This is a genomic window from Bacteroidota bacterium (assembly GCA_013360915.1).
Lineage (GTDB): Bacteria > Bacteroidota > JABWAT01 > JABWAT01 > JABWAT01 > JABWAT01.
Window position 1 is genome coordinate 1 of the sequence record JABWAT010000018.1, and the last position, 50,812, is coordinate 50,812.

The window sequence follows — 50,812 nt, forward strand, 5'->3', positions numbered from 1 at the left end:
CGGGGAATCGGTCATCGAGTGACGAACGCAGTGAGTCGTATCGAGATGACCAGTTGGGATTCACATGGTGATTTTAAAATCAAATATCACCGGGCCCCTAGATAATCTTCATCCTTGTGGCTTCCCCAACTTCATCGGGGTAAACTTTGGTCATTGCCCTTCGACCAGCTCATGGACCAAGCGCAGTCGAAATGCAGCCACCGGATTCGGCACCCGGGGGACAGGAACATTCAACGGTCAGGATGCCCCTCTGCGAAAATTGACATGTTTGCATTTTAAAACCGGCAAAAGACCCTCACCCCGTCCCTCTCCGGCGGAGAGGGTGAAATTCCGTATTCCGGTCCCTGCATTTCGACTTGGTCCCAGAGCGGAGTCGAAGGGCTGAATTCCGATCTCTGCCCACCCGTCACTGAAAAACCCTTACCCTTCGAGAACCTCAGGGTCCGGGTTTTTCTGTATTCCGTATTCTGAATTCTGAATTCTGAATTCTCTCTCCTGACTCCTGGCTTCTGACTCCTGCATTTCATCCCATCCAGGCAAGCACCGCCAGTACCACTCCGTTTGTTCCTGCAATGGCGGCCAATCCTTTCCACAGGATGGGTCTTGCTGATGAATCACCGGTCATGGCAGCAAGGCCGGCTTTAAACAAGGTATTGACCAGCGCTGCCAGCAAAATGGCCACCGTGGCAATGGAAGCCAGTTGGTCAGAGGTGATCACCGAATAGACAATCGCATCCACATCAGTCAGCCCGGAAAGGGCAGCAACCAGGTACAAACCGCCAGTTCCGGCCCAATCCTGTCCCAACCGGGCCAGAAATGCAATGGTGAGAAACAGGGCTGTGAACAGGATTGCATTTTTCAGGTTCAGGGGATTCTGAACGTTACCCGACATGAAGGTTGCGGATGATGGTAGCCTTTTCGGACCGAGCCAGTGTGAGGTGACCAAACCCACAGCTGCAGAGATGAGCATGGGCAGGGTGGCCACCAACCCGGTTGCCGGAGAGAAAATCCATAAAATAACCAGAACCCGTGCGTACATGACCGACCAGGCCAGAACCATACCGGAAGCAAACAGGGGTGCATTTTCAGGCATTTCCCTGCTTTTTCTGGCAAAATCCCAGGTCAGGGCGGTGCTGGAAACCACGCCTCCCAGCAATGCAGTCAGATGAATTCCCTGTTCCGGTCCGAGTAACCTGATCGCCACATAACCGGAAAAACTGATTCCGGAAATAAGAAGAATCATCAGTCCGGCTGCACGTGGATTCAATACATGCATCGGACCAATGGATTCATCTGGAAGAAACGGTAGGATGATGGCAGCCATGATGGCGAAACGGATGAGGGCGGTCAGATCGTGACGGGTGAATTTTCCAAGGGCCGCGGTCACCTGGAATTTGATTGAGAGCAAGGCAGTGACCAGAACGGCCACCGACACGGCGGGCAGAATCTGATCCATCTGAACCATAACCCCCAGCAGGAATGCCACCAGAAACGTAACCTCGGTGGTGGCCCCAATGTCATTTTTCGCAGACAGTCTGAAGTAGGAAACCGTTACCAGGACAATAACGGCAACAAAGGCAACCACCAGAATCCAGAATCCGAACGAAACCGATACCAGAGCCGACAGATAGCCAAATAAGGAAACCAGCGGGAAAGTCCGGAAACCGGCAAACAGAGAATCAGGCTCCTGATGACTCACTTCTCTTTCCAGTCCAATCAGCATGCCGATTCCAAAAACCACAGCAAGATCGGTTAAAAGGTCCATGTGAACCTCCTGTTATTACCAGTTAATCTACCCAGTCCACACCGGACAATCAACCGCGGCTTTCCAATCCGGAATCGGATTTCAAAAAGGGAAGAATTATTTTTCACCTGATGAGTCACTCTGATACACCCCCCGGAAATCTGGTTGTTTCCATCGCCACCAATGATGGGGTTCGCGTGGCCGATCATTTCAGATCCTCTCTTTACTTTGAACAGTTCAGCTTTTCCGGTCAACAGTTAATCAGCAGGGAACGGATTGACAAATCACTGTTAGATGGGTTTGACCTTTCTGTTCCACCCAATCAGACCGGGGAACCCATCGATCAGCATCTGCAGATGTCGGCTGCCTTGTCGACCTCAAATGTGGTTATCACCCGGGGCATCGGACGAAGACTGTTTTCCCTGCTCACAGGGTCAGGCTGCAGGGTGATTGTGACCCGTGAATGGCTGATTGATACCGCAGTAAGCCTCCTGCTGCAAAACCGTCTGACTCACCATCCAGACCGGATTCACTGATTCCGTTTAGTAAAAATCTAAACAAGACTTGCCATTTACAGACCGGATGGTGTACATTGACAGCCAGGCCACGACTGGCTGGGACCTGTCTGTATTCCGGGTGGGGATCCACGGCTCCGGATGGCCCATTCTGGCAGAAGGTCTGTCAGATGAAAACCGGATCGTGGGGTTGACCCGGTCCGTAACTTATTACCTTAAAAGGAACAATCACATGGAAAACATCAGCCTGAACCATCTGGCCATCTTCTTATGTGCAGTGATGAATCTGGCCATCGGAGGCATCTGGTATTCGGTTTTATTTGGCAAACCCTGGATGGTGGCCGCCGGACTGACGGAGGAAAAGTTAAAAACGGCCAAACCAGCGGTGTCGATGACGGCAGGTTTTCTGCTCGCCTGGCTGATGGCCTACAATCTGGCCTTTTTCATCGGGGATCCATCGATCGACATGACCACCGGCGCACTCTATGGCTTTTTAACCGGCTTTGGCTGGGTCACGCTTTCCATTGCGATGACAGCCGCATTCGAAATGCGACCCCTTTCATACACTCTGATCAATGGCGGGTTCATGACCGTCTGGTTCACCCTGACCGGTTTGATTCTGGGTGCCTGGCGCTGATCTCCTTTTTTTTGGATTCCATCCACCCATCCGGGGTGGGTGGCCCTTCTCTGAATGCGGCTGATAGGATTACTTTCCGACCTGTTCTATCTTTGTGCCGCAGAATTCACTTACAATCTTTTTCAATATGATCAAATCCTGGTTTTCCGGCCGGACCCTCTTGTTACTGGTTTCCGCCTTCACTTTTTTCATCCGCCCCGATACTGCATGGACTCAGCCCATGACAAAGGAAACCTTTGATCAGGTTGTCGATTATGTCAATACGGAACTGCTGATCTTTTACATACGGACCCTTGAGCGCCGTGAGAAAAATCCGATTGATCAGCTGAAAGGGCTTGAAGAAAATACCATTGAAAAACCGGTCCCCTACCGCAGGTTGCTCGATTTTGTAACCGAAAAGGGATTTGATAATACAGCTATCAATATTGTGCTGACGATTAATAAGCGGAAAAACCTTTTCAGTACCAACCAGGGAAAAAAGGTGTTGATTGAGCGCATTCTGGATGATCAGGATCTGCCACCGTTTATTCAGAACAACGGGGCCCTAAGACTGATCACCCTGCGGGATGCACTTTTCGAGCATTTCAAGGTTCCGGTTCCCAAAGCCAATACACAGGGAACCACCTGGGAACAGCGACTTGAACTGGTCGAGCGCGGTTTGCAACGGACCAGACAGACCAATCAGGTCTGGTGGGCTGTCCGGAATGACTTTAATCTGATCACCCTGGTGTCAGCGGTCTTCCTGTCGATTCTGTTCACCACCTGGTATTTCAGGTACAAAACCCGCCGGACTTTCCGGGAACTCAGAAGCCGTCTTCGGGTCCTGGAAAATAACATGATTGTGCTGAGCGGTGAACCCGGTAAAATAAGAAGAGCCAGTGAAACGGCCACCGAACCCGATACCGAACCGGGTAAGGAAAAAGCCACATCCCGCTCCTGAATTCCATTAATTTTTCTTAGCGCCTGTACCGGCTGTCCGGAAAATTTGCGGGAAATTGCCATATTCGGTTTATCAACCAGATAAACCGGAGTATTCATGTCTGCCCGCCACACCTGTTTAGTGACCATCCTGTTCATTCTGCTCGCATCAGGAACTGTTTTTTCACAGCCATTCACCGTTCAATCACCCGATAACTCCATTCAGGTCAGCCTTGGTCAACTTCCTGACGGCACCATGATCTATTCGGCCAGTCACCGGAATCAGGTGGTAATGAACTGGTCAAAACTGGGATTCCGGCTCGACAAAGGCCCCAATCTGGAATCGGATTTAAAACCGGGAACTGCCGCCCTCACCGAAACCAATGAGAAATGGGAACAACCCTGGGGTGAAGTACGGCTGATTTCGAACCATTACAGAGAACTCAGACTACCAGTCAGCCGGCGTTCGGATGGCAAAACCGCCTATGTCCTGGTTTTCAGGGTATTTAATGACGGGGTCGGATTCCGGTATGAATTTCCCGATGAAACCGGACTGGGATCTTTCAACATCATGGATGAGCTTACCGAGTTCGTATTCGCCGATGCAACCACCAGCTGGTGGATTCCCGGATTGTTCGAAGGCCGGTATCTGCGTGATGAATATTTATACCGGCAGACACCGCTGCAGCAAATTGGAGTGGCCCACACACCGGTTACCATCGAGACGTCCAGCGGACGGTATCTTTCCATTCATGAAGCCAATCTTACTGACTATGCGTGCCTTCTGCTGGAGTATACCGGATTCGATGCTCTGAAAGCCCATCTGATGCCTTGGGCTGACGGGATCAGAGTCAAAGCAAAAACACCCTTCAACACTCCCTGGCGTACCATTCAGATCGGATTGTCGGCCGGTGATCTGGTGGAATCTTCTCTGATCCTGAACCTGAATGAACCTTCCGTTCTGAAAGATCATTCCTGGATCAAACCTGGCAAATATGTCGGAATCTGGTGGGGAATGCACATTGGTCCCTGGACATTCGGGACCGGACCGAATCATGGCGCCACCACTGCCAGAACCAAACAATACATTGATTTTGCTGCAGCAAACGGATTTTCCGGCGTACTGGTTGAAGGCTGGAACACTGGTTGGGATGATGTATGGTGGGACGACAAACCAAAATCATTCAACTTTACTCAGGCCCATCCCGATTATGATTTCAATGCTGTTACTGCCCATGCTGCCAAAAAGGGAGTTACCATCATTGCACACAATGAAACCGGTGCTGATATGCTGAATTATGAGCGTCAGATCGATTCGGCCTTTGCCCTTTACCAGCGTGCAGGAATCCGCGCGGTAAAAACCGGTTATGTCGGTCCACGTGCCAATGGTGAATGGCCAAACGGTCAATTTGCGGTCCGGCATTATCAACTGGTGACCGAAAAGGCGGCGGCCCATCAGCTCATGCTGGATGTTCATGAACCGATCAAGGATACCGGTCTGCGCAGAACCTGGCCAAACCTGATGACGCGGGAAGGAGCCCGGGGACAGGAATACAATGCCTGGTCGGCCGATGGAGGAAATCCGCCGGAACACCAGACGATTCTTCCTTTCACCCGTCTGCTTTCCGGACCCATGGATTACACACCGGGTATTTTTGATCTGGACTATAAAAATTCCCCCAACCGGAACCGGGTCAATTCCACATTGGCCAACCAGCTTGCGCTGTATGTCACCATTTACAGTCCGCTGACCATGGCCGCCGATCTGATCGAAAATTACCAGAATCAGCCCGCTTTTCAGTTTATCAAAGACGTTCCTGTTAACTGGTCAGAAACCCATGTGCTCAACGGAAAAGTCGGGGACTATTACACGGTTGTCCGGAAAAGCTGGGAAGGTCAGGAGTGGTTTCTGGGTTCTGTGACCGATGAGGTTGCACGTGATTTCGATTTTCAGCTGGGTTTTCTGCCGGCAGGAAAACGATATGTGGCCGAACGGTATGCAGATGGCCCCGGTGCAGACTGGGAAACCAATCCGTACCCGATGACCATCGACAAGTTTCTGGTGGATGGGTCCACCATTCTGAATGTCCGACTGGCAGCAGGCGGAGGGCAAGCCATCCGTTTCAGACCAGCCACTCCGGCTGATGAAAAGGAATTGAAACCATACAAGTACCCTGATCTGACAGGAATACGGGTGTTATCAAAATAATAGTCTTATCAGAGCAATAAGTGAAAGCCGGTGGGTGAAACCGGTTTTCCGGGCCGGATCGGCGGAGGGATTCCCGGCATTATTTATGCTGATTATCTGATGATTGGCCAACAGACCGAAAGGAAGAACCATGAAATCCGTTCAATCTGCTTTTCTGATTTTATCTCTGTTGGGATTGAATTCCGCAGCGTTTGCTTCCCCCGAAATCCTTACTGCCCCCACGCAGGTAATTGCCACCGGCTATCCGCGGCACATCGATCTGGGCTGGGCGCCGGATCAGAGCGTCAGTGTGAAGGAATACCGTGTGTACCGGAAAACGGAAGGCGGGAAAACCCTTCTCGGGACCACCGGAAAGGACATTCCCTTCTTTGTTCATTGGGTAGGTAAAGCCGATTCCACTGTAAACTACGTGGTCACCACTGTTTCAACGGGAAATGTGGAAAGTGCCGATTCACCCGAAGTATCTGCCACCACCGCCGAACAAAGTGATGACGAGTGGCTGACCATGATTCAGAAACACGGGTTCCGGTATTTCTGGGACTATGGGCATCCGACGAGCGGACTGGCCCGGGAACGTCTTGGCTCGGGCAATACCTGTACCACAGGCGGATCCGGATTCGGAGTCATGGCCTTTCCCATGGCAGTAGAAAGGGGATTCATCACCCGTTCAGAGGCTGTATCCCGACTGCTCACCATTACCAGTTTTCTTCAGTCATCTGTTCCCCGGTATCATGGTGTCTGGCCTCACTGGTTCAACGGATCGACAGGGGCCACCATTCCATTCAGTCAGTACGATGATGGCGGTGACCTGGTGGAATCGGCCTTTCTGATCCAGGGTTTGCTGGCCTGCCGGCAGTATTTTGACAGTAACGATCTGTACGAACAGGCACTACGGGCCAAGATCACCACATTATGGGAAGCAATGGAGTGGGACTGGTACCGCCGGTTTACCGATGGCAATACGTTATACTGGCATTGGTCACCCAATTATGCCTGGCAAATGAATTTTGCGCTGAAGGGCTGGAATGAAACCCTGATTACCTATGTGCTGGGGGCTGCCTCACCCACCCACTCCATTCCGGCCGATCTGTATACCAAGGGATTTGCCAGCGGTGACCGGTTTGTCAATGGCCGGTTTTTTTACGGCAAACAAATAGCAGTCGGATGGGACTGGGGCGGACCGTTGTTCTTTGCTCATTACTCTTTCTTAGGGCTCGATCCCAGGCTCATGCGCGACAAATACACCAAGCAGTATTCCTTCTCCGGCAAGTACACCTGGTACGACAACCTGCGCGCCACCACACTGGTTCATCAGCAATACGGCAAAAACAACCCCAAGAAATTTGCCGGCTACAATGAAACCACCTGGGGATGGACTGCCAGTGACAATCCGTGGGGATACAATGCACACGAACCCCAGAACAATGATAACGGCACCATCACACCCACAGCCGGACTGTCGTCCTTTCCCTACACACCGGTTGAGTCGATGGCACTGTTGAAAAATCTGTATTACACGTATGGTGACCGATTGTATGGTGTTTTCGGATTCCGGGATGCCTTTAATGTAAAGGAAAACTGGTTTGCCCAGAGCATTATCGCCATCGATCAGGGACCAATCATTGTGATGATCGAAAACCACCGTACTCAGCTTCTGTGGAACCTGTTTATGAAAAATCCGGAAATCATTCCGGCTCTGAAGGCCATGGGATTTGAAGAGGGCCTGTTCACCCCGGTGGAACAGGATCCCGTGCCGGAGCCCGGCAACATCCGGATCAACTCGGTATACCCGAATCCGTTCAATCCGGAAACAAAGATCGAGATCGACAATCCTTCACAGGGAACAGCGGAAATCACCGTTTGGTCGATAAACGGACAGCTTATCCTGACCCTTTTCTCAGGAATCCTGCCAGAAGGAGTATCAACTTTGAAATGGACGCCCGGGAATCTTGCCACAGGAAAATATCTGATCAGATTCTCAACAGGAGGCCGATCCACCACAACTCTGGCCACATATGTAAAGTAACCGTTCCCTCCTGCCCGACACACCCGGCTCTCCCACTCGATTTTTTTCTGATCTTTCCCTAATTTAAGACCTTTCAAACAATCTGATCCCATCATCCATTTCCACTTTTAGTCACTATGAAAACTGTCACAGAATGGAATTCAACCTTTCTTTCTAAGGTCTGGATTGCCTTAGTCAGTATTATCCTTTTCGTTCTGATCTACCTTCTGCTTCTTACGACCACTTTTACGGTTACCTGGTTTGCATGTAAATACAGTCTTCTTCTGTTATTCTTCAAACCACATTATATCACAATTATTCTGTTCATTTCTGCCTGTGTGCTTGGCGGGCTGATTTCCTTTTTCCTGCTGAAGAATTTGTTTAAAAAGGAAGTGATTGACAGATCCGGATTTATAGAAATTTCAAGAGAAGAGGAACCACAGCTATTTGCCCTGATCGACGAAGTGGTTAACCAAACCGGGGCACAGCCACCCCTGCATGTCTATCTGACCCCTGATACAAATGCCAGTGTTTTTTATGACTCCAGCATTCTGAGTCTTTTCTACCCATCCGGAAAAAATCTGTCAATCGGTGTTGGATTGCTGAATAGTGTGACCGAGCTGGAATTGAAGGCCATTCTCGGGCATGAGTTCGGTCACTTTTCACAGAAATCAATGACCATCGGATCCTATGTTTACTACATCAACCGTATCATTTATAACCTTGTACAACCCGACGAGGATTTAAACAAAACAGCAAATACCATTGCCGGACTGACCAATGTTCTTTATGGAGCAGTCTGGCTGGCCATGCGGGCGACCAATGGAATACAATGGATCGTTAAAAAGCTTTATCTGCTGGTAAACAAGGCTTACCTGGGTGTCTCGAGAGAAATGGAGTTTCACGCAGACCGGATTGCAGTTTCCATTACCGGATATGGGCCTTTGGAAACATCCCTGCTTCGTCTTCAGCTGGCTGATCATTCTTTCAATCAGGTAATTCAATTTTATGTGAATCAGGAAGGATCACGCACCCTGAATCTTTATGAACACCAATCGGATCTTTCTGCATTTCTGGCAACAGAAAGCGGATTAACTGTCCACAATTTTATTGCTGACATCAACCTCCAAAACACGAGTCATTTCAATTATTCCCGTCTGAAAATTACCGATCAATGGAGTTCACACCCTTCCATCGCAGATCGGATTGAGAGAGCAAAGTCCCAGGATGGACCGGTGTGCACTGATACACGGATCCGGGCGATCACTCTCCTTCAATATTCTGAAAAGTGGCAATCCACGTTTACCAGCCAATTCTTTGAAGGACTTGGACGGCAGGAAAACACGGTTCTGCATCATGCACAGGATTTTCTTTCTGCTTACAAGGAACAATATGAAGCGCGTCAATTTGATCCGGTATTCTGCGAGTATTACGATAGCAGAAATCCATTAACCCGTGAACAATTGCGCGCATTACAGGAATCTGGAGAAACACACGGGCATGAAACAGTCTGGTTTTCTAAAAAACTTGCAGAGGAGTCACAAAAACTTCAGGCTCTTGAATCGGATTGCCAAACGATAAGACAACTGATTGCAGGCGATGTCCATCTGACACATTTTGAACTTGATGGCATCAGGATACGGTTAAAGGAAGCCCCTGCGGTACTGGAACAACTGCAATCAGAAGCGGAAACCCTCTCCAGTTCCGTTTTAAAGCAGGAAGCCACTATTCTGTCCCATATACAGGAACTGGCTGAACAATCGGGAAAATCAGACGAACTCACTCTTTTCTGGGATCGCTACGAGCAGATTGATCATTTATTCGACCTGAACTTTCCAATTATTCAAACTGTTCAGGCAGAAATAGCCTTCATGTTCGAAGAAACAAAACTGGATCTCATTCCAAAGAAAATTGAGGCATTCAGGAAAACAGAGAACCAATTTAAAAAGGCAATTGAATCGGTTTTAAACCATGACCTGTTTTCTGATCAGCTTACTCCGGCACAACGGGAAGTTTTAAACAATTTTAAATCGGATTTTCAGATTTATTTCAAACACCCGGAATACCAGGATCAGTCGGTCAAATTATTGACGGAGTCACTGACGATCATGATTGAATTTCATCATGAATCATTTTTCAGACAGAAAAAGGAACTGTTAAACCTGATTGCAGCCATAAAAAAAGAAAATTCCGGGGACCAGATTTCCATGACCACCTGATTTCTGTTGCCCATCTGTCCTGAAATCAAGTCTGCGTCTTTCTTCAGGCTGGCTTCCTGCGATTCATTTTCGGGGAGCGCTTTTACGGTGCCGGGTCCTTTCCCTTCCAGTCGGGATACCACTCATCGTAATTGGCGGTGTAAGGCACGACCAGCACTTTGCCTCCGAAGCCCATCTGCTGAAAGGCCGCCATGTTTACCGCTGTCACCTTTACCGTTTTCAGCGCATCGAGATCCATGGTCAGTCCCTGTTTTCTGGCTTCTCTGACGGTGATGCCATTTAACCGCTGAACGAATTTTTCATCCCAGGCTTTGGCTGCCATATCGGCCTTAACGGTTTCATACGGTTCTGGTTCGACTGGTTTCACTCCGCCCAGTTTCTTTTTCCCGATTAACTGGATCAGTGAAATGTACCGGCCTGTCTTTACCGGACCCAGGATTTCCATCAATCGTCTGGCAGCCAGATCCTTCCCCACTCCACCGCGCTGCGAGGGCAGGAACCATCCGGTCTCTCCATCGGGATGCTTTAAACCCGGATTCTGATTGTACTGTCTGAACAGATCTGAAAAGGAGCGGCCAAGACGGTGTGCTTCCAGAATTTCCGGGATCTGTTCTGCTTTTTCCACCTGAATCTCGATGGCATTTACCAGAACGGTATCGGCGGTTTTCAGGCTTTCCTTTTCATACTGCGCCCGTATTTCCTGTTCAGAAACATCAATCGTATCGGCCACCCGACCCTTGACCCGTTCGGCCAGAAAATAATCTGAAAAATCCCGCAACCGCTTCACCACTTCGGGATGGGAGGCATATCCCCGACGGTACGCTTCATGATTTAAAACGGCATCGCGGGCGATGATTTCGGTAATGGATCCGAATTCACCTTTAAAGCGCTCCGGATCGGAGGTAATCACATTCCAACCTCTGAACTGCAGGTCCCACAGAAAGTCACGAACCTTGACCGGTGCCGTTGCATATTTGATCAGGTTCATGGCCAGCGTATCGGGACCCAGTTCGCGTTCAATGGCGGCCACATCCCCATCGGAGAGACTGACCGGGGATCGTTTTTTCTCAGTCTGAGATTTCATCCGTGGCATCAGTTTTTCATATAATTTCCGGTTGAGAACACGGAATAAACGGCCATCGGTTGCAACTTCTTTCCCTTTGAAAAAAGTCTTCATGAACTCGAGATAATAGGTGTCGGCTTCACGGATGTGGACCATGTCATCCAGTTTCCGTTTCCAGATGGCTTTCTCCTTGTCGGCCACCACCGGTGTGGGTTCTATCCGTTCCACCCGAAAGACAAAAAAGCCTTCAGGACGTCTGACCGGACGGGTATATCCGCCAACCGGCGTGTCATAAACCGCATCTTCCACCGGTTTTTCAAGACTGCCGAATGTGATTTGCATCGGTCGGGGTTGTTCCGCCGATTCCGGACGGGTGGCAAGCAGCGAATCGAAGGAAGCCCCCAGTTTCAGCCGTGAGTACAGAAACAGCGCCGAGTCATAATCGGGATGAAACACAAACCGGATGTGCCGAAACTCATGGGCGCGCGCTTCGGCCTCGGCCAGCATGGCAGGTGTCACCGACACCTTGCTCTGGATATCGGCTTTGAAAAACTGGTCGCGCACCGAAATTTCCTCCATGGACCGAATCATCCGCCGGATGGCGTACAACGTATCCAGCCGGAGTTGCCTGGCATAGGCGGCCAGAACCTTTTCGGCTACCATGGTTTTGAGAAGCTTTTCCTTCGATTCCGTCATGGGCCCTTCCAGTTCCCGGCCCGGTTGAGGTGTGGTTTCCCATTTCATGATGAAATCATCGGTGGTGATCACCTGATCTCCCATCATGGCCAATGGTTTTGCGGGTTGGGAGTAAGAAAAAGCACTGAAGAACAGTAAAAAAAAGAGGGAAAAGGAAAGTCTCATCATCATCCGGAAATTATCGTAAATGGTTGCTCATTAACATCCTGTGTTATCGTTGCAGAACAATCCTGGTGGTCCGGACTGCAGATCCGGCCGTCAGACGGATCAGATACAACCCGGAGGCCAGGCCATCTGCATTCACCTGAACATCGGTTATTCCTGCGGGCAGCCTGTCATCGCGGAGATGACGAACCACCTGCCCGGTTACCGAAACCAGATCAATCTGGACTCTTTCGGAAACCGGCAGGGAAACACGGCACATGGTAACCGGATTGAACGGATTGGGCCAGGCTGGTGACAGTCCGATCCCGCCAGGCAATTCCTGATCTTCCCCGACCGACACCATGGTTTTCTTCCATTCCACCCAGTTCAGGTTAAAACCACCAATTAACGATTGCAGTTTCAACTCGTGGGTTCCGGCTGGGATGGTCACATTTCCGGCCGATTTGGTGGTCCAGGTTTGCCATCCACCGGTTGAAGGCATGGTAACCGGAGAAACCAGTGAAAGTCCGTTGAGGAAAATGCGAAGATAGCCACCACCGGTTGCACTGGCATACCGGATTGTCATCGGACCGGTAAAAGCTTCCGGAACATTGATGGTGTACGTCATCCAGTCATTGGCTTCGATCCAGCCGACATTGAACCCATTGGTTCCACCAGAGACATCCGTACAGATTTCAATATCGACCCCATCGTTCCGGTACTGATAGCCATTATTGGTTGACTTTCCACCACTGATATTCTGATAAACCTCGTCCATCCAGGCAACCCCATAGGGTCCCATGTCGTAATCGGTGGCATGAACTTTTCCGGGAAGGGTAATCTGCGCATAAGGTACCCGGGTTGGCGATTGCACCTGTCTGAACATGGCATCGGGCACATCGGGCCGGAACAAACAATTATCAATTTTAAGTGCGTCGGCCTGCTGCATCAACCAGGTTTTGGCAGTGGTGACCGATGGCTTGGCCGACTGTCCGTTCCAGTATTTTAACAGGTTTTCCCAACCTGTTGTGATTGGTGAGGAGTAAGGTGCGGAAATGGTTCCGATTTTCTTATGAGGCCACCAGCTCCAGCCAATGTTGTTTTTCTCGAATAAACCAATTACCGACGTAAACCAGGCATTGGAATTTTCACCCGACTCGCCGCACCAGAGAGGTGCATTCTGGGTCTCCGAAATTTTAATCAGATAATCAATGGTCCCCTTGGTAACATCATTCCAGTATTTATGGAAAGAGTAGACTATTTTATCATCCCATTTCGGCGTGAGTCCCGAAAAATCGGTGGCATACCAATTTCCCTCGATAAACAAAATGTGAGTGGTATCAATCTGCCGGATGGCATTGGTGATGTCGATATACAGATTCCTGAGCGGAACGTTACCGGGTCCGAGATCGGCTGCCGGTTCATTCAGCAGATCATAGCCTCCCACCCATGGCTCGTCTTTGTAGCGCTGAGCCAGCTTTTTCCAGATTTCGACAGTACGCTCTCGGTGTGCCGCATCCTGCCAGAGCCGGGCTTCGCCATCACTATCCGATATCGGACCCGGATTCTGCGCCCCCGGTGCGGAATGCAGATCCAGAATAAGGTACATGGAATTCGCCTTGCACCAGGCCAGACAGGAATCAATTTGAGCAAAACCGGATTCCAGCCAGACGCCCGGCTGGTTTTTGGGCGTGAGAAGCGGATAGTGCAGCGGAAGCCGGATGGAGTTGAATCCGATGGCCTTCAGCGCGTCAATATCCTGACGGGTCACATAATTCTGATACCAGGCTGCAAAAAACGCATCGGCGCCATCCTCACCGGCCACTTCAACCACTTTGGCCCGTATCTCGGTGGGTGAATTGGCAAAGCCCGAGGTCTGCAGCATGTACCCTTCCGGAAGCAACCAACCGCCAAGTCCCATTCCGCGCAACAGAACGTCGCCCTGATCATTTACAATTTTGCGTCCATCAACACGGAGAAATCCATCAGCAAATAATGACGAAGTGGAAAAACACAAAACGAATAAAACAACTATTTTAACGCGCATAAACAACCTTGACTGCTTCCTGATTATCATCACCTGTAATCCTGATCACATACAAACCGGAACTCCAATCAGTCGCCAGAATTCTGAGAGACTGTTCACCCCGGTTCAGATAAACTTTATCCGGTATGCGAACCTGACGGCCCAGCATATCAAACACAGAAATCTGGTAAACACCTTCACGATTTACCTGCAACTGAAGTGTCGTTTCCGGATTAAACGGATTTGGGTAGACCGATTGTATCCGGAACTTCCTTACGATTCCATCAGTGGGACCTTCAACCGACAGACCTACCGAAAATGATGCATCTGAGCTGTCAGTAATGTCTGGCTGATTGGTATCTGAAACCAGAATTTTGTAAAGGCTCCCTGACTGAAACGACAGTGGAACGGTCCAATACCAGGATCCGGTATTTAAAAGAGAGTCAACTAAAACAGTCACTGCACCGGTCGTTGCATGTTTCAAAAAAAGATTCACGGAATCTGCATCGTTCGATTCCCACTGAATAAAGTATTTTTTGCCGGGAGTCACCGTCTCATTGCCATTTGGTGAAATGATATCTATAAATGGTCCTGTGGCAGAAAACCGGCGAGTTTCAGACCAGTTTCCTTTCTGTTGCTCCCGACTGAATCTGACACGCCAGTACCGTTGTTCACCATTGTCGAGCGGCGGAAGCATATAATGAGTCTGTGTTATGGTTGAATCATTCACCAGCAAACTGACAAATGCAGAGTCGGATGCCACCTGCAGATGACTGACATGAACAGAATGAGTCGATGCCCACCTGAGTCTGACCGGCTCACCAGATAAAACCCGTTTCCCTTCGGAAGGAAACTCCAGAAGAACCTGATCGGAAAGTGGCCGTCCCTCATTCTGCTTATAGAAAATAAACTCTCCGAATGAACCGGTACTGATGGAAAGTGTTTGACTGATCGGTTCTGCAACAGTGGTTACCGGAATAAAAAGACCCGCCCCCCGGCTGTTTCGGTAGGCCACCTTCCACTCACTCACATCAGCAATCCCCAACACCGCTGCATCAAAGGAAATGGAAGCTGAAAAACCAGACAGCCCATTCTGTTCTATCCAGATGCGCCGCGAAAGGACTTCTGGCTGGTTCTGGTCAAAGATGACCGGATTGATGGCGGGTCTGCTTTCGGAAACCACTTTAACATAGTTGTAGTCCAACTGTGCGGAATTGAGCCGGATTGCCACTCCGGTTTGAATGGTCTCATCCCTGAACTCATAGTCGATTCCAGTCACCAGATCATTGATACTCACAGATGGTGGCGTAGGCGGATTGATAAACTCACTTTTATATACACGGTACGACCGGAATCCGATTACCGCGTTTATTTCTGCCTGAATCACTCCTTCCGCATTCACTTCGGTTGCAACGGGTGCCTTGGTGGCCAGATTTGCACTCCCCCAGCAGATGACTGTGTTTCCATTTTCCAGTCGTTGTGCATTACCCTGATTCGCTCCATAGATGTCGGGTTTATTCCGGTATTCCCACACCTTTGTGGCCGTTTTATTCAGTTCATCCAGTTTGTATTCCACCGCTCTGGAAAACTGAGGTTTCGGCCGTAATCCGCCATTATCAAACAACAGAATATTTCCATTTTTCAAAAAATGTCCGTCATGCGGATAGGCGAAGTAGTGAGGGGCGTACTGATCATAATCATTCAGAAAGGTGAATTGATTCTTTTTTCCACCCAGTCGCCAGATAATTTCACCCGTCTGCCTGTTTATTTTAATCAGTTCACTGGTTGTTCGGGCGGTTACCAATAGATGCCCGTCGGGTGTCACATCCAGCGAATTAAAGTGGGTATAATCGACTATCTGCCCAGATAAATCGAGGTAGGAATCGGAGGGAGGAATATAATCCAGACTTCTCCACATAAACACCACATTTCTCTCCGGATCCAATTCCTGAATAATCGAATTCACAACCAGAGCAGACGGATTTCCATTCGATGCATAGCTGCTCAGATCAACCAATTGTGGTTCATAGATGATAAACACATGGTTACCATTGGGAAGTAAAAGGAAATCGTGATTATCTGCCTCATATCCATCAGCAGCCTCAAAGGTTTCTTTAATGGTAAACGAGGTATCAATTACCTGATAGGAAACAGCCCCCCCACCGGTAAAATAATGATCCCGGTAAATGTCGCCATAGGTGTACAATCCATTGTCAAGCGGTTTAAAATTGGTGACCCTCAGCCGGGGAGTGGGTACGATTTTATGAAAGTTTCCATCATTTTTAAGCACATACAAATAATCACCATATCCGCCGGCTACGGGGAAATTATTCGCAAACAGAAACTCTCCGGGTGCTGGATTCCGAACAGAATCAAGAGTGATGGCCGGTATAGGACCCGGTGTTACCAATCTTTCTGATTTTTCAGAAGAGGAAACATCCCAAAAGTCCTGACTGTCACCATGGTCCCTCATCCAATTCGCCATTTTTTCCATTGTTTCCCGATCCATTTCATTTCTGACCGAAAAAGTCCAACTGACCTCTTCCGAAATGTCCGGCCCAAACAGGCGGATCCGGTATGTTTCACCGGACACCAGTGGGGAAACGGGTTTGGCAGTCAGTGTTTTCCGATCCCTGCTGAAGGTTGATCTGATAGTTGTCAAAATTCCTTCTGAGTCGGTCAATTCCATACTGACAGGAACAGTCTGATTTTGAAAACCAACAGGATGTGCAAACCGAACCACGACTGATGTGGTTGACCGGTGGTCGGTGGAACCTGGTTTAGGATATGTATAAACGACAGAGTTGGTTTGCGCCCATAACATCGTATAAAAAAACAGAAGGGAAAAAAACAAAATCGTTTTCATGGAAATCCTTTTACTTGACAAGTATAACCGGAACAGACAAATGGGTTGAATGATAAGATAATCTGACGATATACAGTCCGCTTGACCAACCATTTGCTGTGATCGGAATGGTTTGATTTCCAGAGGCAGAAAAGCTGACATCGGAATCATGCATCATTTTACCGATTGAATCATACATTTTTACTGATACTATTCCGGGCGCCGGAAGAAATACCTGGACAGATGTGGTTGGATTGAATGGATTCGGATAAGAACCAAGCACCCGGAATGATTCTGGTGTTGTAACATCGTTTACTGAAACATAGGTAATATCCTTCAGAACGACATTATCAAGAAACACATCGGCGGAAGAAATTCCGCAGGCAAAAACCAGCCGGGCATTTGGTTCAGAGAAAGCCGGCATTTTAAATGTGTAGGAGTAGTTTTTCCTGACCGTTCCAATTTGAATGAATCCGATTCCGGAATAGTTGGTCCATGGACTGGCTGCTTTTCCAACAATGGGTTCCATGGTTCGTTTCAGATTGGACCAGGCATCAAAAGACAGGCGGTAAGTATGACCAGCTTCCAGAGAAAAATCGGCCTGTTTAAATTCGACACTCCAGGTATTTGGCCCACCCAGTCCGATCTGAATCAGGGCTTCTCCATTCAGGGACATGGCAGAGGCAACCGCGCCATCCCAGGTATCCAGTTTCCATGGGTAGGTATCCGCTGAGAAATCCCCATTAAACAGCATATTCTCACCAGGAACCAGATTACGAACCGCGAGCCGAAGCGGTTCTGACCGAAGGGAAACCGATCCATCGGTCCAGACTCCTTCCACAGAAAAGTAATAAAACGCATTTCCGGGCAACTTTTTGATCAGGTAGGAGGAACCATCGGTTGAATCCAACAGAGACAAGGAAGTCGGGGTGTTTCCAGAATAAATCCGGTAAAAGGAAACCGGTTTTTCGCCGAATAGGTTAAAAATCAGGTTGGATCCCGATGAATTGATTTCACCAAGAACATAGGGCTTAACCGCCTGCCCTTTCCACTTCATTCTGAACGAACGATAGTTATGCGCTGGTGTTGCAAAATTCATCTGGTAAACGACCTGACCGGCGGGCGTCACTTCGGTAATTTTCGGGAGTTCATCAACAGCCCAGGAAATAAACGTATTTCCATTTGGAAGCCGCTGTGCCGATCCCATAAACCATGAGTATAACAAGGGATTGTGCCGGTAATACCAGACTTTGTAAGCCGTCATGGCAGTTGTATCCAACTGATATTCCACTGCCCGTGAGGCTGTGACAGAGTGCAAATTTCCGTTATCGAAAAGGAGGTAACGATTTGGACCGGTTGGCTGGGCATAATGCTGGTAGGTAAAACGGTCCACATCATTGGTGAATGAAAATTGATTGTTCCTGCCACCCAGTCTCCAGATAAGGTCGCCCTGGGGATACCTGATTTTGGTGATTTCATTCAGGTGTCTGCTTGAAATGATCAGATGACCATCCTGATCGATGGAAATGGAATTCATATGAACATAATCGATGTAACTGCCGGTGAGGCTAATTCCATAGCAATCGGTCAGATTAAAATGATCTTCACTCCTCCAGAGGAAGGTGGTAACACCGGCTTCATCCAGTTCCACAATGTAATTTTCCAAAACGGTCGCCTTTGTATTCCCCCCGGGAACAATGGTACTCATATCCACTTCATGATGATATTTGGCTATCATCAGAACACGATTGTCTGGCCTGACCAGAAACTCGTGCTCATCTGTGGATGCTCCGTTTCCAGGTTCATATTTTTTAAGATCCTGGTAAGTTGAATCCATCGTATAAAAAGCCCACGGTTCGAAATAGCTGAGCAGACCGGGTCTCTGAACTTTGAAATCACGGGAATACTCTTTCATACGACGGTAGTAAACCGGCGTCCCATCATTTTTCATGATGATCAGATAGGGAGTTTCCCCAACGGTACTCCAATTATTGGTAAAGACATACCCCGAATCGGTGGGTCCGGTCTGGCTGATAACCATTTCAGGGAAATCGGCGGGAATGCTCACTCCATTAATTTGTCTGATCCGGTTTTCCTTGGACTCGGTAATCCGGGATTCCGGGGATTCACTGCTGATGGTAACCGGGTAAAAAGTTGATAATGAAGGTGCCCCTTCCCTGCCAGTAAAAGTCCAGGTCAACTCATTTATCCCGGGACCGGAAATCAGGATGGAAACTTCTTCACCGTCCTGGTAAGAAACCTTCGGAATCAGGTTTACCGATTTCCGGTCGGTGGAAAACCGGAGGCTGTGAGAAATTTGCCGGTTGTCCCGGCCAGTCAGCCGGATCGTCAGTTTTTCGGGGGAAACAGGATCTGAAAACCGGATAACAACCGGCCAGTTTGCAGAAACAGGTTTTGACTCTTTTACTGGAAAGTTAAACAGGACCGTTACCGGATCTGATTGAATCCACAAGAGGGAGAGTGTCAGCAGGAGGAACATCGGTTACTCATCATGGCATCAACCCCAGTGCTTTCATATATCCTTCATTGACGGTACAAACTTCGGCCCGCATGTTTAAAATGTACTGCTGAAGGGTTTTGATCACGACCTGGCGGTCGGGCCGGTTTTCGCGGATGGCTTTGAAGGTGGACCGGTCCCCATCGGCATATTTCACGATCAGATCCCAGTTTTCAGGCTTTTTAAACTGAACCGGTCCGGCGGTGTCATCCATTTTCTTGTATGGCCAGAAACACCAGGGCACGTTGTTGGCTTCGAGGGTTTTCCGGAACGCCATCACCCATTCATCCGAGTTTTCACCCGACTCACCCATCCAGAGGGGGACGTTGTACTTTTTACTGAAATCGAGATAATCCTGTATGACGGATACATCGGTGGGCGTCCAGTACTTGTGGAAGGTATACGCCAGTTTGTCATCGAAGGGCGGACCGAAGACCGAGAAATTGCTGTTCCACTGGGCGCCACCCAGAAAGATGATGTGGTTTTTATCGTACCGGCGGATGGTGTCTGTCATGCGTCTATAAAGAGGTTCCAGCGTGTGGTTCAGGCTGTCGGCATTGAAGTAATGCGCAAGTGGTTCATTGAGCAGATCGTACCCGATAATGATGGAGCGATTGGCGTACCGTTTGGCAAATTCCTCCCAGATACGGATGGCACGTTCCTGCATATCGGGTGAAGTGAACAGGTACGGATATCCCCAACTGTCATCGATGTTATCGCCGGTCTGACCTCCGGGCGCGCCATGCATGTCGAAGATGACGTAAAGACCCGCTTTCTCGCACCAGGTGAGCAGCTTGTTCATTCTCAGAAAAAATGCTTCGTTGATCGTGGCAGGTCCCGACTCATTCATCACCAGCCGTGAATTAAACGGCACCCGAACCGAGTTAAAACCCAGTTTTTTTATCTGCTGGATATCCAACTCAATGATGTATGAGTCCATGAAGGCTTTCCAGAATTTTTCTGCCGCTTCCGGACCGATCAGTTCGGTAATCACCTCTTCAATTTTCCGGGGAGAGGTGGCCTTTTCGAATTTGAACATGTACCCTTCGGGAAGCAGCCAGTTACCCAGGTTAACCCCTTTCAGAAACAGAGGTTTTCCATCGGGACCGATAAATTCCTTGCCTTTAACCGTCACGAACTGGGCCATGACAGACAGATGAAACACAATTAAAAGTCCGGTCAGTATCCACTTTGCCATTGAGATTCCTTTAACAAAACTTTCAAAATTAATTACCTGATCCGCGAGTCCGGTACCAGCCCGGAATTTCATCTCGCCAATCCGCCATCTGGTCAGTTTGATTTACTTTCCGGAACAAGCCACTGCTGGTATTCCCCGGGTGACAACCGGGTAGTTCCAGCAAGGACCGGAACTTTCCAGGTCTGATTTGCATCCATCAGGATCAGCGTGAAAGGTTCCGTTGCCTCAACTCTGATTACCGGCATGGCAGTAACCGACACCCTTCGATCGGCAACAAGCGATAATGATCCCTCTCCGAACGGAATAGCATTTACCCCATGTTCATCAATTCGTGTCAATGTCCAGGTAACGGTCCTGTTCAGTGCATCTGGTTTGATTCCAATGACATTTTCGATGAGCAATTGAATGGGGCCACAGCCGGACCATCCCACAAAATCGGGCTTGGACCACCCTCCGCGGGTGACCTGTTCGGCTGAATAATTTTCCCAGATGGTACCGGTCGATTCGAACACTTTCACCATGCCATCCAGATAGGCACCAACTGCATGCGCCGCGAATTCGCGGGTGGCACGGACCTGCGGGTAGCGATCCAGTCCTTTCAGCACCATGACGTTGGTGGGGGCCCAGACCGATCCCAGCCAATATTTCCCATCGGCTTCATAGGCCGGATGATTCTGTGCCAGAGAGGGAAACGGGATGGGTCGCCAGAAAGTCTGTGGGTTTCTGAGCTCATCGAGCATTTTTTCAACCTGATGATCGGATGCAACCCCAGCCAGCATCGGCCAGAAACCAGCGATGGTTTTTACTTTTACCTGCTGTCCAGCATCATCAAGGTCGTAATAAATCCGGTCCTTCTCATTCCACATCAGTTGGTTGATCACCCCGCTGATGGAATCGGCTTTTGCCCGAAAGGCCAGCCGGTCCTGCTGAAGATTCAGAACGCTGGCCATGGCGGAAAGGGCATCATACATCAGCACCATCTGGGCCGACATATCCACCCAACCGGAACCGGAACGGGGCGTGTTATCCATGCCAGACCCCAGACCGGTATTCCAGTATAATCCATGAGCCGTTCCCTGTTTTTTTCTGTTTTTCTCCAGCCATTCTGCGTACTTCACCAACACCGGAAAGACATCCTTTATCCTGCCGGACCGGCCGTTCAGCTTCTGATATTCCAATTCTGACCAGGCAAACAAGGGTGGATTGACCGCATGCAGGGATCCTTCGAACCAATACTCAAATCCGTCGGCTTCACGCAATTCACGGTGTATAAATCCATCTTCCCATTGTCTGACATAAAAATTGTCGAAGGACCGGATGGATGGAAAGAGGTGATGGGCGTACCGGGCAAATTCGATCATGAAGACGGTATCCCATTGAAAAATCTGTGGCGCGAAGGCTTCATCAATGAAGTCGGAAACAAACGGTGAACCGGCGGGCGGGCGTTTAAAATGAGTGAATGCCAGTTCCCAGGCTTTCCAGTACAGTTTCAGATAATCCTGCCGTGCAGGCAGAACCGGTTGAGGCAACCGGTCACGGGAACCGGAAAAGTCAGGAATGTTGGATGGAGTGTAAACCGACTTGTTAAAATATTTGCCCCGGAAGGTGGTTTTCATTTCATCCGGATTCTGCGCCAGCAACCCAACCGGAAGAAGAGACAGGAAGATTATTGTACTTAATTTCATCTGTTTATCTGATTTTTATTCAAATTCTTCCGATCGTTCGAATTGACCGTTTGGATTCCTCCGGGTGACGGTTGTTCCAATTCCGGGAACTCGTTTCGTCGTGCAGCCAGTAAGCCAGGTGGCATTTTTAAAAAAAGGAAAAATCGTATAAAACCATTCATCCTCTTTTGTATTTGATGTCAGGGCTGCGCCCCTGAAAACCAAAGCGCTGTTTTTTCAATCACCAATCACAAATCACTTGAATTTCTGATCACTGATTTCTTGTATTTTCTCGTCACGCGTTACGGGTTCCTGTCACTTGAAAAAACCTTGTCCCTTCGATATCCGTCAGAGCCGGACATTCAGAACCTCATCCTTGTGGCTTCGAACGCCTCAGCCACCGGATTCGGCACTCAGGGTCCGGGTTTTCCCGTCCCCACTTCTTATTTCAAAACAAATCCGGCTTCCTTCACATCGCGTGAGTTTCCCCCGGCAAAGACCTTAAAGTCTCCCGGTTCTGCTACCAGTTTCAGATCGTAATTGTAAAACTTCAGGGTTTCTTCGGTGATGGTAAAGCGTACTTCCCGGCTTTCACCCGGTTTCAGGTAAATTTTCTCGAAGCCCTTCAGTTCTTTCACCGGACGGGTAACCGAACCGACCAGATCACGGATATAAAACTGTACCACTTCATGACCGGCCACAGAGCCAGTATTGGTCACGGTCACCGTTGCTGTGAGCGATCCGCCCGAGGTTAATTCCGTACCGGACAGGCGGAGATCGCTGTAGGAAAAGGTGGTATAGCTCAGCCCGAATCCGAAAGGATACAGCGGATCATTGGAAACGTCGAGGTAATTCGACCGGAATTTCTCGAACCATCTGCCGGGTAAAAGCGGGCGGCCGGTGTTTTTATGGTTGTAGAAAATCGGTACCTGCCCGACATTCTGCGGAAAGGTCATCGTCAGTTTTCCGCCCGGATTCACATCGCCCAGCACCACATCGGTCACAGCATCGGCTGCTTCACTTCCGCCAAACCAGACATTCAGAATGGCCGGAACGTTCTCCTGTTCCCATTTCAGTGCCAGCGGGCGGCCGGTAAAGAGAACCATGGCAACAGGTTTTCCGGTTTTGATCAGCGCTTCGAGCAATCGCCGCTGATTGGAAGGCAGTTCAATATCGGACCGGCTGGAACTTTCCCCGCTCATTTCGGCCGCTTCTCCCATCACTGCCACCACCACATCGGCCTTTTCGGAGGCCTTTAGTGCATCGGCGATCAGCTCTGCTTCCGGACGGTTATCGCGACCGGTCGGCTTGCCAAAAATGCTGACCCGTGCTTCCAGCGCTTCTTCGGCATACACATTGGCACCCTTGGCATACAGGATATTTTCGGCACCAAAACGCTCGCGAAAAGCCGTCAGCACCGATTTATTACGGGAATACTCGGCTGCGACCGACCAGGTTCCGAACATGTTTTCGCCGGCATCAGCCAGCGGACCCACGAGCGCCACCCGCGAGGATTTTTTCAGGGGCAGAATGGACTTATCATTTTTCAGCAGCACAAAACTGGAAGCTGCAATGGCGCGGGCTTCCTTGCGGTTAGAATCGGTATACACTTCGGTTTTGGCCCGTTTCGGATCGCAATAACGATAGGGATCTTCGAATAATCCGAGTTTGTATTTCGCCTCCAGAATCCGGCGGCAGGCCTGATCAATCTGAGCCTCGGTAATTTTACCTTCCTTCAGTGATTGCTGCAGGGTCGTCAGCAGGCCTTCACCCACCATGTCCATGTCTATTCCGGCATTTAAGGCAAGAACGGACACCTGCTGAAGGTTTCCCATGCCATGATCAATCATTTCATTGATTCCGGTGTAATCGGTCACCACAAATCCGCCAAATCCCCATTGTGTTCTAAGAACATCGGTCATCAGCCATTTATTTCCGGTGGCAGGAATGCCATCCACTTCGTTAAAGGAAGCCATTACCGAACCAACTCCGGCATCGACTGCCGCTTTGTAAGGAGGAAAATACTCGTTATACATGCGGTAACGGCTCATATCGACCGTGTTGTAATCGCGGCCGCCATCGGGCGCACCATATAAAGCATAGTGTTTCACGCAGGCCAGGATGGTATTATTTGCCTTAAGATCATTTCCCTGATAGCCGCGCACCATGGCTTTGGCAATTTCACCTCCGAGGTACGGATCTTCCCCGCTGCCCTCAGCAACACGGCCCCATCGCGGATCACGCGACAGATCAACCATGGGTGAAAACGTCCACGCGATGCCATCGGCGCTGGCTTCCTGAGCTGCAATTCTTGCAGACCGCTCAATGGCTTTTAAATCCCACGTACTCGACAGGCCCAACGGAATGGGAAACACCGTCTGATATCCGTGAATCACATCCATCCCGAAAATCATGGGAATTTTCAGACGGCTTTCCTCAACAGCCACTTTCTGCACGGCCCGTATTTTTTCGGCGGATTTAATATTAAACAAACCACCAACCTTACCTTCTTTGATTTTCCGTCCGATATCCGAGTTCGAAGCCTGACCGGTAACAATGTCACCCGAACCGGGCAGATTCAGCTGGCCGATTTTCTCTTCAAGTGTCATTTTCTTCATCAGGTCGCTGATAAACTGATCCATTTTCGGATCGGCTTGCTGGGCAACACCAATGGTGAGGCCGCCCAGGATCAGAAGGATGGTTGCTGCAAGTGTTTTCATGGTCTCCTCTTTAGTCAATTTGGTGAATAGTGAATGGTGATTGGTGATTAGAAAAACCCGGTCACTGCATTTCGAAAGGCTAAATGACCAATCGAAGGGTCAGAGTTTTTCCAGTGACGAGTAACGCGTAACAAGTGACTGGAAAAAACAATGATTGGTGATTAGAAAAACCCATCAATTGACCCTCTCCCCTTCCCTTTCGGCAGAGAGGAAGTATTTCCGTCTTCCGTCTTCTGTATTCTGTATTCTGTATTCTGTATTCTGTATTCTGTATTCTGTATTCTGTATTCTGAATTCTGTCTTCTGAATTCTGAATTCTGACTCCTGTCTCCTCTCCTTAATACACATACGTCTGCATGGCATGCGCAGGAATCCGGGTCTGGGACATTTGCGTGCCGGCATGCAGTTTAAAATCAATCGGGTTGTTGCTTCGGTTCATCACCACGGTAATCATGCTGCCATCGGTATTCCGGAAGGTGGTTGCCAGCAGATGACTGCGGCTGGTTACGGTGCTGATCCGTTTTGCACCCGGCCGGATGAATTTGCTGAAATGGCCAATGTAATAATACGTCGGCGTGTAAATCACCTCACCCGTTTTGGTATCACCATGAATCGGAGCGAAACAGAAATTCTGCACGTGGTTCGGCCCTCCGGTTTCATCGAGCACAATATTCCAATCGGTCCAGGCAACGGTTCCGTTGTTAAAATCTTCGATCATGGACCGTCCATACCGCTCGGCATTGGGCCAGTACTGATAATGATCGGCCCGGAAACTTTCTGCACATCCCTCGGTGAAAATCAATTCCTTCCCGGGAAATGATTCCTTCACGGCAGCCACGTTGTCGAACATCGGTTCGCCACCAGCCCAGGTTTCATACCAGTGAAATCCGACGCCCCAGACATATTTCGCCGCATCCGGATCGCCCAGAATCACGTTGGCCCGCTGGGTGATCAGGTCGCGGTTATGGTCCCACACGATGATTTTCTTATCACCAAGGCCAGCCTTCACCAGCGTCGGACCCAAATGATTTTTCAGAAAATCCCGTTCTTCTTCGGCCGTGTAAATACAGGATTCCCAGCGTTGAGTCGCCATCGGTTCATTCTGAATGGTCAGACCCCAGACAGGAATGCCTTCCTTTTCATATTCATTGATAAATCTGACGTAATAGGTGGCCCAGGAGTCGTAAAATTCCGGGAGCAATTTCCCGCCGCGAAGCATGTTTCCATTGTCTTTCATCCAAGCGGGAGGGGACCACGGGCTCGCATACAGTTTTGCCGTCCCACCCGTGATTTCCAATGCACGTTTGATCACGGGAATCCGGAATTGCCGGTCATGGTCGATGGAGAAGGTAGTCAGTTCTTTGTCCCCATCCGCCACATAGGTGTAACTTCCCGAGCTGAAGTCACTCGAATGAATGGTGGTCCGGATCAGTGAATAGCCAATTCCGTTTTCGCGGCTGTAATAGGCATTCAGAATCTCGGTCTGTTTATCGGCAGGCATGCGCGAAATCACCTCGGCCGACGCATCGGTAATAGCCCCACCAATGCCAACAAATTCCTGAAACGATTTCTGCGGATTGACAAATACATGCTGTTCGCCTTCCACAGCCTGAATTCCTTCACCGAACGTGAGTGTATCGGTCAGACTCAGCCGGAAATTGGTACTGTCGGCTGTGGTGTAGACGGTGGCCTGTTTAAAATCAGCCACCAGGGAAGATTCCTGCTTTCCTGCACAGGAGATTAAAACAGGCAGAATCAAAAGAGATAACAGTCGGAACGGTGTATGAGTTGTCATGGTCTTTTCTGCTCCATCATCCATTCATAAATTGTCGGGTTGTTGTAAGTTTCTGTCCAGGAATCGTGACCCGCTTCGGGGTAAATGGTAAACTGAACATTTCCGCCGAAGGATTTGATGGCATCCACCATGTCCTGCGATCGTTTGATATCCACCACCGGATCTTTTGCACCATGGAATACCCAGACCGGCATGGTACCGATTACCCGCATGGCACGGGGTTCGCCACCACCACAGACCGGCAGGGCGGCTGCAAATTCCTGCGGGTATTTTGCGATCAGATCAAAGGTCCCGAATCCGCCCATGGAAAGACCGGTGACAATGATCCGCTTTTCATCGACCCGCAGAGATTTCTTTAATTCCTGCAGCAGCGACATGAGGTCTTCGGCATTCCACCACTGTCCGTCGGGACATTGCGGAGAGACCAGAATAAAGGGAAAGGATTTCCCTTCTGCAGCCAGTCTGGCCGGACCGTGGATTTTGACCTTTTCAATGTCATCGCCGCGTTCACCGCTTCCATGAAGGAACAGTACCAGTGGATAGTCTTTATCTGATTTCTGATAGTCATCCGGCAGATACAGCAGGTATTGCATATTCAGCATCCGTGTTACAGGAGTACTGATCTTCATCGCCTGTTGCCCGGTAAAAATCGGACCTGTGGTACCGCACCCGGTTATCAGCAGGAAAATCAATGCCAGTCCGGCAAGAATTCGTATCGGTTTCATTGTTTGCAACTCCTGTATTTACAGATATTTATATCTGCTATTCAGTTAAAAGTTAAGGGTTAAAAGTTAAAGGAGTTGGCAAGTGGTTCCCTGACCTGGCTTGGATGGGAGTTTGCAGGTTACCCATCACAAATCAGTCGCATTTTCTTATAACTTCTAACTCTTAACGGGAAAAACCCGGTGGTTTAGAGAACCTCAACCTCCGGGTTTTACTGATCACTGGTATTTTCTCGTCACTCGTCACAGGAAAAACCCTTGTCCCTTCCCCGACTTCATCGGGGTAAACTTTCACCTCAGGGTCCGGGTTTTTCTAAGCCCTCAACCTCCGGTTTTTTTCAATCCCTGCTCACGATTTCCCATTCACCACGACATCAATTTTGTAACCTTTGAATCCGTAGAAAATGATGTACAGGTAGCAAAGGAGCGGAATGAAAAACGCATAGTGCAGCGTGATGGCATCGGCAAACAAGCCCTGAACAAACGGAACAACCGCACCGCCGACAATGGCCATGCACAAAATGCCCGATCCCTGTGCGGTGTGTTTTCCCAATCCGTCAATGGCGAGGGTGAAAATGGTCGGGAACATGATGGAGTTAAACAGACCGATGGCCAGAATGGACCACATGGCCACTGCACCGGTGGAAAGAATGGTGACCAACAGAAGGGCAGAGACGATCGTGGCCATCACGCCAAGGGTGAAAGCCGGTTTGCCCTTGCCCAGCCAGAAACCGATCAGATTCACGCCGACAAAGACCAGCCAGGTGGCCGAATCGGTCCAGTTGCCGGTATTGAGGTAGGCCAGAATGATGGCACCCACCAGAACGGCCGCAATGTAAAGGGCGCGTGTGGTCTGGTTTTTTACATCAGAGAGCAGCATGGAACCCAGAAAACGACCAATCATGGCACCACCCCAGTACATCGAGACATATTTACCGGCTTCCTGTTCGGTAATGCCTGCGATGTCGGGTTGGCTGAGGAAATTCACCAGATAGGAGCCGATGGAAACTTCACCACCCACATACACGAAAATGGCAACTGCACCGAGAACCAGATGTTTATATCCCCAGGCACTTGAAAAGGCATGATCATAATGTCCGCCTTCACCAGCCGATGACGGTTGTTCAGAGGGTTCAATTACGGGCAATTTGATAAACACGAAAGCAAGGGCAATGAGAAACAGAACCGAAGCAAGTAACAGGTAAGGACCCTGTACTGAAGCTGCTTCCATCAGACGCCAGGCTTCAAAATCGGCCGGAGGCATGGCTGCAATTTCTTCGGTGGTCTTGGCAGCAGCCGACAGAATCAGAAGAGAGCCAAACCAGGGAGCCAGCGTGGTTCCCAGCGAATTAAACGACTGGGTCAGATTCAACCGGCTGGAAGCTGTTTCCGGGCGGCCGAGAATGGCCACATACGGATTGGCCGCCACCTGCAGAATGGTGATTCCCCCCGCCAGAATGAACAAAGCAGTCAGAAACAACGGATAGGAAAGAAACATGGCGGCCGGAAAAAAGGCCAGACATCCGAGACCCGTGATGACGAGTCCAATGATGATTCCTGCTTTATACCCGGTTTTCTTCAGCAGCGCACCGGCCGGAAGAGAAACCACAAAATAGGCGATGAAAAAGCTCACCTGAATCAGGGAAGCCTGAGTGTAATTCAGGGTAAAAACCGCCTTCAGGTGAGGTACAAGAATATCATTCAGACAGGTGATGAATCCCCACATAAAAAACAGCGAGGTCAGGACTGTGAGGGCAAAATTATAGTTCTGATTCGATGACTGATTGGAAGTCATAGTTGCGGAGGGAGCAGTGGAAGCCATGATGAATCCTTTTTAGCTATCAGTTGGCGGTCGTCAGTTGAGTAAAGTGATGGTCTCGGCCAGAGAACCGGTCATGACCCGGAAGGTTCCCGGATCGGTCCTTGGCTTGTAATCGGGTCCGGTATATTGAAAAGCATCGGGTGCCAGAATCAGGGTAACGGTCTGTGACTCACCCGGTTGCAGAAACACCTTTGCAAAGGCTTTCAGCTGGCGGTTGGGTCTCGAAACCAGGGCTGCTTCATCCTGCAGATACAACAGGACCGATTCCTTACCTGCCACCGTTCCGGTGTTTTTCACAGTGACCGACACGGTCACGGTTTCTCCCTGCCTGAATTCCTTCTTATCCACCGTCAGCGCAGAGGTTTCGAACGTGGTGTAACTGAGACCATGTCCGAATGGATACAGCCATTGCGGAGACTGACCGTCATACACCTCGAGTGGTTTATAGTCATAGGTGGAATGTCCGTTCACCGATTTCGGATAAGTGAAAGGCAGTTTTCCATCCGGATTGTAGGTTCCGTAGACCACATCAGCAATGGCACCTGCGCCTTCCATTCCGGGTAACATGCCCAGAATAACGGCACGGGACTGATCAGCGAGTTCAGTAATAACCCGCGGGCGTCCCTGAAGCATCAGAAGAATGACGGGTTTACCGGTTTTAAACATGGCCTCTGCCAGCTCTTTCTGGGCCTTATCCAGATCGAGGGAGGACAAATTTCCCGGCGTTTCACAATACGCCTTCTCACCCAGACAAAGCAGAATGGCATCGGCCGAAGCGGCCTTTTTCACAGCCTCACCGATATTAACCGCCTGCTGAAAGGTTGTGCCTTCCGCATAAGTGATTTTTCCGCCTGACTGTTCCTGGAACGCCTCCAGAATGGTATGATTGGACTGATCGAGCAGCGCCTCATTATCACCCTGCCAGGTTCCCGTCCATCCGCCGTTCAGCACCTGAAGCAGGTTGGCCGTCGGTCCGGTGATAAGAAGACGGGTATCCTTTTTCAGCGGCAGCAGATTGTTTTCATTCTTTGCAAGAACGATCGATTCCCTTGCAGCCTGCCGGTTGGCTTCGCGTGATTCAGCGGTGGCAAAACGGGCCTTCAGGTCGGGATTGGGATATGGATTGTCGAACAGACCAGAATCGAACTTAACCTTAAGAATCCGGCTAACCGCTTCATCGATTCGTGATTCAGGAACCTCACCCGACCGGACAAGTCCGAGCAGAATGGTGTAGAAACTGAAATCATAAGGAACCATGCTCATATCAACACCGGCCATGACCGCCATTTTCACCGCTTCTTCGGGAGAGGCAGCCACTTTATCGCGGGTATACAGCCGTTTAATGTCTTCCCAATCGGAAACTGTAAATCCGGTAAAGCCAAGTTCGCCACGCAGAATGGTGTTGAGATAGTGTTTGTTTGCATGACCCGGCATACCATCCACTTCACCCGAATTGAGCATCACAGTCGGAGAGCCAGCCAGAACACCGGCCTGGAACGGAGGTAAAAACACATCACGCAGCAGTCGTTCACCAAAATGAGCCGGTGTGCGATCCTTGCCATTGAACGGCATGGAATAGCCGATATAGTGTTTCAGACAGGTGGGAGCCTTATCAGGCTGACTGTAATCATCGCCCTGATGTCCGCGGATGTAGGCGGCACCCAACACTCCTGCCAGGTAAGGATCCTCGCCATAGGTTTCCCAGAAACGGGACCAGAGCGGTTGCCTGCCGACATCGAGCACCGGATAGAAATTCCAGGTCATTCCGCTGGCTTTCATTTCCACGGCGGTGATGGCTCCTTCTTTCTCAGCCAGTTCAGTATTGAAAGTCGCGGCCAGATTAATGGCCTGCGGGAACAAGGTTCCGCCTTTGGTGTACGTGGTTCCGTGAATGGCATCAATTCCGTAAATCACGGGAATTTTTAACCGGCTTTTTTGGGCGGCATCCTGCACAGCCGTCATCATCTTATTCCAGGTTTCCAGATCCTGCGCCTTGTTGTATGGGGTGTTCAGGATGGACCCTACATGGTACTTCAGAATGGCGGTATCCAATTTGGCCAGATCAATGGGAAATCCGTCATTGTCGGCTTCTGGTTTACCAATCACATCGAAGGTGACCTGGGTCATCTGACCGATCTTTTCTTCCAGTGTCATCCGGGATAGCAGATCGGCTACGCGGGTATCCTGGTTAGGGGCAGAACAACCTGCCATCACGCCGGTGGCGAGCAAAATTGTACTCATCGCTTTCATTTTGATAAGGGTCCCACTCATTTTAATAAAACCATTTTTCCAGTAGCAGTTTGTCCGCCGGCGACCAACCGGTACAAATACATGCCCGAGGCCAGGGGATATCGCTGCCTGCCGGCATCGAACAGGACCTGATGCTCACCGGCTGGCTGAAACTGGTTCACCAGGGTTCCCACCAGCCGACCTGTGTTGTCATAAATCTGCAGCGAGACCGGGGAACCCACCGGCAGTGAATATTCAATGATTGTGCCGGGATTGAACGGATTCGGATAATTCTGATTTAAACGGATCTGTCGGGGTTGTTCCGTTTCTTCCACAGCGGTATAAACTGGCTGGGTGGTGGCATACACAGAGTAACGCGTTTTCAGATTGGTCAGAACCGATTTGGCGGTGGTCCGGTCCATCTGATACAGACCCATGCTCTGAAATCCATCGGGAAGCGTATGGGTGTACCAGTCAAAAACGGTCCACCAGGTGGCAGCCATCAGCGCATTGGTATCGATCACGGCACCGGTCCTGCTGCGGGCCGAATACGCTTCGAAAGCCGGAAACGTCCCGTTGAAAATGTTGGTCTGGACACCCTGTTCCTTGTGGTCTTCCCTCGACCAGCGGCCATACTCGGTATCCACAATCGGTTTTCCCGGGTGAAATTTCATGGCATTGGATAGGAATTTCTTCGTATCCTCGGTGATGGTTCCGATGGATCCGTAGAAAACGCCGTAATACATGGTCCAGCCGGCCACATCCACCGCATGCTGACTGTCATCATGCGGACCCGGGCGGTCCGAGGCGGCTGATTGGGTGGTTAACCGGCCATCAGGATAGAGGGTATCCAGCTCATTGTCCATGGCTTCCATGAAAATTTTACGGTTCTCCACATCGGCACATTCATTGGTCAGGCTCCAGAGCAGAATGGAAGGACGGTTATAATCTCTGAATACCATTTCCCGGAACATCTGTCTGTGGATCTGCCGGCGTTCATTCTGAATGATCCACGCCTCGGCATGATCGAACCACCAGACAGGTATTTCTTCCATCACGGCCAGACCGATCCGGTCGGTGTAGAGATAGGTAAACGGATGGTTCGGGTAATGAGCCGTCCGCAGCATGGTGGCATTGGTCGATTTGGCAATATCCAGGTCGGTCTGAATCTGAATCACCGGCATGGAGCGACCATACACCGGATGATCTTCATGCCGTGCCACCGATGCAAAAAAGGTGACGAGCGAATTCAGCAACACTTTATTTCCGTTGGTTTCGAAGGTGCGGATACCAAATTGGGTATAAACCGAATCTCCCAGATCGGTTTTCACTTTCAGGATGTACAGATTCGGATATTTAGGGGACCAGATTCTGGGCGTCGGCACCTGAATGGTCGTCGTGAGAACCGAAAAGCCATCCTCTGTGAAACCGGGTTGTTCCGAAAATCCACCGGTCGCTACCGGACTGCCCGACACCAGATCGGCCGGGCGGCTGCTCAGCTTATTGGCCGGGGTTACCTTGGCTTCATAGACTTCCCAACTGATTTCGATGGGTTTTAACGGAAGGACCATGGCAGGATTGTCGAGAAAAACCTTCAGATCACAATTGCCCTGCAGGTCGAGGGGTTTGATATCGGCTCTGGCAATAAAAATTCCCGGGCGGAATTCGATCATTACATCATGAATGATGCCGGTGTAATTAAACCAGTCCGGTTTTGTGTAGGGGACGATGTCCTTCCGTTTTCCCCATTCCGGATTATCCACCCGGACGGCGATGGTGTTTGTACCCGACACAATGTGGGGAGACACCAGAAAGGCAAAGGGCGTGAATCCGCCTTCGTGATAGCCAACATGGGTGCCATTCACCCAGACATCGGCCACATAATTCACCGACAGAAACTTTAAAATGACTTTCTGATTCACCAACGAATCGGGAACAGTGAAAGTCCGGCGGTACCAGACGCCATCTTCATAATACTCGGGCCGTTGCTGGTAGCCATTCATGGTGTTTTCGACGGCTGGCAGAGTCTTGGTTTCCCATGCAGAATCATCGAATTCAGGCAGGTGAGCGCCGCCTCCTTCTGTTTCCAGTGCGTCAATCGCTGTCGGAGTCCGGTCGAGCAGGGTAAGTGCATCGTTGGCGGCAAACCGCCATTTTTTCCAGACACCATTCAGGGAAATGGTGGGCCGGAGCTGTTCTTCGAAATTGGGAAAGATCCGTCCGTTCTGGACCGGAATGGTCACCGACTCCTGAGCGGAGAGGGAAAAAGTGGCTTTAAGTGTGGCTTCCTGTGCACTGGCTGAAGCAACCATCGCCAGCCCAGACAGGCTCAACAAACCGGTCAAACGTCCAAACCGGTTAACGAACGAGTCCTTTTTCATAGTCAAACCTGTTATTTAATAAGTAGCATTGGTTTTACCGCGGTGAAAGTCCCCGATTGTAACCGGTAGAAATACACACCGCTGGCAAGGCCAGAGGAATTGAAGGGAAGGTTGTATACACCGGCTGCCTGCCATCCGTCTGCCAGCGTATCAATCAGACGGCCGGTTACATCGAATACCTGCAAGTTGACCTGGCTGTTCTCTGGTAACTGATACCTGATCACGGTATTTGGATTGAACGGATTCGGATAGTTTCCGTGCAGAATGGGAGTCATGGGATTACCGGTTTCATCTTCCACACTGGTCAGAGTTCCGGCATAATCGATCTGAAGTCCGGAAAGAATGGTCTCACCGCGGTTCGCGGAAAAATGGATATCCAGCACGCCATCGGCCACCGGAACGTTATTGAACGTGTGAGTCCAGGCTTTGGAATTTCCCACCCGGTCATACAGGTCAATGTCGGATTCTTTAAAATCGGCCGATTCCACTGTTACATCGAACACCCGCTGATTCCGGGCCTGATGTACTTTCTCGGCTGCCATCAGCGTCACGTGATACTTCCCTTCCGGAACCTTCACACGGTATAAAACAATAGCCGACTGATCGGTCTGATACACCGAATCGAGGTCGGTGTTCCCAATGGCGTTGGTGTATGCACGCTGACGGCCATCGGCATAACCGAATGGCTGGGTGAAGGAATAATTACGGTCAGCCTGAAACCCGTTCGATGCTTTCAGGGATCCCACATCAATTTTCAGAGGAAAGAGATTACCACCGGTTTTAACAGCTTGTTTATTGGTCAGACTCATTTTGTTCGGCGTCGTGAACCGGTCGGTGACGTTCTGAACAATCACGTTATAGGTTTTGGCCGGATCGGGCATGGTGGTCACCAGCGTGACAATGGATGGATCGATGGGGTGCAGGGTGGCCGATTTAACGGTTAACCCTGGGATTACATAATTCCCTTTGGTTTCGGCGGTGGTCTTCGTCACCCATTCACTGAATCGTACCGTGATAACCGTATCCTGCTGTGTCAGTTCAAGAACCGAAGGGGCAGCTGTATCGCGGTAGCCGGTCACCGTCGGATTGGTCAGACTCAGCACCAGATAACCATTCTGAAATGTCACATTTTCGGTGATGAAATCGGAATTGTTTCCGTTCCAGGTATGGGTTCCTTTTTCCCACCGGGATTCATCGAAGCTGTCGAATGGATCTTCCCAGAGAAACGAAAAATTATTTCCCTCGCCTGTGGTTCCGGTTCCGGGAGTGTAGGAGTAGACTTTAATCCAGTCATACCAGGAAAAGGCTGGCAGGGAGGCGGCCGAAAAGGTTCCCACCCAATCGGGATATGCCGGATTCCAGGTATTCATCATCAGCTTCTGGGCACGGGTAAGGGTCTGAATATGACTGGCGGTTTGTTTTCTGACCATGACACCATCAATGTACCAGGACACGTACGTGGGAGTCCACTCAATGGCATAGGTATGAAAATCGGCCGCGGGATCGAAGGAGGTAAACACCGAACTGACGTGATTGACCTGATTGGGGGTGATGGTGTTAAACTGTACGGAATTGCGGTACCGTCCGACAATTTCAATATCAATTTCGTTCCACTTTCCAGAGGTCCATGGATCCTGTGGCGTTCCATCGAAATACGTAAAAAAAGTGGAGAGCACTCCCTCAGCCGGGGTGGCTTTCATCCGGATTTCGAAACGCCCATACAGAAAGGCTTCTTTGGTACGGTATTCGGCACCTTTGAAGTCCTTTGAGAAGACAGGAACGGCCGGAAAGAATCCGGCCGTAAGGAAAAGAAGAAGGATGAATGATTTCCGAGTCATCAGAATGAGAGACCGAGTGTAACTTTTTGCGTGTTATTTAATCGTCCGAAGTCAGCAAAGGCATAATTCAGGTGAACATAAATGTTCCCGGTAATCATCTGTCTTACTCCTGCGCCAAAGGTAAACCCTTCTTCGGTATCAGTCAGGAACAATGATTTATATCCGCCCCTGAGAAACAGAAACTCATTGTAACTGTATTCGCCTCCGAGATTGATACTTTCGTAGTCATTGTTGGGGTGTGCAGCATCGGCAGCCACCGTTAACCTGGTGTAATCTCCCTTGAAAGCATCCCAGCTCACGCCCATTCTGAAGGTCAGAGGAAGCGGAAATTCATCTGTATTGATATTGGTTGGTAACTTATCATTATTCCCCGAGTTATCCGGATCCGGGTCATACAGGGCCAGCAGAGATCTTCCTGTTAATTTCATATCGGTCCCGAAGTTGGTTATCGACATACCAAGTACCATATTATCAAACGGAGTGATGTATTTTACCCCGATATCGATGGCCACTGCCATGGCACTGGTATTCCATACGGACTGATAAACCAATTTCGGATTAAATCCAATATCAAATTTATCGGTCAGTGAGACAGCATAAGCCAGGCTCATCACGGCATCCATTGCACTGAATAACTGACCATTTCCATCAGGTTCATCAATGGTGGTTACTTCCATGTCCCCGTATTCTGAAGCTGTATAACTGAATCCGATGGTACCTGCACCACCCATGTTATAAGTGGCCGCAAAATAATTATAGTTTACATCCGCAAGCCACGAGGTATGATCGAACAGCAATTGGATCCCTTCCAACCTTGCCAGACCAGACGGGTTCCAGTACATGGCGGATGGATCATCGGCCTTTGCGACAAAAGCTGAACCCATTCCGGTTCCGCTTGCCCCCATGCTGATACCCAGAAACGGAGCGGCTGTACCTCCCCGTTTTGAAATAACATCTGAATATTGTGCCAGAACCGGAACTGAGGCCAGAACAGCCAGAAACGTCAGTGTAAAAATCTTTTTCATGTTCAACTCTTTTCCTGCTTATTTGATCAGGGCAAATTTTCCAATTTTCTCACCAACACCCGGAGCATCCACATGATAGATATATACTCCGAAGGCCACATCGGTTCCGTCTTCCGACAGCAGGTTCCAGCGCAGTGAACCATCGGCAGAATCAGAATCCTTTTCGAGAGTCTTCACCAGTGTGCCTGCCATGTTGTAAATCCGGATTGTACATTTCATCGGCAACCGGGTAAAGGCGATTCTTCTTTCTCCGCGACCCTGGATTCCTTCCAGGTTTCTGGGTTCCCAGATATTTCCTCCAATGTAGGGATTCGGAACCACGCGTATATTATCCAGTTCACTTTTTGCTTTTGAGGCACTCATTCCCTGAGATTCAGTGGTAAAGGTGAAGGTATCTCCCTCGAAGAATTTCTTCCGGAATTTGACACGAAAAACATCGCCGGCGCCTGGCACCTTTTTAAGACCATCTTCACCGGGAAATCCGTACGCAACAATACATGGCCACCGCTCATTGGCTCCGGTTTTAATGCCGTTTCTATACTCTACAATAAAAATCCGGTCTTCACCCAACTTTAATTCATTCCGGTTCAGATCTGCAAGTTCTGTGATCACCTCCATACGCTGACCTGTATTCACATTGAACACTCGGAATTTGATGGGAATCTGTTTGAACTTAAAGGCCACATTGCTCGTCATGGAAGTCCCGACAACGGTATCGGAAAATTCAATCCGGTAATCTGAACTGAAATACATGTATTTACCAGCATACTTGGGTCCCGCAAGTGAAGTGGTCGGCGTACGTTGTGCCAGCATGGTGGGAAGGTTTGGTAAATCCCCTGCTATCCATCGGCTTGCCGAATCGATCAGGGCAGTTGACGTGTCATTTAATGCTTCAAGTACCAGCCCGTCAAACGGTAAAGAGGACGCGGGTTGACCTGGATAAGCCACCTGGTTTTTTGCAATCTTTTTGCCAAGAGAATCGACCACTCCATTCATCAAACGGGTTACAATCGCCCCATCGGTCACATAATTGGGCGAAGTCCCTGTTGATTGAAACTTCACTGTGTAAATGGCATTTTCCTTAATTTCAGATGGATTAAAAACTGTGACTTTCAGTGAGCCGGTGCCCGTTGCATTAACCGATTGCATGGTTGCACCCGCAGGAACATATCCGGCTGCTGGTGCATTTGGTGTCACCACTGCACAATTCTGATCGATGAACTGAATGGTTCCCACAAGGTCTGTGGTTATAATTTTGGTACATTCTGCAGGCTGAAGTTTAATATCCACCGTATCGTTATAAAATCCTTCATCATAGGATACCACTGCATAGTAATAAGTACGGCCATTTATCACATCGTTGTCGATGTAAGAATGTTGCAGGCCGGTGTCATCACCACGCCAGAAAGCTGCACCGTTAATCCCAACCGGATCCGGACCAATAATTCCATCCACTTTATCAAATTGAGCAATTGGTTTCCAGAATTTCGGCTGCCCCTTCGAATCAGTAATAACTTTGATATCCTGGAACTCGGGTTCTGTGCTACGGTAAATCAGGTATCCTTCAAAATCCTTTTTGGGACCTTGTTTGGGGTCATTATTCTGATAACCAAGTACCGGATCCGTTGAATCCTCGGCACGTGTGTCCCACAGCAATTTCACTTGTTTGTCACCAGCTATGGCGGTCAGCCTGGGTTTAAGAGGTGGTTTAGTGAAATTGTAGTCATTGTTGTAAATAAACTGAACGGTCTTTTTGTTAAAGACCAGATCACTGTAATCTTCCGCAAAAACCAATCCCATCGAAAACCGTTCACGCCCGAAACCAACCAGATTGATTCCGCTTCTGAGTAAAAAGGGACCAGAGGAAAAAACAATCTGAATGTTAGAGTTCTGAACAGAGGTATCAAAGCGCGCACTGCTCATCCGGGCCCAGATAACATCGTCATTACGTGGCCACAAATCCCTGTTGGTTTTCCCATCCAGTTTTTCAATGGCCACAGCGGTCAGACCGATCTGATCTGATTCATCTTTATCGGTTTTCTCGAAATTGGGTTCACCCACGGTCGGAAGACCATCCCCTTCACCGAGGTCAGGAAAATGCTCTTTAATTTTTCCAAGCACCTCATCATAGGGTTCATCAAAAGGTCCGGCACCATCGGCTCCCACATCGTTTAGTAGGGCTTCACCGATCTGGGTGGTCTGATCCCAATCCCAGACTCCGTTTCCGTTTTCATCAACAAAACTTTTCCAGTCCTTGTCGTTGTCGATTCCGTCATCACGACGCTCATCAATCAGTGGTACTCCATTAACGTCGGTATCATTATCATTGTTTATTCCATCGCTTGAATTACCGGGTGATTCCAGATACGCATACCCGTAAACGCCGAGCTTGACATCGACCCGACCGGGAATTTTTCCATCTTTATCGAATCCGTAGGTCAGATCCAGGTTTTCATCATAACTGGCCCAGTCATCGGCATTATCGGCATCTCCGCCGAGTCCGGTATCTGTGTAAAAGCCGAAATAGGTCGAAGCATAATCTTCATCGGCCAGGTTGACAATATCATAATGCCAGAAAATGATGTCTTCTGCCAGCACGTGGGACCATTGAAATCCGCGTGTTTCCACCCGGAGTCCCAATCCTTTCCGGATATTGGGATTGTACCATTGAACCGGGTCTGCCGGATTGGTGGGTATATCAGCCTTTATCGGGTAAAAACCATAGGACGGGAATGTCCATTCAGCATCCTTGGAGTCATCGGTAACGAAAAAGGTTTCCAATTCGGCATTGAAAATGTTCCGGCCAAAATAGCCATACCACTGACCGTTAAATGCAGTTGTCAATCCCAACGCCTCTGGCCATGCAGCAGGCCACGATCCGGTCCGGTTGCTCATTGCCGGATCGGAGGAAGACGGATTGGCATAATTGGGAACCGGTGTCCATCCCCATGGTTCATTAACCAGACTGGGTGGTACACCCAACGGCCGATCCATTTCTTCACGATAGTAAGTTTCAACGGGTGTGATTTTATTATTTGGTGCTGGTTTGCGGGGTGCTATTGCCTCGGCAGCAACCAACATACAAATTCCATCCACATAATTGATTCCGGTTCCCTTTGGCCATTCACCCGATGGGGAAAAGGGCCATTGAGCCACTTCGCTGTTATTGTAAAACAACGTTCTGACCAGGTTCCCATCCAGAATACTCTCTCTCCGGTAAATCTGGGAACCCAACTGATCATTCCGTAACCGGTTAATTTCTGGCCACACCGACTGACCGGTTACCAGTTCAGGAACCAGACACAGGGTTCCGATTAATACTGCATGCGTGATTTTCATGGATAACCTGTTGCTTAAAGTGAAAAATTAACGCCGACTTTGATATTTCTTGGTCCCGAGAACCGTGAGGGATCAGAGATGTAATCATCGAATACTTTATCTCCTACCAGTTCTCTCCATTGCTGTTCACCCAATAAATCGCGGGTAGCACGCCCCGTAGATGGGAAAATGCCATACTCATTTTTGATTCCGAAAACGTTATAAATGAGTACGTATGCACCAATGTTGGTCCCGGCAATTTCAAATTGACGTTCTGCTCTCAGATCAAAATTCCAGGTGGTTGGTTTGGTGCCTTCATTCAGAAACCGCGAACGTTCAAGAACGACATCGGGTGTATATGGGAATCCCGAACCATAACCGATATTGGCACTTACCAGTAAATCGGTCGGATTTCCAGCTGTGAGAATCAGGTTAACGGTCTGCCGCTGATCCCAATCCAATGGACGAACCTGCTTTTCTGGTTCCAGATTGGATTGGTAATAATAAATGGCAGAATATGGATCAGAAGCATTACCTCTTGCATTCTGATAGGTGTAATCAAGGGAAATACTGAACAGATCAGACATCCGCCGGTCAAGAGAGACGGTCAGTCCCCGTACATTTCCATAATCTTTGTTAATGAACCTTGAATAGTAACTGCCATAGTAGGTATTGACGATTTCAACACCAATCAGGTTGCGGATGTCACGGTAATACATATTCGCATCCAGTTTGATATCGTATGGCAAAACCTGCTGAAGACCCAGTTCATACATGACCGTTTTTTGTGCCTTCAGATCACCATTTCCGTAACTGATATTGGTTTGATTCGTGTAAACCGGTAAATCATTATTCTGATAGATATTTTCAAACGGAGGAATCTGGAAAAAATGTCCGTAAGAAAAGTGAATAACCCCCTCGGCTGTTATGGGAAAAGAAACACCCAGCCGCGGACTGATCTGATATTGAGATTTGGCGTCTTTGCTTGGCCCGCTACCCGGGAAAAAGGGGCTTTGATCCGGGTTCCGAAAATCAGGAACGACTTTGCTATTAGGCTGGAAGTATTCAAACCGAAGCCCAAGATTCACAATCATGATATCGTATTCGATTTTATCCTGAATGTAGGCTGAAAACTCCCAGGGTATTTTCTGATAGCCACTGTTTCCATCTGTGTGAAGGGGTGAATATTCAAAAGTGATCGAATCTGGAAGCGGATCTGCATCCAATTCAAATTCACGGGAAAACAGGTAACTGTTTCGTGTAAAAAGGTTATGATGCCGGGCTTCAATTCCGGCTCCCAGCTTGTGAACATCATTTAATTGTGCCGTGATTTGCCATTTGGTGATCATGGTATTGGTAAACCGTTTATACCGGCCATTATCGGTCCCGCCGGTACTGAATGTATAATTTGATGGCGGATCGCCATATCCGTTTCCGATAAACTTGGGAGAAAACGGATCTTCATATGCATATCCATGGTAGTTGTAATTCAACCAGGTCAATGAGGTCACGTGAAAAATCTTATCGGTTGGAATATGGGTGAATTGAAGACTGCTTACCAGACTGTTTTTGAAGTTCTTCATTCGTCCATCCGGACTGTATTTTTTTACATGTGAATATCCCTGACTGTACGTTTGTTCATACAGGGTATTCAAAGACACTTTATAATTGGGTGACTGCCAGGTCAGTTTTCCGTTCCATGAATAGAGTTCAAAAGGTGCCATCGGAACCCAGGAAGAATCACCGGTGGGTCTGCCTGTTGGATTGGTGAACGGATCGGCATCTTTCGGCCGGTAAACTCGTCTGCCGTAAAAAGAGCCCTGATCAAAATAATAACGACCGGTCGTGAAGTAGCTCATGCCGGGAATAAGTGAGATGGGACCACTGACCGATCCCTGAAAATCTCTTGATTGAAGACCAATATTGTCTATGTTCGGATAAAGGGGATCGGTACTGTAATAACTTCCGACATTTGAGGAAAACCAGGTACTATGATTGGTAACGGCACCATCATTTGATACCACATTGATAATACCAGACATCGCCTGCCCGTATTCTGCATTAAAAGTACCCGAAATCACTTCAAGCTGACGGACTGAACTGTTCTGAACTGAAAGGCCTTCACCCGACGAAAAAGCATCAGTAATCGGGACCCCATCCAATAAATAGGCCACTTCATTTCTCCGTCCGCCACGGAAGTGCCCATCCACCACGCCTGCCTGCATATTGACCACCTGGCCAATGTTTTCAACCGGCATGGAACGCAATTCTGATGCACTGACGGTAACAGCAGAAGAAGTCAAATCTTTCTGAATCAATGGTGCTTCTGCTTCCACCACAATTTCTTCACCGAGCATAATATCTTCAGAATTCATCAGAATATTCTGAACTGCAGTCAGGTTATTTTTTATAATAACTTTTGCAACCCTTGATTTCTGATATCCCACCGCGCTGGCGACTACCGTATATTCCCCAACCGGAATGTTGTAAATGGTGTATTTTCCATCCAGGTCGGCCGCACCACCCAGAAAGGTCCCTTCTATCATCACATTGGCCCCGATGATGGGTTCACCGGTTTTTTTATCCTTAACCACCCCGGTCAGTTTTCCAACCGATAAAGCGGAAACCGTTGCGGCAAAAAGAAACATCGTCAGTACAAGCAGAAGTCGTTTCATGGGTTATACCAGATTGTCTGTGAGAAAAAAAAAGCTGCCCGGTCCTGACGACCGGGCAGCACGTTGAAGCTTACTTAATCAGCGTCATTTTTCTGACGGCTGTGTAGCCATCAGCCATCATGCGTACGAAATAAATACCACTCGGAAGCGAGGCACCGTTGAAATGAACGGTGTACTCACCTTGTGGCTTCTGTCCGTTGAATAAGGTGGACACTTCCTTACCCAGCACATCATAAACCTTCAGACTGACATTGCCCGCCTGTTTCATGCTGAAACGGATGGCAGTGGTCGGGTTGAACGGATTCGGATAGTTCTGGCTCAGGTTAAAGGAACGGGCGGTTTCTCCCTTTCCATCCACGCTGGTGAAGAACACACTGGAGTTGTTTCCGATCCAGGTATAATTCCAGGAAGAAACATTATTCCAGGCATTGTCTTCATTCGATTGGCTCCAGCGCATTCCACCCTGACGGGCCAGATTGGCATCACCATCATTGACCAGCCAGTCAAAAGCGATCATCATACCGTCTTCCGGTGTGAAGAGTGCATCGCCTTCATGCAGGGCTGCGATGGCTTCGAAAGAAATGGACCATTCGAAAATGTATCCGGTTTCTGTCTGAATCCATTCGTAGTTGTCATGAGCCTGACGGGCCACCGTTGCACCATTGATGTCATCCGACACACGGTGAGCATTCATGCGGAAGTGATAGTCAGGGGTGGCACCACGACGGTAACCGGTGTGATCCTTGCCTTTGTAATCATACAGACCAAAGACCACATCCGGAGCATCCTGCTCATAGGAAGCCTTGGTGGTATCGACGAAATAGTAATCGTCATATACCTGCATGGCCATGTAGAGATGGGTACTGGAAACAGCCGCCCAGGCCTTGAACCATAAGTCGGTATCACCATCATGCGGCCAGGTACCCGGGTTAATGATGGTACCAGTGTTATCAGATGATTTCACTTCCCAGGCAGGAACCGAAGCCCATTCGCTCAGATTACCATCGGCCACGAAGCTTTCTGGAGCACCCAGCCATACAACCGGTACACCTTTTCCAGTGTTCTGAACAGCAGATTCGGTGGCAGCAACAGCTCCTACGTTACCTGCTTTGTCGGTGGCATTGATGGCATAGTAAATATCATGAGTGGCATTGTTGATCGGGCTGTTTATAAAATGCTCGGCAGCCTGAAGACCTTCAGCCTTGTTCGGGGTAAGAGTAAATACCAGCGGATCGGTCAGATCGGTGATCGGGTATCCACTATAGTAGATGGAATATTTTTCCTTCTCTTCACCAGGAACGTCATCCCAGATCAGCAGGTTCTTGTATTCCCCGGGAAGGGCCAGCAGTCCGGTCGGAGCAGCAGGTGCCTCGGTATCGTTTTCTGCAAATCCGCTTGGAGTAATCAGGTCGAGCAGGAAGGATCCTTCGGCCACCACATCGGCACCAAACGGCTGGGTTCCATCATTGGTAATGATGATTTCGAACTGGAACCCCTTTACGGCGTTGATGTCAAAGGTTTTGTTGCCATTGCTCTTGTTGTTAAATCCGGGATCTCCGGGACGCATGTCACCCCAGGGTTTCGAGGATTCTTCCAGCGGGAAGTACAAAAATTGCCAGTCACCAGCTTTGCTGATGTCAAAATTCGGAATGGCAACCCATTCTTCATTATCACCATCATAAATTTCAAAACGGGTGATCACACGGCCTTCCAGTCCCGGAGGAACCAGATTTTTCAGATAGAAGCCAACTGCCGACTTTGTTGAAAGGTCAACAGGGGTTTCCAGCATGTGACGGAAAGAAGCATAGCCTCCCCAGTTTTGTGAACCGATCACTTTATAATCCACTTTCAGAGCGCCGGTACCTTCAACGGTATCTGCATTCTCATCACTGAAATCAAGTTTCAGAAGCGGTGCAGCCACGCCATCCCAATCCATGACAAATTTGTCATAGTATGCAGAAACCGATGCGGTCTGATCAAAGGTCATGAGCGGCTCAAATGCCTGACCCAGGATCTGAATTTTATCCATCAGAAACGTTCCGGTTGCAGCAGGCGGATTTTCATTCTTTCCATCAGTGATGTACACAATGGCAAACTCGTAGCCGACGATGTCCCATGGCTGGAATTCACCATCCCCATTACCAAATTGGGTTGAAAAACCATCAGGATTTACAGAATTGTGCTCAAGAGGCACAATGTACTGGCGCCAGGTTCCGGCAGGTTCCTGAGCAATGGTACCGAAGTTTTTAAGGAACAGGTCTTCACCCGTATCGGTATCCTTCTGCTCTTTGACTTTGAATTCAAAGTTGACATCACCGGGCTGGTCTTTAACAGCCGGTGTGACCACTTTTACCCAGAAGCTCAGGTATTTACCCGATGACAGGTCATATTTGGCCGAATCACCCAGGTTTTCCAGATCGTTCTTGTGCAAACGAACCACATAGCCTCCCCATCCATCGAAAGCTTCGACACGGTAGTCGATTTTCAGGGCTTCCTCGCCATCCAATGCATCATCGCTGGCAGAAAGATTAAAAAGAGAACCAGGTCCGTTGGTAAAGAATCCGTTATTCAGACGATTCGGGAAATAAGTGGTATCGTTTCCGACGCCACCCTCGAACGATTCCCACACCCATTGGGCCTGGGCAGAAACAGCCGTGAGAAGGACGGCTGCGAGCAGGGTTAGCAACTTTTTCATGTTGATCTCCATGATTGGTTTAGAGTTGATTGCGATTTTGCGATATCCGGTCCTGTCTGAAAACTCAGCTCAGGAACCCCCACAGTCCGATGACAATGACACACAGCACAATGGAAGCATATAGTTGGGTTCTGAACGGCTGAAACACCTGAGTGTCCTCCTGCCGGTCCGACCCATCCGCCGACCGAATCCGGCCCGCGATAAGAAGTCCGCTGGTATCTTTGGCTGGTTTCAATTCCGTCATCAGACTGACTGCAACCAGGACAAGCGAACAGATTACAAACAAGACGATTGCAAAATGTAGAAAATTCATGGTGACGAATGGGAGAATCAGCCCGGGTAAGGCCGTTCCGTTCGTGTGCATGTATTCGAGAATCAACCGTAACAGACCCAAAGCACCACCCACCACCAGACTGGAAAAAGCAGCCGTGGCCGTGGCCCGTTTGGTGAACAATCCAAAGAGGAAGACCGCCACGATGGGCGGACTGATGTAAGCCTGAACCGATTGCATATAGATATAGATATTGCTGGTGATCAGCTTTGTGAGCGGAACCCAGAGAATGGCAGTGATGGTGATAAATAAGGTGGCCAGACGACCGGCAAGAATCAGTTTTCTTTCGGAGGCACCCGGATTTCTGGGCTGGTAAAAATCAACCGTGAAAAGAGTGGCTGCACTGTTCATCACAGCCGCCAGAGACGACATGAGGGCTCCCAGTATGCCGGCCACCACCAGCCCTTTCAGGCCAATGGGAAGCAGCGAACCCGAAATAAGAGCCGGGTAGGCGTCGTCCCCCGAAATGTCGGGGAACAACGCCACGGCAATCAACCCGGGGAGAACCATCACGAACACAGGAATCAATTTCAGAACGGCAGCAAAAAACGTCCCCCAGCGGGCCTCGGTGACCGAACGGGCACCCAGCACCCGTTGTACAATGTACTGGTCGGTACACCAATACCAGAAACCGAGAATCGGGGCGCCAAACACAATACCGGTCCATGGAAAGTCAGGATCATCCATGGGCTTGAACATGGTAAAATGTCCGGCAGGCAGCTTATCAACCAAACCGTCCCATCCGCCGACGGCCTGCAGGCCAAGGAGGGTAACCACCAGACTGCCGGCAATGAGAACAACCGATTGAAAAACCTGGGTCCATACCACAGCAGTTAATCCGCCAACCACCGTGTAAATACCGGTGAACAAGACCAGGAGAATGGCTCCCGAATACATGTCCCAACCGAGTAAATGCTGCAACAGAATACCGCCGGCAAATAACATGACCGAAATTTTGGTGATGATATAGGCCACAATCGACACAGTCGTCAGGTAGTGGCGGCTTCGGCGGTCGTACCGGATTTCTAAATATTCCGGCACCGTAAACAAACCCAACCGGATAAATACCGGTGCAATGAACCACCCCATGGCAATCAGGATAATGACCGCCATCCATTCGAAACTGCCGCTGGCCAGACCCCGGGAAGCCCCGGTACCAGCCAGACCCAGAATGTGCTCGCTCGAAATATTGGTGGCAAACAGCGAGAGCCCGATGGCAACCCACCCGAGATTCCGGCCAGCAAGAAAATAGTCTTCGCTGGTCTGATCCCGCCGGCGTGAAACCCATAACCCAATACCCAGCGTCAGCGTGAAGTACGCCAGAATAATGGTGAGGTCCAGTGTGCTGAATTGTTCAAACATGCCGATCCGGTTTGGTTGCGATGCCTGTGACTTAAAACACAAATGATGCCAAACCAGAAAGTGGAAACGGGAAACGGAAAACCGCTTTCACTTTTCCCCTCAAAATTATTATCCTGATAACATTATCAGAACAATAACCTGCCCCTTTTATTGATCTGATAACAGACCCTCCAAAAAGTTTCACACTTATCGGTTAATTTTTACTAATTGCGGGTGACTGATTATGATTTTAATAACCAAACCATCCATCTTCAGTGGAAATCGTCAATCAGATATGAGTTCTACTCCCGCACAAAAACGACGAACCCGGTTCGAGTTCAGACACATCACCATTGTGTTTGTGATGCTGATTCTGGCCCAGCTGGTGATATCCTTTTTCCATAAAGCCACCCTGAAATCCTATCTGATCCGGTATGAAGAGGCGAATCACCGCACCTATGCGCGCCAGTTGGTGAATATCAGCCAGAACATGCTGGCCACCTGGCATCTGCCCGGTCCCGGTGCATCTGCTTCGGCACCGGCCCCCTCCATCCGCGACTTTTTCTTCCCCGATTCCGGAAGGTACCCCGATATCCGCGTCACGGTTCTGCTTCCCGATTCAGGCGGCACCTGCCTGGTGGTGGAGGATAGTCTTCAGTTGGTCAGACTGATGACGAAGCAAACAGATGGTGAATCATCGTTCCGCCGGATAACCCTTCCCGGCTGGATCCGCGATTCGCTTCAGACCCGTCCGCCCTCCAGCCCGGTATACGATCCCGGCACTCCGGGCAGGCTGGCTGTTTATGCCCCGGTATCCATTCCCGGCCGTGAAGGCTGCCTGCTGATGATGACCATGTCGCCCGGTCTGTCACCGTTCACACGCGAGATCATTTCCAGCTACGATGAATCCACTATTATTTATCTGTCCTTCATTCTTCTGGGTATTCTGGCCATGTACTACATCGCTTCCTACACCGCGGTTGAGCGTGATGAGGCTCAGGAACAACTGGTGAAGGAACATGAACAGCTGATCAAGGAGCAGGTGGTGCATGAAAAGGAATCTCTTTTCACCCGCCGCATCTATCACACCCACCACAAGGCCGAAAAGGTCATGGGATTTATCAAGGATGATTTGCGGTCCATCCGCCCCGAAAACATCGATGAAATCAAAGCACGGGTCATCAAGTATTCCAACTTCATTTCCCGGGTGATTTATGACATGAAGTGGTACGATACCCCCGTTCAGACCATCCGGAATCCGATCTTCCAGACGGATATGAATGAACTGATCCGGTTCATTGTGCAGCACATTTTTCAGCGGACATCCACAGTGAATTCCAATTACACATTCGAACTGGATCTCGATCCGCAATTCCCCCGGCTCACGGTAAATGAGTTTGTCCTGTGGGAGATTCTGGAACCGATTATTCAGAATGCCATCGAACACTCGGGCGAGTCAAAAATCCTCATCCGCATTCAGACCCGGTGGACGAAACCCGATGGTCCCGGCCGGCTGGTCATTTCGGATAACGGACGCGGCATCAGTCCCGATTTGCTTGCCATCGGTGAAGGCGGCGTGAAAAAACTGTTTCTGGAAAATGCCTCCACCAAACAATCGGTAGGTAAAAACAGCGGTTACGGCTGTTTCATCGCCTGGCATCTGGCAACCTCGGGTTGCGGCTGGCACATCGATGCCACCAATAACCCCGATGGCGGCGCCCGGTTCACTCTCGACATCCCCCACGCATAATCCGGCAGGAGGACTTTATGATTTTTAACCAGATAATCCGGCTCCTGGTCATCGAAGATGAAGAATTCGATGTCAGGCGGATACGGAATACCATCCGGTCGTATTCTGATTACATTCAGATCCGCGATGTGATTTCGAACGGACGAGATGCGCTGGATGTGCTCGAGAAAAATCCGGCCGATTACGATGTGATTATCACTGATTACCAGATTTCGGGCGGACTGATGGGTGAAACACTCATCGAACGGATCAAAAAACTGAATCCGGCCCTGCAGATCATCGTGGTGACCAAGATGACCTCAAACCTGTCCAATTTTAATTTCGCCGCCAATCTGATGAAAGCCGGGGCTTTCTGGTACTGCACCAAGTACCCCGGTGATATCGAGGAGTTTATATACCAGCCCACCGATTTCCTGCTGAGCATTTACAACGCGTTCCAGACCAAGCTCATGGTCGAAGAACAATTGCGCTCCACCCGGAAACTCACGAAAACCATTGACAATCTGCTGTCAAAAAAACTCATCATTGGCGATTCACCGGCGATTAATGAACTGCGCGATCAGATTGATAAATGCTCGAAATCTCAGGTGAACGTGGTGATCACCGGCGCTTCGGGAACCGGCAAGGAATTGGTCGCCACTCACATCCATTATCTGAGCAACCGGAAATTCGAAAACTTCATCGCGGTAAACTGTGGCAGCATTCCGCACGACCTGATTGAAAGTGAATTGTTCGGATTCGAAAAGGGCTCCTTCACCGGGGCTTCGGCCAGCAAGCCGGGTCTGTTCGAAATGGCCAATCACGGCACGATTTTCCTCGATGAAATCACCGAAATGCCACTGGCTGCACAGGTAAAATTATTGCGGGTTCTGCAGGAAGGTGAACTCGAAAAAATCGGTCGGAAAACCCGCATCAAAGTGGATGTGCGCATTGTCGCCGCCAGCAACCGGCATATCGAGGATGAAGTGAAGGCCGGCCGGTTCCGCGAAGATTTGTATTACCGTCTCAATGTCATTCAGATCAATGTACCGTCGCTGAGCGCACGCCCCACCGACATTCCGCTGTTAATCCGGCACTTCATGTCGGTATATGAACGTGAGATGAACATGGGATCTCCGGTTCTCTCCGCCGAGGCCATGGAAGCGCTCAAACGGCATCCCTGGCCGGGCAATGTGCGCGAACTGATCAACGTGGTTCAGCGATTGCTCTTCACCGGTGAGCGCGAGATTTCCGCCGATCTGGTGGCCAAAGCCCTTCGTGGCCGCAAACCCGGCACCGGCATGCCGCTTCTCACCGACAGTGCGCCGGGCATTTCCTTTCAGGATATCATTCCCTGGCGCGACATGGAAACCGAGGTGAAACGCACCTACTTCAAATTCGTACGTGAACAATCCGATTCTGATGCCGATGCCGCCAAAAAGCTCGGCCTTGCTCCGCCGAATTATCACCGCATGGCGCGGGAGATTGGAATCAAGTAGTGAGGGAAAAACCCGTTGATTGAGCCCCGACGACATCGGGAAAGCCATGGGGTTTTTCCAGTTAAGAGTTACGGGTTAAAAGTTAAAAGTAAATACAAGTGATTGGGAATTAGCCCTTCGACTTGGTCACTGAACTGAGTCGAAGGGCCGCTCAGGGACCTTGATTGGAAAAACCCGGACCCTGAGGTGAAAGTTTACCCCGATGAAGTCGGGGAAGGGACAAGGGTTTTTCCCGTGACGAGTGACGCGTAACAAGTGACGAGAAAATACAAGTGATTTGTGATTGGTGAT

The 50,812-nt window shown here is 49.4% G+C and carries 27 protein-coding genes; 8 read left to right on the top strand and 19 right to left on the bottom strand.

Annotation, left to right across the window (positions count from 1 at the left end):
- Positions 1–523: 523 nt before the first annotated feature.
- Positions 524–1,765: an MgtC/SapB family protein gene (locus tag HUU10_13515; GenBank protein ID NUQ82626.1), complete on the bottom strand. Its 1,242-nt coding sequence runs from the start codon at positions 1,763–1,765 to the stop codon at positions 524–526.
- A 110-nt stretch (positions 1,766–1,875) separates the two neighbouring features.
- Between HUU10_13515 and HUU10_13520 the strand changes: the two genes are divergently transcribed.
- The 6 genes from HUU10_13520 to HUU10_13545 all read left to right on the top strand — a co-directional run bounded on the left by HUU10_13520 (position 1,876) and on the right by HUU10_13545 (position 10,247).
- A complete protein-coding gene (locus tag HUU10_13520; GenBank protein NUQ82627.1) occupies positions 1,876–2,280 on the top strand; it encodes a hypothetical protein in 405 nt (134 codons plus the stop codon).
- Positions 2,281–2,308: 28 nt separating this feature from the next.
- A complete protein-coding gene (locus HUU10_13525) occupies positions 2,309–2,896 on the top strand; it encodes a DUF1761 domain-containing protein (protein ID NUQ82628.1) in 588 nt (195 codons plus the stop codon).
- A gap of 160 nt (positions 2,897–3,056) precedes the next feature.
- A complete protein-coding gene (locus HUU10_13530; GenBank protein ID NUQ82629.1) occupies positions 3,057–3,836 on the top strand; it encodes a hypothetical protein in 780 nt (259 codons plus the stop codon).
- A gap of 96 nt (positions 3,837–3,932) precedes the next feature.
- Positions 3,933–6,023 carry a glycoside hydrolase family 97 protein gene (locus HUU10_13535; GenBank protein ID NUQ82630.1) on the top strand — a complete coding sequence of 697 codons (2,091 nt, stop codon included), beginning with the start codon at positions 3,933–3,935 and terminating at the stop codon, positions 6,021–6,023.
- Positions 6,024–6,153: 130 nt separating this feature from the next.
- Positions 6,154–8,049 carry a T9SS type A sorting domain-containing protein gene (locus HUU10_13540; protein ID NUQ82631.1) on the top strand — a complete coding sequence of 632 codons (1,896 nt, stop codon included), beginning with the start codon at positions 6,154–6,156 and terminating at the stop codon, positions 8,047–8,049.
- A gap of 116 nt (positions 8,050–8,165) precedes the next feature.
- A complete protein-coding gene (locus HUU10_13545; protein NUQ82632.1) occupies positions 8,166–10,247 on the top strand; it encodes a M48 family metalloprotease in 2,082 nt (693 codons plus the stop codon).
- A gap of 82 nt (positions 10,248–10,329) precedes the next feature.
- On the opposite strand, the gene HUU10_13550 is transcribed toward HUU10_13545, so the two are convergent.
- The 18 genes from HUU10_13550 to HUU10_13635 all read right to left on the bottom strand — a co-directional run bounded on the left by HUU10_13550 (position 10,330) and on the right by HUU10_13635 (position 47,314).
- A complete protein-coding gene (locus HUU10_13550; protein NUQ82633.1) occupies positions 10,330–12,177 on the bottom strand; it encodes a hypothetical protein in 1,848 nt (615 codons plus the stop codon).
- Between the two features lie 40 nt (positions 12,178–12,217).
- Positions 12,218–14,197 carry a cellulase family glycosylhydrolase gene (locus HUU10_13555; protein NUQ82634.1) on the bottom strand — a complete coding sequence of 660 codons (1,980 nt, stop codon included), beginning with the start codon at positions 14,195–14,197 and terminating at the stop codon, positions 12,218–12,220.
- Positions 14,187–17,042 carry an aryl-sulfate sulfotransferase gene (locus HUU10_13560; protein ID NUQ82635.1) on the bottom strand — a complete coding sequence of 952 codons (2,856 nt, stop codon included), beginning with the start codon at positions 17,040–17,042 and terminating at the stop codon, positions 14,187–14,189. Before HUU10_13560 ends, HUU10_13555 begins: the two co-directional genes overlap by 11 nt.
- Before the next feature lie 10 nt (positions 17,043–17,052).
- Complete coding sequence (locus HUU10_13565; GenBank protein NUQ82636.1) at positions 17,053–19,521, bottom strand: aryl-sulfate sulfotransferase; 2,469 nt, start codon at positions 19,519–19,521, stop codon at positions 17,053–17,055.
- 10 nt (positions 19,522–19,531) lie between these two features.
- On the bottom strand, positions 19,532–20,737 hold the full coding sequence (locus HUU10_13570; protein ID NUQ82637.1) for a cellulase family glycosylhydrolase: 1,206 nt from the start codon (positions 20,735–20,737) through the stop codon (positions 19,532–19,534).
- A gap of 92 nt (positions 20,738–20,829) precedes the next feature.
- The gene (locus HUU10_13575) at positions 20,830–22,422 is read right to left on the bottom strand and encodes a hypothetical protein (protein ID NUQ82638.1); all 1,593 of its coding nucleotides are present in this window, start codon (positions 22,420–22,422) and stop codon (positions 20,830–20,832) included.
- A gap of 422 nt (positions 22,423–22,844) precedes the next feature.
- Complete coding sequence (gene bglX / locus HUU10_13580) at positions 22,845–25,121, bottom strand: beta-glucosidase BglX (protein ID NUQ82639.1); 2,277 nt, start codon at positions 25,119–25,121, stop codon at positions 22,845–22,847.
- Positions 25,122–25,458: 337 nt separating this feature from the next.
- Positions 25,459–26,916 carry a glycoside hydrolase family 30 protein gene (locus tag HUU10_13585; protein ID NUQ82640.1) on the bottom strand — a complete coding sequence of 486 codons (1,458 nt, stop codon included), beginning with the start codon at positions 26,914–26,916 and terminating at the stop codon, positions 25,459–25,461.
- Positions 26,913–27,545, bottom strand: a complete 633-nt coding sequence (locus HUU10_13590; protein ID NUQ82641.1) for an alpha/beta hydrolase — start codon at positions 27,543–27,545, stop codon at positions 26,913–26,915. The genes HUU10_13585 and HUU10_13590 overlap by 4 nt, the downstream gene beginning before the upstream one ends.
- 442 nt (positions 27,546–27,987) lie before the next feature.
- Positions 27,988–29,460 carry a sugar MFS transporter gene (locus HUU10_13595; protein NUQ82642.1) on the bottom strand — a complete coding sequence of 491 codons (1,473 nt, stop codon included), beginning with the start codon at positions 29,458–29,460 and terminating at the stop codon, positions 27,988–27,990.
- Positions 29,461–29,493: 33 nt separating this feature from the next.
- A complete protein-coding gene (locus HUU10_13600; protein ID NUQ82643.1) occupies positions 29,494–31,731 on the bottom strand; it encodes a glycoside hydrolase family 3 C-terminal domain-containing protein in 2,238 nt (745 codons plus the stop codon).
- On the bottom strand, positions 31,728–34,070 hold the full coding sequence (locus HUU10_13605) for a T9SS type A sorting domain-containing protein (protein ID NUQ82644.1): 2,343 nt from the start codon (positions 34,068–34,070) through the stop codon (positions 31,728–31,730). Before HUU10_13605 ends, HUU10_13600 begins: the two co-directional genes overlap by 4 nt.
- Positions 34,071–34,081: 11 nt before the next feature.
- Positions 34,082–35,908 (bottom strand): family 16 glycosylhydrolase, encoded by a 1,827-nt coding sequence (locus HUU10_13610; GenBank protein ID NUQ82645.1) that lies wholly within the window; start codon positions 35,906–35,908, stop codon positions 34,082–34,084.
- Positions 35,908–36,933, bottom strand: coding sequence for a PorV/PorQ family protein (locus HUU10_13615; GenBank protein ID NUQ82646.1), 1,026 nt, complete (start codon positions 36,931–36,933; stop codon positions 35,908–35,910). Before HUU10_13615 ends, HUU10_13610 begins: the two co-directional genes overlap by 1 nt.
- 18 nt (positions 36,934–36,951) lie before the next feature.
- Entirely contained in the window at positions 36,952–40,272 is a 3,321-nt protein-coding gene (locus HUU10_13620; GenBank protein ID NUQ82647.1) for a hypothetical protein, read from the bottom strand.
- Between the two features lie 14 nt (positions 40,273–40,286).
- Positions 40,287–42,926, bottom strand: a complete 2,640-nt coding sequence (locus HUU10_13625) for a TonB-dependent receptor (protein ID NUQ82648.1) — start codon at positions 42,924–42,926, stop codon at positions 40,287–40,289.
- A 70-nt stretch (positions 42,927–42,996) separates the two neighbouring features.
- A complete protein-coding gene (locus tag HUU10_13630; protein NUQ82649.1) occupies positions 42,997–45,621 on the bottom strand; it encodes a T9SS type A sorting domain-containing protein in 2,625 nt (874 codons plus the stop codon).
- 64 nt (positions 45,622–45,685) lie between these two features.
- Entirely contained in the window at positions 45,686–47,314 is a 1,629-nt protein-coding gene (locus HUU10_13635) for a sodium/solute symporter (protein ID NUQ82650.1), read from the bottom strand.
- A 274-nt stretch (positions 47,315–47,588) separates the two neighbouring features.
- Between HUU10_13635 and HUU10_13640 the strand changes: the two genes are divergently transcribed.
- Positions 47,589–49,043, top strand: a complete 1,455-nt coding sequence (locus tag HUU10_13640) for a histidine kinase (protein ID NUQ82651.1) — start codon at positions 47,589–47,591, stop codon at positions 49,041–49,043.
- A gap of 17 nt (positions 49,044–49,060) precedes the next feature.
- On the top strand, positions 49,061–50,521 hold the full coding sequence (locus HUU10_13645) for a sigma-54-dependent Fis family transcriptional regulator (GenBank protein NUQ82652.1): 1,461 nt from the start codon (positions 49,061–49,063) through the stop codon (positions 50,519–50,521).
- Positions 50,522–50,812 lie beyond the last annotated feature (291 nt).

Coding starts and splice junctions, on each gene's coding strand:
- HUU10_13515 (NUQ82626.1), bottom strand. CDS start 1,765: ATGGACCTTTTAACCGATCTTGCTGTGGTTTTTGGAATCGGCATGCTG.
- HUU10_13520 (NUQ82627.1), top strand. CDS start 1,876: ATGAGTCACTCTGATACACCCCCCGGAAATCTGGTTGTTTCCATCGCC.
- HUU10_13535 (NUQ82630.1), top strand. CDS start 3,933: ATGTCTGCCCGCCACACCTGTTTAGTGACCATCCTGTTCATTCTGCTC.
- HUU10_13540 (NUQ82631.1), top strand. CDS start 6,154: ATGAAATCCGTTCAATCTGCTTTTCTGATTTTATCTCTGTTGGGATTG.
- HUU10_13545 (NUQ82632.1), top strand. CDS start 8,166: ATGAAAACTGTCACAGAATGGAATTCAACCTTTCTTTCTAAGGTCTGG.
- HUU10_13550 (NUQ82633.1), bottom strand. CDS start 12,177: ATGATGATGAGACTTTCCTTTTCCCTCTTTTTTTTACTGTTCTTCAGT.
- HUU10_13555 (NUQ82634.1), bottom strand. CDS start 14,197: ATGCGCGTTAAAATAGTTGTTTTATTCGTTTTGTGTTTTTCCACTTCG.
- HUU10_13560 (NUQ82635.1), bottom strand. CDS start 17,042: ATGAAAACGATTTTGTTTTTTTCCCTTCTGTTTTTTTATACGATGTTA.
- HUU10_13565 (NUQ82636.1), bottom strand. CDS start 19,521: ATGTTCCTCCTGCTGACACTCTCCCTCTTGTGGATTCAATCAGATCCG.
- HUU10_13570 (NUQ82637.1), bottom strand. CDS start 20,737: ATGGCAAAGTGGATACTGACCGGACTTTTAATTGTGTTTCATCTGTCT.
- HUU10_13575 (NUQ82638.1), bottom strand. CDS start 22,422: ATGAAATTAAGTACAATAATCTTCCTGTCTCTTCTTCCGGTTGGGTTG.
- bglX (NUQ82639.1), bottom strand. CDS start 25,121: ATGAAAACACTTGCAGCAACCATCCTTCTGATCCTGGGCGGCCTCACC.
- HUU10_13585 (NUQ82640.1), bottom strand. CDS start 26,916: ATGACAACTCATACACCGTTCCGACTGTTATCTCTTTTGATTCTGCCT.
- HUU10_13590 (NUQ82641.1), bottom strand. CDS start 27,545: ATGAAGATCAGTACTCCTGTAACACGGATGCTGAATATGCAATACCTG.
- HUU10_13595 (NUQ82642.1), bottom strand. CDS start 29,460: ATGGCTTCCACTGCTCCCTCCGCAACTATGACTTCCAATCAGTCATCG.
- HUU10_13600 (NUQ82643.1), bottom strand. CDS start 31,731: ATGAGTGGGACCCTTATCAAAATGAAAGCGATGAGTACAATTTTGCTC.
- HUU10_13605 (NUQ82644.1), bottom strand. CDS start 34,070: ATGAAAAAGGACTCGTTCGTTAACCGGTTTGGACGTTTGACCGGTTTG.
- HUU10_13610 (NUQ82645.1), bottom strand. CDS start 35,908: ATGACTCGGAAATCATTCATCCTTCTTCTTTTCCTTACGGCCGGATTC.
- HUU10_13615 (NUQ82646.1), bottom strand. CDS start 36,933: ATGAAAAAGATTTTTACACTGACGTTTCTGGCTGTTCTGGCCTCAGTT.
- HUU10_13620 (NUQ82647.1), bottom strand. CDS start 40,272: ATGAAAATCACGCATGCAGTATTAATCGGAACCCTGTGTCTGGTTCCT.
- HUU10_13625 (NUQ82648.1), bottom strand. CDS start 42,926: ATGAAACGACTTCTGCTTGTACTGACGATGTTTCTTTTTGCCGCAACG.
- HUU10_13630 (NUQ82649.1), bottom strand. CDS start 45,621: ATGAAAAAGTTGCTAACCCTGCTCGCAGCCGTCCTTCTCACGGCTGTT.
- HUU10_13635 (NUQ82650.1), bottom strand. CDS start 47,314: ATGTTTGAACAATTCAGCACACTGGACCTCACCATTATTCTGGCGTAC.
- HUU10_13640 (NUQ82651.1), top strand. CDS start 47,589: ATGAGTTCTACTCCCGCACAAAAACGACGAACCCGGTTCGAGTTCAGA.
- HUU10_13645 (NUQ82652.1), top strand. CDS start 49,061: ATGATTTTTAACCAGATAATCCGGCTCCTGGTCATCGAAGATGAAGAA.